At 63.6% G+C, this 57,101-nt stretch carries 51 protein-coding genes and 2 pseudogenes (1 of these 53 running past the window's edge); 30 read left to right on the forward strand and 23 right to left on the reverse strand.

Annotated features, from left to right (window positions below):
* Positions 1-940, forward strand: a pseudogene (tnpC, locus tag XH88_RS28345) (IS66 family transposase); the annotation flags it as partial.
* On the forward strand, positions 937-1,542 hold the full coding sequence (locus XH88_RS28350; protein WP_271671518.1) for a plasmid pRiA4b ORF-3 family protein: 606 nt from the start codon (positions 937-939) through the stop codon (positions 1,540-1,542). The pseudogene tnpC and the gene XH88_RS28350, both read left to right, overlap by 4 nt.
* Positions 1,543-1,829: 287 nt before the next feature.
* Here the strand turns inward: XH88_RS28350 and XH88_RS28355 are convergent, their stop codons facing one another.
* From XH88_RS28355 to XH88_RS28365, 3 genes are all read right to left on the reverse strand, one after another.
* Entirely contained in the window at positions 1,830-2,543 is a 714-nt protein-coding gene (locus tag XH88_RS28355) for a lytic transglycosylase domain-containing protein (RefSeq protein ID WP_271671519.1), read from the reverse strand.
* A gap of 26 nt (positions 2,544-2,569) precedes the next feature.
* Positions 2,570-2,995, reverse strand: coding sequence for a hypothetical protein (locus XH88_RS28360; RefSeq protein ID WP_271671520.1), 426 nt, complete (start codon positions 2,993-2,995; stop codon positions 2,570-2,572).
* An 832-nt stretch (positions 2,996-3,827) separates the two neighbouring features.
* Positions 3,828-4,055, reverse strand: a complete 228-nt coding sequence (locus XH88_RS28365) for a hypothetical protein (RefSeq protein WP_271671521.1) — start codon at positions 4,053-4,055, stop codon at positions 3,828-3,830.
* Between the two features lie 501 nt (positions 4,056-4,556).
* Here XH88_RS28365 and XH88_RS28370 point away from each other — a divergent pair.
* The 3 genes from XH88_RS28370 (at position 4,557) to XH88_RS28380 (ending at position 6,016) form a co-directional block, all read left to right on the forward strand.
* Positions 4,557-4,742: a hypothetical protein gene (locus tag XH88_RS28370; RefSeq protein WP_271671522.1), complete on the forward strand. Its 186-nt coding sequence runs from the start codon at positions 4,557-4,559 to the stop codon at positions 4,740-4,742.
* A gap of 417 nt (positions 4,743-5,159) precedes the next feature.
* Entirely contained in the window at positions 5,160-5,351 is a 192-nt protein-coding gene (locus XH88_RS28375) for a hypothetical protein (protein WP_092290343.1), read from the forward strand.
* A gap of 335 nt (positions 5,352-5,686) precedes the next feature.
* Positions 5,687-6,016 (forward strand): DUF1476 domain-containing protein, encoded by a 330-nt coding sequence (locus XH88_RS28380; RefSeq protein ID WP_271671523.1) that lies wholly within the window; start codon positions 5,687-5,689, stop codon positions 6,014-6,016.
* Between the two features lie 15 nt (positions 6,017-6,031).
* On the opposite strand, the gene XH88_RS28385 is transcribed toward XH88_RS28380, so the two are convergent.
* Positions 6,032-6,241 carry a hypothetical protein gene (locus XH88_RS28385; protein WP_442868485.1) on the reverse strand — a complete coding sequence of 70 codons (210 nt, stop codon included), beginning with the start codon at positions 6,239-6,241 and terminating at the stop codon, positions 6,032-6,034.
* Between the two features lie 106 nt (positions 6,242-6,347).
* Here XH88_RS28385 and XH88_RS28390 point away from each other — a divergent pair, with 106 nt between their 5' ends.
* Complete coding sequence (locus XH88_RS28390) at positions 6,348-6,641, forward strand: hypothetical protein (protein ID WP_271671524.1); 294 nt, start codon at positions 6,348-6,350, stop codon at positions 6,639-6,641.
* A 694-nt stretch (positions 6,642-7,335) separates the two neighbouring features.
* On the forward strand, positions 7,336-8,262 hold the full coding sequence (locus XH88_RS28395; RefSeq protein WP_271671525.1) for a septal ring lytic transglycosylase RlpA family protein: 927 nt from the start codon (positions 7,336-7,338) through the stop codon (positions 8,260-8,262).
* A 21-nt stretch (positions 8,263-8,283) separates the two neighbouring features.
* On the opposite strand, the gene XH88_RS28400 is transcribed toward XH88_RS28395, so the two are convergent.
* The gene (locus XH88_RS28400) at positions 8,284-9,240 is read right to left on the reverse strand and encodes an alpha/beta fold hydrolase (RefSeq protein WP_271671526.1); all 957 of its coding nucleotides are present in this window, start codon (positions 9,238-9,240) and stop codon (positions 8,284-8,286) included.
* 153 nt (positions 9,241-9,393) lie between these two features.
* On the opposite strand from XH88_RS28400, the gene XH88_RS28405 reads away from it, so the two are divergent.
* The 9 genes from XH88_RS28405 to XH88_RS28445 all read left to right on the forward strand — a co-directional run bounded on the left by XH88_RS28405 (position 9,394) and on the right by XH88_RS28445 (position 19,121).
* A complete protein-coding gene (locus XH88_RS28405) occupies positions 9,394-10,656 on the forward strand; it encodes a D-alanyl-D-alanine carboxypeptidase family protein (RefSeq protein WP_271671527.1) in 1,263 nt (420 codons plus the stop codon).
* A gap of 2 nt (positions 10,657-10,658) precedes the next feature.
* On the forward strand, positions 10,659-11,345 hold the full coding sequence (tmk, locus tag XH88_RS28410; protein WP_271671528.1) for a dTMP kinase: 687 nt from the start codon (positions 10,659-10,661) through the stop codon (positions 11,343-11,345).
* The gene (locus XH88_RS28415; RefSeq protein ID WP_271671529.1) at positions 11,342-12,388 is read left to right on the forward strand and encodes a DNA polymerase III subunit delta'; all 1,047 of its coding nucleotides are present in this window, start codon (positions 11,342-11,344) and stop codon (positions 12,386-12,388) included. The genes tmk and XH88_RS28415 overlap by 4 nt, the downstream gene beginning before the upstream one ends.
* Before the next feature lie 107 nt (positions 12,389-12,495).
* The gene (gene metG, locus XH88_RS28420) at positions 12,496-14,448 is read left to right on the forward strand and encodes a methionine--tRNA ligase (RefSeq protein WP_271671530.1); all 1,953 of its coding nucleotides are present in this window, start codon (positions 12,496-12,498) and stop codon (positions 14,446-14,448) included.
* Positions 14,449-14,461: 13 nt separating this feature from the next.
* Positions 14,462-15,238 (forward strand): TatD family hydrolase, encoded by a 777-nt coding sequence (locus XH88_RS28425; protein WP_271671531.1) that lies wholly within the window; start codon positions 14,462-14,464, stop codon positions 15,236-15,238.
* A gap of 13 nt (positions 15,239-15,251) precedes the next feature.
* A complete protein-coding gene (locus tag XH88_RS28430; protein WP_271671532.1) occupies positions 15,252-16,049 on the forward strand; it encodes an MBL fold metallo-hydrolase in 798 nt (265 codons plus the stop codon).
* 149 nt (positions 16,050-16,198) lie between these two features.
* Positions 16,199-16,795 (forward strand): TRAP transporter small permease, encoded by a 597-nt coding sequence (locus XH88_RS28435; RefSeq protein WP_271671533.1) that lies wholly within the window; start codon positions 16,199-16,201, stop codon positions 16,793-16,795.
* 2 nt (positions 16,796-16,797) lie between these two features.
* Positions 16,798-18,111: a TRAP transporter large permease gene (locus tag XH88_RS28440; protein ID WP_271671534.1), complete on the forward strand. Its 1,314-nt coding sequence runs from the start codon at positions 16,798-16,800 to the stop codon at positions 18,109-18,111.
* A gap of 32 nt (positions 18,112-18,143) precedes the next feature.
* The gene (locus XH88_RS28445; protein ID WP_271671535.1) at positions 18,144-19,121 is read left to right on the forward strand and encodes a TRAP transporter substrate-binding protein; all 978 of its coding nucleotides are present in this window, start codon (positions 18,144-18,146) and stop codon (positions 19,119-19,121) included.
* 53 nt (positions 19,122-19,174) lie between these two features.
* On the opposite strand, the gene XH88_RS28450 is transcribed toward XH88_RS28445, so the two are convergent.
* The 4 genes from XH88_RS28450 to XH88_RS28465 form a co-directional block, all read right to left on the reverse strand.
* Positions 19,175-20,824 carry an acyl-CoA synthetase gene (locus tag XH88_RS28450; RefSeq protein WP_271671536.1) on the reverse strand — a complete coding sequence of 550 codons (1,650 nt, stop codon included), beginning with the start codon at positions 20,822-20,824 and terminating at the stop codon, positions 19,175-19,177.
* 24 nt (positions 20,825-20,848) lie between these two features.
* Positions 20,849-22,738, reverse strand: a complete 1,890-nt coding sequence (locus XH88_RS28455) for a TRAP transporter large permease (protein ID WP_271671537.1) — start codon at positions 22,736-22,738, stop codon at positions 20,849-20,851.
* A 15-nt stretch (positions 22,739-22,753) separates the two neighbouring features.
* A complete protein-coding gene (locus XH88_RS28460; RefSeq protein ID WP_271671538.1) occupies positions 22,754-23,773 on the reverse strand; it encodes a TRAP transporter substrate-binding protein in 1,020 nt (339 codons plus the stop codon).
* Positions 23,774-24,318: 545 nt separating this feature from the next.
* A complete protein-coding gene (locus XH88_RS28465) occupies positions 24,319-25,194 on the reverse strand; it encodes a ferritin-like domain-containing protein (RefSeq protein ID WP_271671539.1) in 876 nt (291 codons plus the stop codon).
* Between the two features lie 250 nt (positions 25,195-25,444).
* On the opposite strand from XH88_RS28465, the gene XH88_RS28470 reads away from it, so the two are divergent.
* The 7 genes from XH88_RS28470 to XH88_RS28500 are packed head-to-tail and all read left to right on the forward strand — an operon-like array spanning position 25,445 to position 34,305.
* Positions 25,445-27,667, forward strand: coding sequence for a NosR/NirI family protein (locus tag XH88_RS28470; RefSeq protein ID WP_271671585.1), 2,223 nt, complete (start codon positions 25,445-25,447; stop codon positions 27,665-27,667).
* Between the two features lie 23 nt (positions 27,668-27,690).
* Positions 27,691-29,634, forward strand: a complete 1,944-nt coding sequence (gene nosZ / locus XH88_RS28475) for a TAT-dependent nitrous-oxide reductase (protein WP_271671540.1) — start codon at positions 27,691-27,693, stop codon at positions 29,632-29,634.
* Between the two features lie 13 nt (positions 29,635-29,647).
* Positions 29,648-31,009, forward strand: a complete 1,362-nt coding sequence (locus XH88_RS28480; RefSeq protein WP_271671541.1) for a nitrous oxide reductase family maturation protein NosD — start codon at positions 29,648-29,650, stop codon at positions 31,007-31,009.
* Complete coding sequence (locus tag XH88_RS28485; protein WP_271671542.1) at positions 31,006-31,920, forward strand: ABC transporter ATP-binding protein; 915 nt, start codon at positions 31,006-31,008, stop codon at positions 31,918-31,920. The genes XH88_RS28480 and XH88_RS28485 overlap by 4 nt, the downstream gene beginning before the upstream one ends.
* A complete protein-coding gene (locus tag XH88_RS28490; protein WP_271671543.1) occupies positions 31,920-32,747 on the forward strand; it encodes an ABC transporter permease in 828 nt (275 codons plus the stop codon). The genes XH88_RS28485 and XH88_RS28490 overlap by 1 nt, the downstream gene beginning before the upstream one ends.
* Entirely contained in the window at positions 32,744-33,313 is a 570-nt protein-coding gene (locus tag XH88_RS28495; protein WP_271671544.1) for a nitrous oxide reductase accessory protein NosL, read from the forward strand. The genes XH88_RS28490 and XH88_RS28495 overlap by 4 nt, the downstream gene beginning before the upstream one ends.
* A complete protein-coding gene (locus XH88_RS28500) occupies positions 33,310-34,305 on the forward strand; it encodes an FAD:protein FMN transferase (protein ID WP_271671545.1) in 996 nt (331 codons plus the stop codon). The genes XH88_RS28495 and XH88_RS28500 overlap by 4 nt, the downstream gene beginning before the upstream one ends.
* 44 nt (positions 34,306-34,349) lie before the next feature.
* Here XH88_RS28500 and ftsH read toward each other — a convergent pair whose 3' ends face one another.
* Entirely contained in the window at positions 34,350-36,248 is a 1,899-nt protein-coding gene (ftsH, locus tag XH88_RS28505; RefSeq protein WP_442868486.1) for an ATP-dependent zinc metalloprotease FtsH, read from the reverse strand.
* 145 nt (positions 36,249-36,393) lie between these two features.
* Complete coding sequence (locus tag XH88_RS28510) at positions 36,394-37,209, reverse strand: hypothetical protein (protein WP_271671547.1); 816 nt, start codon at positions 37,207-37,209, stop codon at positions 36,394-36,396.
* Positions 37,210-37,406: 197 nt separating this feature from the next.
* On the opposite strand from XH88_RS28510, the gene XH88_RS28515 reads away from it, so the two are divergent.
* On the forward strand, positions 37,407-37,979 hold the full coding sequence (locus XH88_RS28515; protein ID WP_271671548.1) for a helix-turn-helix domain-containing protein: 573 nt from the start codon (positions 37,407-37,409) through the stop codon (positions 37,977-37,979).
* On the opposite strand, the pseudogene XH88_RS28520 reads toward XH88_RS28515, so the two are convergent.
* Positions 37,976-39,967: pseudogene (locus XH88_RS28520) on the reverse strand (primary-amine oxidase). The gene XH88_RS28515 and the pseudogene XH88_RS28520 overlap by 4 nt on opposite strands.
* Before the next feature lie 16 nt (positions 39,968-39,983).
* Positions 39,984-41,180 (reverse strand): serine hydrolase domain-containing protein, encoded by a 1,197-nt coding sequence (locus tag XH88_RS28525; RefSeq protein ID WP_271671549.1) that lies wholly within the window; start codon positions 41,178-41,180, stop codon positions 39,984-39,986.
* 172 nt (positions 41,181-41,352) lie between these two features.
* Here XH88_RS28525 and XH88_RS28530 point away from each other — a divergent pair, with 172 nt between their 5' ends.
* Positions 41,353-42,336 (forward strand): helix-turn-helix domain-containing protein, encoded by a 984-nt coding sequence (locus XH88_RS28530; RefSeq protein WP_271671550.1) that lies wholly within the window; start codon positions 41,353-41,355, stop codon positions 42,334-42,336.
* A gap of 6 nt (positions 42,337-42,342) precedes the next feature.
* Here the strand turns inward: XH88_RS28530 and XH88_RS28535 are convergent, their stop codons facing one another.
* The 4 genes from XH88_RS28535 to XH88_RS28550 form a co-directional block, all read right to left on the reverse strand.
* Positions 42,343-43,008 (reverse strand): methionine ABC transporter permease, encoded by a 666-nt coding sequence (locus tag XH88_RS28535; protein ID WP_271671551.1) that lies wholly within the window; start codon positions 43,006-43,008, stop codon positions 42,343-42,345.
* Positions 42,998-44,119 carry a methionine ABC transporter ATP-binding protein gene (locus tag XH88_RS28540; RefSeq protein WP_271671552.1) on the reverse strand — a complete coding sequence of 374 codons (1,122 nt, stop codon included), beginning with the start codon at positions 44,117-44,119 and terminating at the stop codon, positions 42,998-43,000. The genes XH88_RS28535 and XH88_RS28540 overlap by 11 nt, the downstream gene beginning before the upstream one ends.
* Positions 44,120-44,354: 235 nt before the next feature.
* On the reverse strand, positions 44,355-45,830 hold the full coding sequence (locus XH88_RS28545; RefSeq protein WP_271671553.1) for a DASS family sodium-coupled anion symporter: 1,476 nt from the start codon (positions 45,828-45,830) through the stop codon (positions 44,355-44,357).
* A 102-nt stretch (positions 45,831-45,932) separates the two neighbouring features.
* A complete protein-coding gene (locus tag XH88_RS28550; protein WP_271671554.1) occupies positions 45,933-46,739 on the reverse strand; it encodes an enoyl-CoA hydratase/isomerase family protein in 807 nt (268 codons plus the stop codon).
* Positions 46,740-46,860: 121 nt separating this feature from the next.
* Between XH88_RS28550 and nthA the strand changes: the two genes are divergently transcribed.
* Genes nthA through XH88_RS28565 form a run of 3 tightly spaced genes read left to right on the forward strand, consistent with a single transcriptional unit; the run spans position 46,861 to position 48,517 of the window.
* Complete coding sequence (nthA, locus tag XH88_RS28555) at positions 46,861-47,484, forward strand: nitrile hydratase subunit alpha (protein ID WP_271671555.1); 624 nt, start codon at positions 46,861-46,863, stop codon at positions 47,482-47,484.
* A complete protein-coding gene (nthB, locus tag XH88_RS28560; RefSeq protein WP_271671556.1) occupies positions 47,481-48,140 on the forward strand; it encodes a nitrile hydratase subunit beta in 660 nt (219 codons plus the stop codon). The genes nthA and nthB overlap by 4 nt, the downstream gene beginning before the upstream one ends.
* Positions 48,140-48,517: a nitrile hydratase accessory protein gene (locus XH88_RS28565; protein ID WP_271671557.1), complete on the forward strand. Its 378-nt coding sequence runs from the start codon at positions 48,140-48,142 to the stop codon at positions 48,515-48,517. Before nthB ends, XH88_RS28565 begins: the two co-directional genes overlap by 1 nt.
* A gap of 169 nt (positions 48,518-48,686) precedes the next feature.
* On the opposite strand, the gene queC is transcribed toward XH88_RS28565, so the two are convergent.
* Complete coding sequence (queC, locus tag XH88_RS28570) at positions 48,687-49,400, reverse strand: 7-cyano-7-deazaguanine synthase QueC (protein WP_271671558.1); 714 nt, start codon at positions 49,398-49,400, stop codon at positions 48,687-48,689.
* A 127-nt stretch (positions 49,401-49,527) separates the two neighbouring features.
* Between queC and mazG the strand changes: the two genes are divergently transcribed.
* Positions 49,528-50,382 (forward strand): nucleoside triphosphate pyrophosphohydrolase, encoded by an 855-nt coding sequence (mazG, locus tag XH88_RS28575; RefSeq protein WP_271671559.1) that lies wholly within the window; start codon positions 49,528-49,530, stop codon positions 50,380-50,382.
* Positions 50,383-50,414: 32 nt separating this feature from the next.
* Here mazG and hflX read toward each other — a convergent pair whose 3' ends face one another.
* The 4 genes from hflX to XH88_RS28595 all read right to left on the reverse strand — a co-directional run bounded on the left by hflX (position 50,415) and on the right by XH88_RS28595 (position 56,054).
* Positions 50,415-51,797, reverse strand: a complete 1,383-nt coding sequence (hflX, locus tag XH88_RS28580) for a GTPase HflX (RefSeq protein ID WP_271671560.1) — start codon at positions 51,795-51,797, stop codon at positions 50,415-50,417.
* A gap of 11 nt (positions 51,798-51,808) precedes the next feature.
* Positions 51,809-52,057, reverse strand: coding sequence for an RNA chaperone Hfq (gene hfq, locus XH88_RS28585; protein ID WP_007591126.1), 249 nt, complete (start codon positions 52,055-52,057; stop codon positions 51,809-51,811).
* Between the two features lie 245 nt (positions 52,058-52,302).
* Complete coding sequence (gene ntrX / locus XH88_RS28590; protein WP_271671561.1) at positions 52,303-53,673, reverse strand: nitrogen assimilation response regulator NtrX; 1,371 nt, start codon at positions 53,671-53,673, stop codon at positions 52,303-52,305.
* Positions 53,674-53,690: 17 nt separating this feature from the next.
* Positions 53,691-56,054 (reverse strand): sensor histidine kinase NtrY-like, encoded by a 2,364-nt coding sequence (locus XH88_RS28595; RefSeq protein WP_271671562.1) that lies wholly within the window; start codon positions 56,052-56,054, stop codon positions 53,691-53,693.
* Positions 56,055-56,239: 185 nt separating this feature from the next.
* Here XH88_RS28595 and XH88_RS28600 point away from each other — a divergent pair, with 185 nt between their 5' ends.
* Positions 56,240-56,386 carry a hypothetical protein gene (locus tag XH88_RS28600; RefSeq protein ID WP_271671563.1) on the forward strand — a complete coding sequence of 49 codons (147 nt, stop codon included), beginning with the start codon at positions 56,240-56,242 and terminating at the stop codon, positions 56,384-56,386.
* A gap of 162 nt (positions 56,387-56,548) precedes the next feature.
* Here the strand turns inward: XH88_RS28600 and ntrC are convergent, their stop codons facing one another.
* Positions 56,549-57,101: the 3' end of a nitrogen regulation protein NR(I) gene (gene ntrC, locus XH88_RS28605; protein WP_271671564.1), read on the reverse strand. Its footprint extends 890 nt past the window's final position; only the last 553 of its 1,443 coding nucleotides appear in the window; its start codon lies off the right edge, out of view; the stop codon is at positions 56,549-56,551.

A 57,101-nucleotide genomic window follows, 5' to 3' on the forward strand; every position in this document is an offset into this window, starting at 1 on the left:
AAGCTTGCCTGATGGGAGCCGGGTGAGGCGAGAGTCTCACGCCCGGTTCTGCGAGAGGCTGGAGGTGAAATCCCTCCGGCCTACTCACCCCACAGTGCCGATCCTGGCCAAGGGCCAGACGATCAAAGGACATATCTGGACCTACGTCCGCGACGATCGGCCATTCGGCGGACGGGCGCCGCCGGCTGCGCTCTATTACGCCTCGCGTGACCGGCGGCAGGAGCATCCCACGCGGCATCTTCAAAGCTTCTCCGGTATCCTCCAGGCCGATGCCTATAGCGGCTACAACGAGCTGTATGACGCCTCGCGCGCACAGGGACCGGTCACGCCTGCACTCTGTTAGGCCCACGCCAGGCGGCAGTTCTTCGAGCTGGCGGACATCGCCGCCAATGCGAGGCGAGACAAGAATGCCGCGGCGATCTCGCCGATTGCCCTCGAGGCGGTCAAGCGCATCGATGCCCTGTTCGATATTGAGCGCGGCATCAACGGCCAAAGCGCCGAACAGCGTCTACGCGCGCGCAAAGAGCAAAGCGCACCCCTCATGGCGGCGCTGGAAGCGTGGCTGCGCGAGCAGCGTGCTCGGCTATCGAACTCCTCATCGGTCGCCAAGCCAATCGACTACATGCTGCGCCGCTGGGAACGGTTTGCTCGCTTCATCGATGACGGGCGGATCTGCCTGACAAACAATGCGGCCGAGCGCGCGCTGCGCGGCTTTGCTCTCGGCCGCAAGTCCTGGCTGTTCGCCGGCTCGGAACGCGGCGCTGATCGCGCCGCCATCATGGCGACGCTGATCATGACGGCAAAGCTCAACGACATCGATCCGCAAGCCTGGCTGGCGGACGTCTTGGCTCGCATCAACGATCACGCTGTCCACAGGCTCGAGCAACTCCTGCCATGGAGCTGGGCCTCCGAGATGGAGCGTCGTAAACTGGTGGCATGACCGTCGGTATCGCTCGCCTCAAGATTACACTCGATGACGTCAACCCCGTGGTTCTGCGCCGGGTGGATGTGCCGTTCGACATCAAGCTCGATCGCCTGCACCTGACCATCCAGGCGGCCATGGGTTGGACCAACAGCCATCTCTACGAGCTGCGCGCCGGCGACGTCGGGTGGAGCACGCCTTACCCGGATGCAGATTGGGGCGTCGGCGAGTTTCTCGATGCCCGCAAGGCTCGGCTTAGCGATATCCTCGAAGACGTCGGAATAAAGAAGCTCACATACCTCTATGACTTTGGCGACGGCTGGGAGCATTCGATCAAGGTCGAGCGCCTTATCGATCCCGAGCCCGGCATGCTCTATCCGCGTCTGATCGAAGTCAGCGGCCGCTGTCCTCCCGAGGATTGTGGCGGTCCCTGGGGCTATGCCGAACTCCTCGAAGCCATCAAGGACCCCACCCACGAACGCCACGCCGAACTCACCGAATGGATCGGCGACGATTTCGATCCCGACGCCGACGAGGCCGCGTGGCTCACCACGGAAGTTGCGGCTCTCGCCAAAAAATGGTCACGCAAACCCGCAGCCAAGCGGGCCAAACGCACCTAACCAGCGGCCTTCACCGGAGGGTTACGGCGAAGCGAACATTGCGTTCTTTGCTTCACGCCGCTGAATTTATGGGTACATGGCCTAGTTTGCTGTCGAAGAGGTATCTTCTCGAGCTAAAGCGATCGGTCTCGACGGCTGGTCAGATATGGTCGAGGTTTGATAGCCTGCAGGCACTCGACCTTGCCACTGCTCGTCGGGCCTGCTGCAGGCTTCGCTTCGTCCCACGTGGGCGCATCCCGATCCTGCGGGCGCCTTCTTCAGGTTCTCACAAACATCCGGCGAATTGCCTACCGCATTTTGCGATCGGCCCACCTCTTGATATCGGAAACCGTGAGCGCCTTGAGGAACGGATTGGCGTTGACCAGCTTTTCGCGTGTGGTCTGACCCGTCGCGTCAGCGGCGGCCATAAGGGAAGCAGCATCGGCATTTTCTGCAGCGGACAATAGCGCCACGGCGCCCGCCGGTCCCGCAAAATGGGCAAGGTAGAGAGAACCGGGCGAGATCGGCAGACCGCGCTTGTTTAGCATCGCGGCATATTCCTCCACCAGTCGCGTGGCGATCTCTCGCGCAAGCTCGGGATCTCGCCGCAGGTCCAGAAGTTCCTTGTCGCTGCGCCCCTGGATCAGATCTCGTCGGTGCCTTCGAACGGCTTCGAGCCACGTGTCATCGAGGAATTGGGCCGCACCGGTCGCGCTCGACCGCTTGTTTCTTTTATTCGGGTCACCATTGGACTCGGCTGAGATGATGCGCTCGACCAATGTCTTCTCGGCCATCTTGTCGATCGATTTCCCATTCAAACGAGCGTCGCGAAACAGTACGAAACTTGCGACGAAAGCCAGGCCGACCGCCACTCCAAGTAACAACGTAATGGATTCTGCAGGCAGCCAGTCCCTCGTGGCGACAACGTACCCGCGCTCGTCCGGGCGCGGTGGCCGGATCTCCTCAGGGCCGCGCGCGTGCCCTGCCTCATGCGCGACGAGCCGCGAGGCGCCGTCGACCATCTTGCTGATATGGAGAGATTGATGGGCTAGGTCTGGCATCGCGTTGACAGGTTCAGTACTCGGAATAGGCCCTCGAAGACCCCCGACGGGCAGGGCTTGACCTCCGCGACCGGTCTGATGAGATTGAGTTTCGCAGTTGCCGTTCCGCGCTCGACCCGAGGTTTGGGCAGCGCGACGGCGGATTTTCGTTCGCGTGCACTCCGCTTCTGCTCGATGATCTTCGAAGTCTGTTGCACAACAATCGCTGTTTGATTCGGCAGATGCACCACTTCGTTCGAGGACATTGGCTGTGGTTGCGCTTGAAGCATATGCGGGATTTCGAGTCGGTCTGCCGTCGTCAGCGTATCGTGTGGGCCAACCGCGGCATGAGCGGGCAGCGCATTCACAGGCTTTATCGCGCGCGGCGATGTATCGAGCTCCATCACCGCGAGTGTACCGAGGCCAGCAAGCATGAGAGCCACTCTCATCTGACACATTCTCCGAAGGAGAAGCCTCGCTCAAAGCCCGCCGGAAATGAGCGCCGGAAGTTCGGAGGACGATTGCAGAGATCCAATGAGGCGGCTTGGCGGCAGAAGTGAACCAGTCGGCGCGCTTACGGGAGAAGATCAGAGACAGGGTTAACGCGCGGAGGGCCCGGTTGGATGTGCGGAAATGAAGGAGGGGAGGGCGTTCCGCGATCTAAAGACCTGCCTTTGCGGTTGCGTCAGGCCGGAGCGGGATGGCCGCGGCTTCGTTCGGACCTTGGGTAGCTGGCCCCGGGTGTTCACCGAGGCCGGTGAAAAGTGCCGTATGATTGAATGTCTCGAGATCGACGTATCGGCGGAGCTTGACGATATCCGGCACTGCAGCAGGGACGAACTGGGCTGGGGCAGCTGCATAGAGGCCAAACGAACGCGATCAGCCAATGTCACGCCAAGGGGCGCTACTACGAGAGCATGTTCACCGTTGTCGTGAAAGCCTCTTGTCGGCTGAGCGGATATCGCACGTGGGTGGACAACTCGCCCGACCTGCCGAGCAACGCTCCATCTTTGGCGCTTGGGCTGCAAACATCCCTAATTCGGTCTCCCCATCTTCGTGCTGCCGCCACAAACAGGACTCACGAATGCGTGACCGCGTATTGGGGAGAAAAGTAATGCGCGCACGCTCCGGAATTCTTCAAATCAGTCGAGCAGGCTGCTGAAGACCTGACACAGCTGGCTGCGGCCGAAGGCAAAAAGAGGCGCGCGGACTTACTCAATTCGCGCACCTCCGGGCCGTTTCACGGCGACTGAAGTCAGACGCAGTTCACAGCGGCCTCCAGCGACGCGGATGGTGCCGGTAATAATCGTAGTCGTGATCGCAGTCATCGTAGCCGTAGTAACCGGGTCCGCCGAGGACGATGGTTACACCACCCCGATGGCCGCCCCCGTGATGCCAGCCGCCAAACTCAAATGCGGAGGCGGAGGTTGGGGCCAGAGCAGCCGCACCCAACGAAGCTGCGGCAACTGCAGTAAAAAAGAATTTGCGCAACATGATCGATTCCTCTCTGTCAGGTTTGATGGAAGTCCTGCGTCAACATGGCCTGGGGCCTGCGCAGCGGTGAATTGATATCGCGACAGACCGAGTGAACTCTGTGACACGCGCCACACATTGGTCGGCGATACCGGATTGCTCCTGTCGGCGAACAACAGATCGCAGAATGGATGAAGATCACCGAGTGAATTTCTGTTCACGACGAACACGAATTGGAGCGTGACGTCGACCTTTCTCGGCGCGCCAGGTGGTGACAAGGAATGCACCGACACTCTCGAGTCGAGATCAACGACGATTTTTGAGAGCAGGGAATCTAGGGCACTACGGACCACGCGGCAGGCCGACTGATGTCTTCGCAGCCCTCACAAAAAGGTTTCGTGGGGCGTCGCGCCTGCAGCTCTTGCCCGAATGTGTGACGTTGCTCACGGTGCGCGTTCTCTCTCCCGACTATTCAGATTCCGTTCGCGGGGAATCCTCCCCTCCAATCCAAAGGAGAATGACATGAGCCATGAAATCCGGGAGCTGAGCATAGATGATCTGGACGATGTCTCGGGCGGCAACAAGATCGTCGAAATCGCGATCAACGTTGTTGCAAACCTTGTTTATGATGGCCTGAAGTGGCTCGTGAACAACGGCACGATCCAGGGCGGCCAGGCCAGCTGCGGCATGGGCCATTTGCCTTGCTAGTCAGTTGCTCGAATTGAGGCGCCTGCAGGTGCTTTCGGGCCTTCAGGCGCTCGTCGCTCGGGAAGCAGGAGGGCGCCCCCGCGCGTTCAACGCTCCCAGACGCGGAGCCGCAGGTGGGGCAGGCGATTTCGATCTTGCATCAGCGAGTATTTCGGAATAATCGCATTATGCCACTGTTTTGCCCGACGCGTCAAATGGCTTTGGTTGAGCGCGCGCCGCGGGAGGCGTAAGTCCTTGATCCGACATGGACCGCCTACTGTGCATGGGGTTGTTTTCGAGATTGGCGGGATGTGATGGTCCTGAAAGCGGACCGCTCGTGCAGCTAAGAGCCTGATTCGCTGCACATTTCGCGTTGGCTGGGCGTGCCCGGGCGATCCGCCACGCGGAACTTTTTCCTCACCGCCGCGTTATCTCGGCATGACAGAAGACCTTTCCTTCCGACGCAAACCCCTGACTCCTGAACAGCGCCAGGCCCGCGATGCGGCTCGCCGGATCGAGGCCGAGAAGGCCATGCGCGACCATGAGGAAGCGCAGAAGGCATTTCACGCCAACCGCGAGCGGCTGAAGGCCGAGCGGCTGGCGCGCGAGGCGGCTGCAGCCAAAGGCTGACGAGACCTGACCGGCCGGGCGTCACTTGCGGCCGGGCGGGTGTGCGGTCGTCAGCCATGAGTCTGAGGGCCTTTAGGGCGACGGCACTTGCCGGCGACTTTGGGCAGGCCTGACCCTGCGAGGCCCATTGTCGAGAGCGCGGCCTGCTACAGGCGCACGCGCTCAAACCATCCAAATTCCAGAAGCCGTCTGTTCATGCATCCGGCCTGCCACGGCCGCAGTCCAGCTGCCGGCTTGACGGCGTCCGCCTTCGGTCGGAAGATTCAGATGAACTCAATAGACGAGAGCCACGGAGAATTCGCCCCCCAATCGGCGTAACGCAAACGGAGCTGACCATGACCACGTTCGACAAGCGCGAGCAGGGCTTTGAGGCCAAATTCGCCCATGAGGAGGAGCTCATGTTCAAGGCCGCGGCGCGGTCGAACAAGCTGCTCGGGCTCTGGGCCGCAGGTCAGCTCGGACTCGACGGCGATGCGGCGGCGGCTTACGCGACGGCGCTGGTCACGGACAATCTGGCGAACCAGACAATGGACGAGACCCTGAACAAGGTGTCGGGCGACCTCGCTGACAAGGGGATTTCCCGCGAGCAGGTCGCGCTAAAACTCCAGGAATGCCTGCATCAGGCGTTGGCGCAGCTCGAGGCCGCATCGCGCCAGGCCGGCTAGTTGGGCGCACGCGCCTCACTCGGCACGCCTGCGCGCAGTCGCGTCGCTGAACCTGTCGACGAAGGCGATCCCGATCGCCGAGACCACGAAGGTGATGGGGATCAGCACCTGCCACATCACGCCGTTCTCGGTGAAGCTGGCGCGGTTCGAGCCGAGATTGCCGGCCTCGATGAATGTGCGCAGCAGCGCGAACCGAAGATGATCATCGGCAACAGGCTGATCCACCTCGCCGGATTGGCCGGTGGAAGACGGGAACGCCCCTTCGCCGCCTGTGGATGAGACGGTCTCATGCTATCTTGGCATATCGCGGGGAGCTGAGGAGAGGCGGACAGTGCTGCGCAGCGGCTTTGGCAAATGGATTGGCAGGCTTGTGCTTGCGAGCACAGGGATCGTTCTTGGCGCCGGCGCCTCCAAGGTGTCGGCGACGCCGCTGACGCCGTTCCGCTATGAGGCGCAGGCCCAGCGCCATTGTCCCGGCGACAAAGTGGTGTGGCTGGATTTCAGGAAGGGCGTCTACTACCGCAAGGGGCAGAAGCTCTATGCCCAGGGCTTCGACGGCAGTTTCGTTTGCCTGAGTGAAGCGCGAGACAGCCTCTATCGCAGTTCGCCGCTGGGGTTGCGCTGAGCGGGCACGCAGGCCGCGCGAGCTTGGGTTCGATGGATTAGCCGAAGGCCAGCGCCACGAGGCTCGAGCAGAGCAGGACCAGACCGCCCGCGGTCAAGGCCAGAAAGCCATCAGATACGAAGTCATGTTTGCGCATGAGACACCTGCTGCTCTCGTCTTCGATGCTCGATCGGATTGCTTAAAATTGTCCGAACGGGCCGCCTTGAAGAAGTGATGCAATGTCGCCCGCGCGAGTGCCTTCAGGCCCTCGTGCGGTAGCCTTCAAACGCATGGGCCAGGAAGATCCCCGCGCTTACCAGACCCATCAGTGCCGAAACCGTCTCGATCATCGTTAAATTCCAATCCCGCCCCTGCACGCGAGAAAACGCGGGCGGCCTTGCACAGTCAAAAGAATTCCGGTGAAGCGCGTGACAATGGGGGTGGAGTGAGCTTTTGGCGCAACAGCTTGTGCGGGACTGGCACAGCGGAGGTGGCCCTGAGGCCCTCGCGCCCTGTAGATCAACGGACAATTGCGAACGTCCTGTTTACCATCCCGGTGCGAACGCTGTGGGCTCCCCATTTCCGCCGTGTTCGGGTTGCGTTATCGTTACCACCTCTGGGACGGTGGTGGGCCGCCGCGGAGCTTGAGGACCGGACGGCGCGCTCCGCAGGCAAGCGGATTGGGTCCGTCTGCGGCGAAATGGTATTGGGGCGAATGGGGATCCGAAGGTCAGATTCGGTGGTGCGGGCCGCGCGGTGCGCTGCGGTGGTCGGCACGTGCCTCGCGCTCGCCAATTGCGCCTCGTCCAACAAGTTCGCCAGCCGGGTCGATCCCAAATATGGCGTGTCATCGAGCCCGCGAGTCGTGGCCTGGGGCGATCCTGTCCCGAAGGGCGGCGGCACCTATCGCGTCGGCAAGCCCTATGTGGTGGGGGGCCGGACCTATGTGCCGGAGGAGGACGTCAACTACCGGGCCGAGGGCATGGCATCCTGGTACGGCGACGATTTCCACGGCCGCCTGACCGCCAATGGCGAAGTGTTCGACATGGGCTCGCTGACAGCGGCGCATCCGACCCTGCCGATGCCGTCCTATGCACGGGTGACCAACCTGTCGAACGGCAAGTCGCTGATTGTCCGCGTCAATGATCGCGGCCCCTACCATGGCAACCGTCTCATCGACGTCTCGAACAAAGCCGCCGAACTGCTTGAATTCAAAGGCAATGGCGTCGCCAAGGTCCGGGTCGAATATGTCGGCCGGGCGCCGCTCGAAGGCTCCGACGACCGCCAACTGATGGCGACCTTGCGCACCGGCGTTCCGGCGCCGTCGCCCTCGATGGTCCGGGTCGCCTCGGCAAGGCCCTTCGTGCCGGAGCTGCCGTCGTCGAGCCGTGGCGCCATCCGCGGCGAAGTCCCGATGCCGGAGGGACGGCCCTACAGCCTCGGCAACACCTCGGCGGACGTCGCTTCGCTCAACGCGACCTCGGAAATGTCGGCCTCGAGCCGCAGCCGGGGCCGGGCGCTCCAGAATGTTCGGCAGGTGTCCTATGATCAGGACGGGCGCTATGTCGGCAATCCTCTTGCCGCCTCCGATGACGGCGCAGCCGAGGCTCGCAGCATCCTCACAGGCCGCGGCCTGTACTGATCTCGAACAACGCGTCACGGCCTAGTGCTGGGCCGCTTCGCCCAGGAATCTGAGCAGCGCCGCATTCACCTCGCCGGGCCGCTCCTGTTGTACCCAGTGGCCGGTGCCCTCGATGATCAGCTTTCGCGTGAGATTGGGCAGCACGCGCTCCAGCTCGTTGACGCGCTTGGCGCCGATCAGGCCGGTGATGACGGCGTCTTGCGCCCCGGCGATGAAGAGGGAGGGCTGGTGGATCTGCGCATCCTGCCAGGGCGCGGTCAGCTCCCAATTGCGATCGAGGTTGCGGTACCAGTTCAGCCCGCCGCGGAATCCGGATGAGCGGAAGCTTTCGGTGAAATGAGCGAGATCGTCTTCGCTCAGCCACGCCGGCAGCGGCTCCTCGGTCGTGGCATGGCCGAGAAAGCCCTTGCCCTCTTGCACGAACATCGCCGCATTCGGATCGGCCAATCCGCGCCCGCCGAGCACGATGCGCATGGTGCGGGCGACGTCATGCTCGAACTCGGCCTCCGCGACGCCGGGCGCCTGGAAATACTGCCAGTAGAAATTGGTGATGCCGCCCTGGCGCAGCAGCTCGAGCGGTTTGCCGCGTCCGCGGAACGGCGGCGGCACGCTCAGGCCTGCGACCGCCGTAAAGATATCAGGGCGGAACAGCGCGGCATGCCAGGCGACCGGCGCGCCCCAATCGTGGCCGACCACCATCGCCTTGGCCGCGCCGAGCGCCTGGACCAGGCCGACGATGTCGCCGACCAGGTCAAAGATCGAATAGGCGGCGACGTCGGCCGGCGCCGCGCTCTGGCCGTAGCCGCGCATGTCCGGCGCCACGACATGAAACCCGGCGGCCGCGAGCGCCGCGATCTGGTGCCGCCAGGAATAGGATGTCTCCGGCCAGCCGTGGCACAGCACCACCAGCGGCCCCTGGCCCGCCTCGCGGATGAAGAGGTCAATCCCATTGGCCTTGATCACGCGAGTGGTGGGCATCGCTTTTCCGCCTTTTTTCAGAGGTTTGGTCGAAAATCGTGAGATACTACGATAAGGACGCCCCGAGAATCGTGCAATCTCCGAGGCGAGCACTGATCCTCGTGTTGTTCGCACCGATTCCAACTGTTAAAACGCAGCTCTCAGGGCTTCGCCATGGCATTTCGTCTCATCCCGCTCGGTCGGACCCGGTTCACGCCCGGAGCGCTGACGCGCGGGCTGGTCGCCGCAGCGCTCGCGGTGAGCCTCAGCTGGGGCGGGGTGCTCAACGCCGCCAACCAGAGCGTCCAGGGCGCCAAGAAGGTGGAAGATTCCGGCTTCGACGGCGCCGCTCCCACCGCGATCCTGATGGAGGCCTCCAGCGGCAGCGTGCTGTTCGAGAAGAACGCGGACGAGCTGCGCGCGCCCTCCAGCATGATGAAGCTGATGACGGCGGAGGTCGTGTTCAACGCGATCAAGAAGGGCGAGGTCAAGCTGACCGACGAATACCGGATCAGCGAGAACGCCTGGCGCAGGGGCGGGGCTCCCTCGGGCACCTCGACGATGTTTGCGGCCATCAATAGCAAGGTCTCCGTCGACGACCTGCTGCACGGCGCAATCATCCAGAGCGGCAACGACGCTTGCATCGCGCTCGCCGAGGGCATCGCCGGCAATGAGCGGATCTTTGCCTCCGACTTCATGACCAAGCGCGCCCGCGAACTCGGCATGACCAAGTCGACCTTCGCCAATTCCAACGGCTTGCCCGACCCCGGCAACAAGATGACGGTCCGCGAGCTCGGCATGCTCGCCCGTCACATCATCCTGGACTTTCCAGAATTCTACAAACTGTTCGGCGAGAAGGAGTTCACCTGGAACAAGATCCGGCAGCCCAACCGCAATCCGCTGCTCAATTCGATGGAAGGCGCTGACGGACTGAAGACCGGCTACACCAAGGAGGGCGGTTACGGCATGGTTGGCTCGACCGTGCAGAACGGCACGCGGTTGATCGTCGTCGTCAACGGGCTGGAAGACTCCGAGGATCGGGCTACCGAAGCCAAGAAGATGCTGGAATGGGGGTTTCGCAATTTCGAGAGCCGCACGCTGATCGCGGCCGACCAGCCGGTCGGCTATGCCAAGGTGTTCGGCGGCGACAGCCGCTCCGTGAAGCTCGTCGCGAAAGAGCCTGTGAAGGTGATGGTGCACAAGAACGGCAGCGACAAGCTGATCGCGCGCATCGTCTATAGCGGCCCGGTGCGCGCCCCGATCGAAGCAGGGCAGAAGGTCGGCGTGGTCAGGGTCTGGCGCAGCGGCACCATCGCTGTGGAAACGCCGGTCTATACAGCCGAAGCGATTGGCACCGGTTCGACCGTGCGCCGCGCGATCGATGGGGCCAGCGAGCTCGTGATCGGCATGTTCCGCGCGGGCGTCGAGAAGCTCTGATCATGAGTGAGAGTACGGGACAGCGGCCGTCCGGACGCGGACGCTTCATCACCTTTGAAGGCGGTGAGGGGACGGGCAAGTCGACCCAGATCAAGAAGCTTGCCGATCGTCTCACTGCGGCCAGGCTCCGCACGATTGTCACGCGCGAGCCGGGCGGCTCGCCGGGCGCCGAAATCATGCGCCATCTGGTACTGTCGGGAATGGGCAAGCTGCTCGGCCCCGAGGCCGAGACGCTGCTGTTTGCCGCGGCCCGCGATGACCATGTCCGCACCAGGATCGCGCCCGCGCTCAATCAGGGCATTTGGGTGTTGTGCGATCGCTTCGCCGACTCGACACGGGCCTATCAGGGCAGCCTCGGCAGCGTCCCAGCCGGTCTCATCAATGCCATGCAGCGCGTCACGATCGGCGATCTCAAGCCCGATCTGACCATCATCCTCGATCTGCCGGTGGAGATCGGCCTGGCACGCGCGGCAGCGCGGCGCGGCGGCGGTGCTCCTGACAGGTTCGAAAGCGAGAAGCTCAGCTTCCATCAGGGCCTGCGCGAGGCCTATCGCAAGATCGCAGCGGACGATCCGGCACGCTGCGTGCTGATCGATGCCAATTCCGACCCTGATACGGTCGCCGGCCGCGTCTGGGCCGCACTACGCGATCGCCTCCTGCCGACACCAGCATCGGTGGTATCCGTATGAGCCCGCGCCAGACCGAGCGCGAGAGCGCCATCCCGCATCCGCGCGAGACCAGCCTTCTGTTCGGCCATCGCGAGGCCGAGAGCGCGCTGCTGACTGCCTATCGCAGCGGGCGCATCCCGCATGCCTGGCTGATCGGCGGCCCGCAAGGCATCGGCAAGGCGACGCTGGCCTATCGCATGGCGCGGTTCGTGCTTGCTCACGGCCAGCCGTTATCGTCCCTCGTGCAGGACGCCGAAGACCTCGCGCTCGATCCTGATGATGCCGTGGCGCGACAGGTCGCGGCGGGCTCGCATGGCGGCCTGCTGACGCTCGAGCGCACCGCCAATGATCGTGGCGTGATGCGCACAGTCATCACCGTGGACGAAACGCGCGAGACCATCACGTTCTTCGGTTCGACCGCCGCCGCGGAAGGCTGGCGCGTTTGCATCGTCGACACCGTCGACGAGCTCAATCCGAATGCGGCGAATGCGCTGCTGAAGATCCTGGAAGAGCCGCCGCAGCGATCGCTGTTCCTGCTGGTGAGCCACGCGCCCGCACGCGCCCTCGCCACGATTCAGTCGCGTTGCCGCAAGCTGCGGCTGCGATCGTTGACGACCGATGAGGTGATTGGCGCGGCCGCGGCGGTTGCAGGCCTTGCACCAACCGATCTGGCGCTGCGAGAGGCGGCCGAGGCCTCCGAGGGCAGTGTCGCTCGGGCGCTGACGCTGCTCGGCGGCGACGCACTGAAACTTCAGCAACGCACGGCGGCGCTGCTGGCGCGACTGCCGGACGTCGATCCGCGCGAATTGCACACGCTCGGCGATTCGCTTGGCACCAGCGACCGCGTCGCGCTTGCGGCCTTCATCGACGGCATCGATCGCTGGATCGCGGTCCGCCTGCATGCGGACGAGGCCAATGCCAACCAGAACCTGCCGCGCCTTGCGCGCCTAAGCGAGGTATGGGAAAAGATCGTCCGCGCCGCGCGCGACACCGAAACCTACAATCTGGAGCGAAAGCCCTTGGTTTTCTCGGTGTTCGGCTGGCTGGCGGACGCAACGCGCTAGAGCATGATCCGGAAGAGTACGGAGCGGTTTTCCGAAGAGGTCATGCTCAACAATGACCAAACGCAAATTCGTTTCCAGATTTCGGGAAGCCGGTAAAGGAATTCGTCGTGGCAACGCGAGCTAAGAAAACCGCCAGGGGCAAGAAGGCCGCCAAGAAAACTGCCAAGAAAGCCACGAAGAAGGCTCCAAAGGCACTTGCGCGCAAAGCCGCCAAGAAGGTCAAGAAGACCAAGAAGGTCGGTGCCAGGAAGGGCCTGAAAAAGGGCGCGTCAAAACCGGCAAAGAAGGCGGGCAAGAAGGCTGCGAAGAAGGCAGCTGCCAAAAAGCCTGCAAATGCTCCGGCGAAGAAGGTGGCCAACAAGGCGCGCCTGACCGCGCCCGCCGTGACGGCCGTGCCGGCTGCCGTCGCTCCGGCGCCCAAAGCCGTGAAGCCCAAGGCCTCACGCCCCAAGGCTCCACCTGCGCCGAGGCCGGTGGCGGCGGCCACGATACCGGCAGCGCCTGTTGCCGCGCCTGCGCGCGACAATGTCTTCTATATCACCACTGCGATCGCGTATCCCAATGGCGTTCCGCATATCGGCCACGCCTATGAGGCGATCGCGACCGACGCGCTGGCGCGCTTTGCACGGCTCGACGGCAAGGACGTGTTCTTCCTGACCGGTACCGATGAGCACGGTCTGAAGATGGTCCAGACCGCGCAGAACGAGGGCCTGACGCCGGCCGCACTCGCGACCCGCAACGCGGGCCGATTCAAGCAGATGGACGAGCGATTGAACGTGTCGTTCGACCGTTTCATTCGCACCACAGAGGCGCAGCACCATCGATCGACCAAGGAAATCTGGCGGCGCATGGAAGCCAATGGCGACATCTATGCGGACACCTATTCCGGCTGGTACTCGGTGCGTGATGAGGCCTATTACGGCGAAGACGAGACACGCCTGAACGACGACGGAGTACGCCTGGGCCCGCAGGGCACGCCGGTCGAGTGGGTCGAGGAGAAGAGCTATTTCTTCCGCCTGTCCGCTTATCAGGACAGGCTGCTGAAGCTGTACACGGAAAATCCGGATTTCATCGGCCCGGACTCGCGCCGCAACGAGGTGGTGAGTTTCGTCAAGGGCGGTCTGCGCGATCTCTCGATCTCGCGCACAACGTTCGACTGGGGCGTCAAGGTGCCCGGCGACGAAGAGCACGTGATGTATGTCTGGGTCGACGCGCTGACCAATTACATCACCGGCGTCGGCTTTCCCGACGAGAGCGACAAGAACTGGCGTTACTGGCCGGCCGATGTGCACATCATCGGCAAGGACATCATCCGCTTCCACGCCGTGTACTGGCCCGCATTCCTGATGTCTGCCGGAATTCCCGTGCAAAAGCGGGTCTACGCCCACGGCTTCCTGTTCAATAGGGGCGAGAAGATGTCGAAGTCGGTCGGCAACGTCGTCGATCCCTTCAATCTCGCAGATCAATATGGCGTCGACCAGATGCGTTATTTCTTCCTGCGCGAGGTGCCGTTCGGCCAGGACGGCAACTACAACCATGAAGCCATCGTCGCGCGCATCAATGCCGATCTCGCCAACGATCTCGGCAATCTCGCGCAGCGCTCGCTGTCGATGATCGCCAAGCAGCTCGGCGGCGTGCTGCCGGCGCCTGGCGCGTTCAGCGACAATGACAAGGCGATTTTGGCGATGGCTGACGGCATGATCGCCGCGAGCCGCGAGGCGATGGCGACGCAGCAGATCCATCAATGGCTCAACGCCGTGTGGGCGGTGGTCGCGGAGGCCAACCGTTATTTCGCAGGCGAAGCGCCGTGGGCGCTGGCAAAAACGGATCCAGCGCGGCAGCGGACGGTGCTCTATGTCACCGCCGAAGTCGTGCGCCAGATCGCGATCCTGGCGCAGCCGGCGATGCCGGTTGCCTGCGGCAAGCTGCTCGACAGCCTCGGTATCCCCGCGGACGAGCGCAACTTTGCGATGCTGGGCGGAGACAAGCGCATCGCGGCCGGTTCGCCCCTGCCGGCGCCGACGCCGGCGTTCCCGCGTTACGTCGAGCCGGCAGCCTGAGGCGGACGTCACGATGCTGGTCGATAGCCACTGCCATCTGGATTTTCCGGACTTCGCGGAAGACCTCGACGGGATCGTATCACGTGCCCGTGCGGCCGGGATCGGCCGCATGGTCACGATCTCGACGCGGGTGCGGAAGCTCGACCAGCTTCTCGCCATCGCCGGGCGCTACGACGACGTCTATTGCTCGGTGGGCACCCATCCGCACAACGCAGATGAGGAAGACGGCATTTCGCCGGACGAGTTGATCGCGCTCACGCAGAATCCGAAGGTGGTTGCGCTCGGCGAAGCCGGGCTCGACTATTTTTACGACAACGGCTCGCCGGAAGCGCAGGCGAGGGGCTTTCGCGCTCATATCGCCGCCGCACGCGCCACCGGCTTGCCGCTCGTCATCCACACTCGCGAGGCCGACGAGGATTGCGCTCGCATTCTGGAAGAGGAGGTGGCGAAGGGATCGTTTCGCGCCGTGCTGCATTGTTACACCGGCGGGCGCGAGCTGGCGCTGAAGGCGGTGTCGCTGGGACTCTATATCGGCTTCACGGGCATCCTGACCTTCAAGAAGTCGGATGCCTTGCGTGCGCTTGCGGCCGAACTGCCGTCCGACCGCATTCTGGTTGAAACAGACTCGCCCTATCTTGCGCCGGGCAAGTTCCGGGGCAAGCGCAACGAGCCGGCCTATGTTGTCGAAGTCGCCAAGGTGCTCGCCGAAACGCGCGGCGTGTCGCTTGAGGAGATCTCGCGCCAGACCAGTGAAAACTTCTTCCGCCTGTTCTCCAAGGTGAAAGCTTGAGGTTCTGAGCCGCATGACGCTGACGCTGACGATCCTGGGTTGCGGCTCCTCCGCCGGCGTGCCGCGCCCGGCGCTCGGCTGGGGCGCCTGCGATCCCGGTAACCCCAAGAACCGCCGCCGGCGCTGCTCGCTACTGGTCGAACAGACCGGCGAGCACGGCACCACGCGCATCGTCATCGACACCTCCCCGGACCTGCGCGAGCAGCTCATCGATGCCAATGTCGATCATATCGATGCGGTGTTCCTGACGCACGAGCATGCCGATCAAACTCACGGCATGGATGATCTGCGCTCCGTCGTCCTGCATATGCGCAAGCGCATTCCGACCTATTTCAACCAGTCGACCGCCAAGGACATCATGGCGCGGTTCTCCTATTGCTTCATCTCGCCGGAGGGCAGCGACTATCCGCCGATCCTCACCCGGCATTCGATAGAGGCGGGCGAAAGCCAGACCGTTCTGGGGAAGGGAGGTGCGGTGACCATGACGGCTTTCCTGGTCCAGCACGGCCAAATTCCCGCGCTCGGCTATCGCATCGGCAACGCAGCCTACACGCCCGACCTGAACGACATCCCGCGCGAGAGCTGGGGGGCTTTGGAAAATCTCGATCTCTGGATCGTCGACGGCCTGCGCTACACCGGCCATCCCAGTCATTTCAGCATCAACGATGCGTTGTCCTGGATCGAGCGTTTCAAGCCGAAGCGCGCCGTCATCACCAACATGACCGCCGACGTCGACTACGAGGTGATCCGGCAGACGCTGCCGGCGGGCGTGGTGCCGGCCTATGACGGGCTGCGGCTGGAGACGACCTAAGCCCGGCTGGGGAAAATCCGCAGCAGGCCGGCATGTTCCTTGCCTGCAAGGCCCTGATCGTGTTGGTCTAATGTCTCAAAGACAGACGTGTGACGGCGGCGATAATCAGCCAGGACCGGCAAGGCGCAGAAGCATGGGACGCATGAGGATTGGGGGCCGCATTGGCGGAGCATGACGATATCGAAGCACCGGGGCTGCTCCGGCGCGCTCTTGACCTTCTCTATCTCGGCGCGGGCTACGCAGCCGGCATTTTCCTGGTCGCGATCTTCGCGATCATGATGGTCATGTCGGTCGGCAGGCAATTCGCCATCAACATTCCCGCCGGCGACGATTTCGCATCCTGGTGCATGGCCGCGATGGCCTTTCTCGGCCTCGCCCACACCTTCAAGCGCGGCGAGATGATCCGAGTTGGCCTCTTGCTGGAGCGTCTGCACGGGCGCGTGCGGCAGGCCGCCGAAATCGTGGCACTCGGCATCGCGACCGCGTTCATTCTCTACTTCACGCGGCATGCAGCGCAGATGGCTTACGACTCCTGGCGCTTCAACGACGTAGCCCAAGGCGTCGTTGCCGCTCCTCTCTGGATTCCACAGCTCGGCTTTGCCGGCGGCCTTGCGATCCTGTCGATCGCAGTCATCGATGAAATGGTCAATGTGCTGCGTGGCGGCCGCCCGACCTACGAGCAGGGTTCGCCCGACGAGACGCCGGACGAGTTCATCGAACGGATCTCGCAGGGCGGCGGGGGGTGATCATGGCCAATCTCGGTATGATCGAGCTTTCGTTCATCCTGCTCGGCGTGATGATCCTGCTGCTGGGGAGCGGCGTCTGGATCGCCGTGTCGCTTGGGCTGGTGGGTTTTGTGGCGATGGCGCTGACCACGAGCCTGCCGCTCGGCTCCGTGCTGGCCACCACCACCTGGAGCGCGAGCGCGTCCTGGACGCTGGCCGCATTGCCGCTCTTCATCTGGATGGGAGAAATCCTGTTCCGGACGAAATTATCGGAGGAGATGTTTCGCGGATTGTCGCCCTGGGTGCAATGGCTGCCCGGGCGGCTGACCCATGTGAACGTCATCGGCTGCGGCATCTTTGCGGCCGTGTCGGGCTCCTCGGCTGCGACTTGTGCGACAATCGGCAAGATCGCGCTACCCGAGCTCGACGGGCGCGGTTACGACAAGGGCCTCAGTCTCGGCTCCCTGGCAGGCTCCGGAACGCTCGGCTTGCTGATCCCACCGTCGATCCCGATGGTCGTCTATGCGGTCACGGCCAACGTTTCGGTCTTGCAGGTGTTTCTGGGCGGCTTCCTGCCGGGCGCGCTCGTCATGGTGCTTTACTCCGGCTACATCATCATCTGGTCGCTGCTCAACCCGAAGAAGATCCCGCCGCGCGATCCTCCGATGCCGTTCCGGCAGAAGCTGAAGGAGTCGGCCAAGCTTGTGCCGTGCCTGCTGCTGATCCTCTCGGTCTTCCTCTCGCTCGTGCTCGGCTTTGCGACCGCGACCGAATGCGCTGCGTGGGGCGTCGCCGGCGCGCTGCTGCTGGCATGGTGGAGCCGAACGCTCACGCGCAAGAACTTCGTCGAGAGCGTCATGAGCGCGACGCGCCTGACCTGCATGATCATGCTCATTCTCGCGGGAGCCGCGTACACAACGGCCGCGATGGCCTATACCGGCATTCCGGCGGCGCTCGCCACCTGGGTGCAAGGGCAGCAGCTCACGCCGAGCATGCTCGCGCTCTATCTGAGCATCATGTACATCATCCTCGGCTGCCTGATCGACGGCATCTCGATGATCGTGCTGACGGCCGTCATCGTGCTGCCGATGGTGAAGCAGGCTGGGCTCGATCTAATCTGGTTCGGGGTCTATCTCATTATCCATGTCGAGATGGCTCAGATCACCCCGCCGGTCGGCTTCAACCTGTTCGTGCTTCAGAACATGAGTGGCCGCGATACCCTGACCGTCGCCAAGGCCGCGTTCCCGTTCTTTATGCTGCTGCTAGCCGCCGTGTTCATCATCACCGAATATCCGCAAATCGTGCTGTTTCTGCCCAAGCTCGCGTTCCCCGACTAAGGGTTTTGCGCTTTACCGTGAGGAGAAGTTCGATGACGTCCCGTTTGTTGCTTTCAGGATTGATCGCTGGTGCGCTGTTGGCCGCGACGCCCGCCATGGCCCAGACCAAATGGAATTTGCCCGCGGCGTATCCGGCCGACAATCCGCACTCGGAAAACCTGGTCGCGTTCGCCAAGGACGTCGAAGCTGCCACTTCGGGAAAGCTCCTGATCACGGTTCATCCGAACGCCTCGCTGTTCAAAGCCCCGGACATCAAGCGCGCAGTCGTGACCGGGCAGGCGCAAATGGGCGAATTGCTGCTCTCGATCCACGAGAATGAGGATCCTGTATTCGGGATCGACGTCGTGCCGTTCCTTGCGACGAGCTTTCCCCAGGCTATGAAATTGTATCAGGCCTCAAAGCCGCTGATCGCGAAGAAGCTGGACGCGCAAGGCTTGAAGCTTCTGTTCGCGGTGCCGTGGGCGCCGCAGGGCGTCTACGTCAACAAGCCGCTCGCCTCGATCGAGGACATGAAGGGCCTGAAATGGCGCGCCTATAACGTTGGCACCGCACGCATCGGCGAATTGGTCGGCGCTCAGTCCGTGACGATCCAGGCCGCGGAGCTTCCGCAAGCGCTTGCGACGGGCGTGGTGAATTCGTTCATGTCGTCGGGCGGCACGGGCTACGATTCCAAGGCGTGGGAATCCCTGAAATACTTCTACGACGTGCAGGCCTGGATTCCGAAGGACTACACCTTCGTCAACAAGGCGGCATTCGAAGCCCTCGACAAGCCGACCCAGGAGGCCATCCTCAAGGCCGCGGCTACGGCGGAAACGCGCGGCTGGAAGGCCTGGGAAGAGAAGGCCAATTGGTACATCGACCAGCTCAAGGCCAAGGGCATGACCGTCGAGCCGCCCAGCCCGGCGCTGAAGGCCGGTTTCGAAAAGATCGGTGAGCAGCTCACAGCCGACTGGCTCAAGAAAGCCGGGGCGGACGGCCAGGCCGTGATCGACGCCTACAAGAAGATGTGAGGACGAAGCAGCCCTCCGCCTGAATTCCCAGGCGGAGGGCTCTACGGTCTCCTTCAGGCCGAAATGGCCCTGGCCGAGCCGACTTCATTGCGCAGCAGGAATTTCTGGATCTTGCCCGTCGATGTCTTCGGGATCGGCCCGAACACGACGGCCTTCGGCGTCTTGAAGCCGCTCAAATGCGTGCGGCAGAAGGCGATGATGTCGGCCTCGCTCGCGCTCGCGCCGTCCTTGAGCTCGATGAAGGCGCAGGGCACCTCGCCCCATTTCGGATCGGGCTTGGCGACCACGGCGGCGAACAGCACGGCCGGGTGCTTGTAGAGAATGTCCTCGACTTCGACGGACGAGACGTTTTCGCCGCCGGAGATGATGATGTCCTTGGAACGGTCCTTGATCGTGACGTAGCCGTGTTCGTCGAGCACGCCGAGATCGCCGGTGTGAAACCAGCCGCCCTCGAAGGCTTCCCTGGTTGCTTTCTCGTTCTTGAGATATCCCTTCATCACGATATTGCCGCGGAACATGACCTCGCCGATGGTCTCACCGTCGCGCGGCACCTCCTGCATGGTCTTGGGATCGATGACGGTGACGTTTTCCTCGAGCGGGTAGGGCACGCCCTGCCGGCGCTTCATGCGCGCGCGCTCGGCGGGGGGAAGATCGTCCCAGCCAGGCTGCTCGGCACAGACGGAGGCGGGGCCGTAGACCTCGGTCAGGCCATAGACGTGCGTGAGCTTAATTCCGATGCTCTCGGCGCCTTCCAGCACCGCGACAGGCGGCGCAGCGCCGGCGATCAGGCCGACGACGTGGCGAGCCGCGTTGCCCTTCGGTGCGTCGGGCGCGTTGATCAGCGTGTTGTAGACGATCGGCGCGCCGCACATATGGGTGACGCCGTGGCTCTTGATCAGCTCGAAGATTCGTGTTGGCTCGACCTTGCGCAGGCAGACATTGATGCCGGCGGCTGCCGCGATGGTCCAGGGGAAGCACCAGCCGTTGCAATGGAACATCGGCAGCGTCCAGAGATAGACCGGGTGCTGGCCAAGATTGCCGGCGAGGATGTTGCTGACGGCGTTCAGGTAGGCGCCACGATGATGGGTGACGACGCCCTTGGGATTGCCCGTCGTGCCCGAGGTGTAGCTCAGCGCGATCGCGTCCCATTCGTCGCTCGGGGTGATCGCCGCAAAATCCGGATCGCCTTGCGCGACGGCCGCTTCATATTCGATCTCGCCGATGCGCTTGCCGCCCTTGAAGGCGGCATCGTCGACGTCGATCACGAACGGCTTGGGTCCGGCCATCTGCGCCAACGCGTCGGTGATCACACCGGAAAATTCGGGGTCGACCAGGATGATCCTGGCGCCGCCGTGGTCGAGCTGAAACGCGATCGAGGGTGCATCGAGCCGGATGTTGAGCGCGTTGAGTACGGCGCCGGTCATCGGGACCGCGAAATGCGCCTCGTTCATCGCCGGGATGTTCGGCAGCATCGCCGCCACGGTGTCGCCGACACCGATGCCTTTGCCGGCGAGATAAGATGCAAAGCGCTTGCAGCGCTCGTGCGTCTGGGCCCACGTGAAGCTGCGGCCCTCATAAACCGTGCTGACGTGATCCGGATAAACCGCGGCGCTGCGCGCGAGGAAGCTCAGCGGCGACAGCGGCACGTAATTGGCGCGAGTCTTGTCGAGACCGATATTGTACTGGTTCTGCCGATCACTCATCGACACCCTCCGTGACGCCGCGCTTTACAGGAATCCGATCGAAATCCAGGGGAAGACCGCGACGATGATCAATCCCACCAGCAGCGCCACCAGATAACCCCAGATCGGCCTGATGCCGTCGGCCGGATCGACGCGTCCAATGGCACAGGCCGCATAATAGCCGACGCCGAAGGGCGGAGCGAATAGTCCGATACCCATCGCCAGAATGATCACCATGGCGTAGTGCACTTCATGCACACCAACGGCGCGGGCGATCGGAAACAGCAGGGGTCCGAACAGCACGATCGCGGGGATGCCCTCCAGTACGCTGCCGAGGATCGTGAAGGCCAGGATAGACACGGCGATGAAGCTCGCAGCTCCCCCGGGCAATCCGGTCATGGCTGCCGCCAGCGAGCGCGAGAATCCTGATTGGGTCAGGCCCCAGGCCATCCCGGTGGCCGTGCCGATGATCAGCAGGATCGCCCCCGAGAGCGCCGCGGTCTCGACCAGCATCGGAAACAGCCGCCGCCAGTCGAAGCGGCGGTAGACCAGAAGGCCGACCAGGGCGCCATAGACGATGCCGATGGTGGAGACCTCAGTCGCGGTCGCGATGCCCTCGACGACGGCGTAGCGGATCACGAAGGGCAGCGCGAGCGCGGGCAGGGCGAAGATGAAGGTCTTGCCGATCTCGGAGGCCGTGGCGCGGCGGACATGGCTCATGTCCTCGTGGCGGTAACGCCACCAGACCAGCATGCACAGCGTGAGCGCGAGCACGACACCGGGCAGCAGACCGCCGGTGAACAGCGCCGCGATCGAGACGCCGGTGACGGAGCCGATCGTGATCAGCACGAGGCTCGGCGGAATGGTTTCGGTTTGCGCGCCGGTCGCCGCCAGCAGCGCGACGAGATCGCCGGGCTTGGCGCCGCGCTGCTTCATCTCCGGAAACAGCACGGGCGCGACCGCGGCCATGTCGGCGGCCTTGGCGCCCGATATGCCGGAGACCAGATACATGGCGCCTACCAGCACGTAATGCAGGCCGCCGCGGACGTGGCCGAGCAGGCTTCCCAGGAACGCCACCATGGCCCGGGCCATGCCTGTCATCTCGATCAGAAGCCCGAGGAACACGAACAGTGGCACCGACAGCAGGATCAAATGGCTCATGCCCTCGTCCATCCGCCCGACGAGCACCATGACGGGCGTGCGCGTGGTCAACGCCAGATAGCCGAAGATTGCGAGGCCAAAGCCGAACGCAATGGGAACGCCGGCGAAGACGCAGAAGCCGGCGACGCCGACGAAGAAGATAACGAGGTTGAGATTGCCGAGAGGCCGTAAGTAGGGCTGCGCCAGCCAGAACAGGCCGACCACGACGAGGACGGAGATCACGGCCGTCAGCACCATGCGATAATCGGCGGTGCGGAGCAGCCGGACCAGCGCGAATGCGGCCATCAGGCAAATCCCGACCGGCAGCGCGACGGCGCGCCACATGTTCGAAATCTGCAGCGCGGGTGTGGTGATGAAGCTTTCCTCGTAGGCGTAGTCCCAGGACGGCCAGATGATCAGCACAAGGAACGCGAGCGCTGCGCAGGTCGCGATCAGGTCGAGATAGGCGCGCATGGCCGGCCGCGCCCGCGCGACAACCGCGGTCATGCGCATGTGCTCGGAGCGGCGAAATGCGACCGCCGCGCCCAGCATCGCTAGCCACAGGAACAGAATCGAGGCGAGTTCGTCGGACCAGATCAGCGGCCGGTGCAAGCCGTAGCGCGCGACGACGCCCGCAAACAGGATCGCGATCTCGACAACCACCAGAATGGCCGCCGGGATTTCGACAGCGAGGCCGAGGATGTGCTCGAGCGAAGCCAGCAGAGAGGATCGGCGAGGGGGCTGAACAGCCACCTCGCCCACGACTTCGGTCACCTGAACCTCGACCTGAGCCATGACGGCCCCAACGCGTTACGACAGCTTGCCGACGGCCTTTTCCAGCAGCTCCCAGGCCTGCTCGCCATACTTGCCCTTCCACTCGGCATAGAAGCCGGCGGTGCGCAGCTTGTCGCGGAACGGCGCGACCGCGGGCTGGTTGAAGGTCAGACCCTTGCCCGCGAGCTCCTGCTGGAGACCAGCATTCAGCTTGGCAGTGTCCTCACGCTCCTTGATGGCGGCGGCGTTGATGTTCTTGGCGACGATGGTGCGCACGTCCTGTGGGAGTTTTTCCCAGGCTCTCCGGTTGGCCAGGAACCAGAAGCCATCCCACATGTGGTTGGTCAGCGAGCAGTATTTCTGCACTTCGTAGAGCTTTGCCGTCGAGATGATCGCCAGCGGGTTCTCCTGGCCCTCGACGATCTTGGTCTGAAGCGCGGAATAGACCTCGGCGAAATTGATCGAGGCGGGCGCGGCGTCGAAGGCCTTGAACATCGAGGTCCACAGCGGAGATACCGGCACACGAATCTTGAAGCCCTTGAAGTCGTCAGGACCGTTGATGGGCTTGGTCGACGACGTGGTCTGGCGGAAGCCGTTGTCCCAGATCTTGTCCATGACCTCGAGGCCGGCTTTCTTGATCTCGCCGCGGACATAGGCGCCGAGGTCGCCGTCCATGGCCTTCCAGACCGTGCCGTAATCCGGGAACGCGAAGCCGATGCCGTTGATGGATGCCGCCGGTACCAGGGTCGACAGAATCAGGCCGGACAGCGTGAAAAACTCGACGCCGCCGGAACGGATCTGGCTCAGCATATCGGTATCCGACCCAAGCTGGTTATTGGGAAAAATCTGGAGATCGAATTTGCCGTTGGTTTCGCTCTTGATCGCCGCAGCCATCTCCTTGGCGCGGATATTGAGCGGGTGCGTATCGGGCAGGTTGTTGGCGTATTTGTAGGTGAACTCGGCAGCCTGAGCACGGGCCACATAGGGTGCGCCGACACCGCCAAAGACGGCGGTCGCGGCGGAAGCCTTGAGAAGCGTGCGGCGGGAAAAACTCATGGGTCTGCTTCCTCAGAAGAATTGTTCTTGTTGTGAGACGCAAACCATACGGACGTCAGGCCTGAAGGTCATCTGCGATCTCGCGAAGCTCGCTTATTGCAGCCGGACAAGGTCGCGGCAATATCGGCTTTCAGACGAGGCCGCTGGTGCGTGCAAACTGCGGATCGATGCCTCAGACCATGGCGGCTCGAAAGTCGGATCTGTGAAGCTCCAATGGCAGGAGTTTCGCCTAAATCATTGATCAAATTGAATATAAAGATATTCCATAATATACCTTATGCGAATCGCGGATACGGCGGATCAAGGACGCGGCGCAGCAGGTGTGCTCCGCCAAATCGAGATCGTTGTTGGCCCCTTGCCCCATCAGAGACTGAACCGTGACGGCAGCTCGAGCCAGTGAGGCTCTGTTTCTGAAGTGGATCGAGTCGCGTCATCCCAAGGCGAAGGAAGCCGATCGGCCATCCGGCTGGCCGACATGCCGCGGGCGACGGTTGGCGCGGTGTCCGGCACTGGCGGAAGCAGCCGTTGACCGCAAACCGCAAGCGCTAGTTCGCCGAAAGAGAACGGAGCCAGGCCAATCTGGAGATCGCCCTCTCCGCCATCTGTTGCAGGTGCTCGGTGCGCGCAGCGTCGTCCGAGCGTTCGGCCCCATCGAGATAGCTGTCGACCAGGGCCTCGGCGATCTCCAGCGAATCCTTGTCTTCGAGCGAGGCCGGAAAGCGGCCGACATCGGCGGCGGCATCGGCCATCCTGGCCGTCTCGTCGTGCAGCTGCCGTGTACGGACTGCGCTTGGCCCGCTCATATGTCGCTCGAGATCAGCAAGCTGGTCTGCCAGGCGAAGCTCGAGCCTCCGCGCATCGATCTGCAATGTTGCGGTTCCTGATCCAGCGGAGGGTTCCCGCGCGTGCTCGCGATGGTAGGCGCGGCGCCTCTCCTTCCGCAGCGCGGTAACATGGCCGAGTTCTTCCCTTGCCATGGCCTCGGACGCCTGCTTGACCTCGGGATCATCGGAGTAGGCCGCGAGATAGGACCAGAACGCGAAGGCGCGTTCCTCATTGCGGACCGCCATTGCGAGCGCGCGATAGGGCGTCATCAATCGGGACGTCTTCACCTCTGCGGCAGCTTCCGGATCAATCGCTTCGGGCGTTTGCCAGCGCACTAGCGCGGGATCTGGAACTTTGCCGCGGCGTGACTGTGACCATTGCGCGACGCTGTCGACGTGCTCGCGCTCCGCGGAACCCAGCTTCGCGAACACATCGGCCAGATCATGCTTGCCCTGCTTGCGCATCTCTTCGGCCAAATCGTCGTAACGATTTGCCGCCTCCAGCTCCATTCCATGCGCTAGCGCAAAGAGCTCGTCGAGAGACTCCACTACACCACCGGGCTCGGCACTCAGCAATGACGTGCGTAGGAATGGCATGACGATGGCTCCAGATGCAGACGACTAGTTCGGCTCCGCACGCACATAAGGAGTTTTGCGGAGTTGACACATGCGGTCGCGGACGATGAGTTTTACACGTCAGCGGCGACAAATCATCGACGAAGAATCTTTCATCACGCGCGGCCCTCTCGGCCGCGCAGATCGCGTTTGAATCGAAATGTCGCAGCAGCCGCATGACAATAATGGCTTCGCGAGGCGTGCAGCATTCGCGCTTGCAGGCTGGCTATTGATGTGCCTGGCGTACATCTCGCCCGCCTTCGCCGCCAGCGACTTACCGACATACCTACCGAAGCTCGCGCCTGCGGAATTTTTCCCCGGTGCGGATCGTTTTGGTCCTCCGCAAGGCGATCCGCCCATTGTTCCGGTCTATCGCGGCGACCAGCTGCAGGGATTTGTTTTTTTGAACTCCGATTTGGCCAACGCCATCGGATACTCGGGCAAGCCGATCCACATCCTGGCAGGGATCGATCCGAATGGCGTGATCACCGGCATCAAGCTTGTCGATCACAAGGAACCGATCGTGCTGGTCGGCATTCCGGAGGCCCGTATCGTCGCTGCCATGAATTCGCTGGTCGGCAAGAACATGAAGCCGGTCGCCAGTGGAGCCGAGAACCCGCCGCAGGTCGATATCGTCAGCGGCGCGACCGTCACGGTGCTGGTGATGAGCGACAGCATCGTCCGCGCGGCGTCCAAGCTGATCCGGAGCGGTCGCGTCGGCGGCGGAGACGGCGCGGCGGCATCGGCAGCCCTGCCCCCGGTCATCAAGACTCTCGATCTCGAACACAGCGAAGTGCGCGACTGGGAGAGTCTCGTCGGCGACGGCTCGGTGCGCCGGCTTCGTCTCGGGATCGGCGACGTCAATGAGGCCTTCGCAAAGTCCGGCAACGCGGCGGCGAGCCAGTATCCCGAGCCCGGCGATGCGAGCGACAGCTTTATCGACCTGTATGCTGCGCTGGTGACTGCGCCCACGATCGGCCGCAGCCTGCTCGGCGACGATGGCTATCAACGGCTGAAGGACAGGCTGAAGCCGGGACAGCAGGCGATCGTCGTCGCGGGCAATGGCGTCTACTCTTTCAAGGGCTCGGCCTATGTACGCGGCGGCATTTTCGATCGCATCGAGATTTTGCAGGACGGCAACAGCACTCGGTTCCGCGACCGCAACCATACGCGACTTGGTGCGCTGGACGCTGCGGGCGCTCCCGAGTTCAAGGAAATCGCACTGTTCGTCACGCCTCCCGAGTTCACGCTCGATCCGACGCAGCCCTGGCAGCTTCAATTGCTCGTGCAGCGAAGCCTGGGCGGACGCGACAAGGCTTTCCTGACATTCGACATCAACTACGCCCTGCCCGATCAATACATGCGCCGCGAGCAGCGCGCGGTCACCGTGCCGGAGAGCGCCCAGGCCCCTGCAGCGCAGGCGCCGGCAGCGGCCGCCCCGCCGCCGGAGACGGATGAGCCGCTCTGGATGCGGATCTGGCGTGCGAACACGGTCTCGGTCGGTATTACAGCGTTCATGCTGGCCGCCCTCACCGGCATCTTCTTCTTCCAGAACCTGCTGGTGCGCCGTCCGGTGCTCTACAATTGGGTTCGGCGAGGCTATCTCGCCCTCGTCCTGGTCTGGCTGGGCTGGTACGCAAACGCCCAGCTCTCGGTGGTCAATGTCGTCACCTTCACCAATGCGCTGGTGACCGGCTTTCACTGGGAATTCTTTCTCGCCGCTCCGCTGATCTTCATTCTGTGGGCAGCGACGGCGGGAGGTCTTCTATTCTGGGGGCGCGGTCCGTTCTGCGGCTGGCTATGTCCCTTCGGCGCGCTGCAGGAGCTGACCAACCAGGCCGCCAAATGGTTGAAGGTGCCGCAAATCACGGTGCCGTGGGGACTGCACGAGCGGCTCTGGCCTATCAAGTATATCGTCTTCCTGGGGCTGTTCGGCTTGTCGCTCTACTCCGTCGACATGGCCGAACGGTTTGCCGAGATCGAACCGTTCAAGACGGCAATCATCCTGAAGTTCGCGGGCCAATGGCCGTTCGTCCTTTACGCGGTGGCGCTGCTCGTGATCGGCCTCTTCATCGAGCGCTTTTTCTGCCGCTACCTCTGTCCGCTCGGTGCAGCGCTTGCGATTCCTGGACGCCTGAGGACGTTCGAATGGCTTCGCCGCTGGCAGGAATGCGGCTCACCATGCCAGCGCTGCGCCAAGGAGTGTCCGGTGCAGTCGATCCATCCCGAGGGACATATCAACGTCAATGAATGCATCTACTGCATGCATTGCCAGGAGCTCTACTACGACGACCATCGCTGTCCGCACATGATCCAGGTGCGGCTGAAGCGCGAGAAGCGTCAGGCGTTGTCATCGCCCTCGATGCGCGCGGGCGGCAAGGGGCCCGCCACCGTTATCACCGCTGGCGGCAAGCCTGTCGGCGTATCAGCCGTCACCTCTCCACCTGAAACCTGAAACCGAAAGCCGAGGAGGCAATCATGAGCGACAACGACAGAGCAAAGGGCGTCAGCCGACGAACGGTGCTGGGAACAACAGCGGCCGCTGCGGGCATGGGCCTGGCAGGCGGAGCGACCCTGAAGGACAGCGGCGGATTCATCTCGCCCGCCGACGCTCAAACGAAGGCACCCGCGGCAGCGCCGGCGCGACCGGGGCTGCAGAAGGCGGAAGTGGCGCCTGGCGAACTCGACGAATACTACGTGTTCTTTTCGAGCGGACAGTCCGGCGAGATGCGGATCCTCGGCCTCCCCTCGATGCGCGAGCTGATGCGCGTTCCGGTGTTCAACCGCTGCAGCGCGACCGGCTGGGGCCTGACCAATGAAAGCCTCAAGGTTCTCACCGAGGGCCTGCAGCCCGCCACGCGCGAATTCCTCAAGACGCGTGGCGGCACGTTCCTGAACGGCGATCTCCACCATCCGCATATCTCCTTCACGGACGGCACTTATGACGGCCGCTACGCCTTCATGAACGACAAGGCCAACACGCGCGTCGCGCGGGTGCGGCTCGACGTGATGAAGTGCGACAAGATCATCGAGCTGCCCAACCAGCATACGGTCCACGGCTTGAGGGTGCAGAAATATCCGCGCACCGGTTACGTGTTTGCCAATGGCGAGGATGGTGTGCCCCTGCCCAATGACGGCAAGGTCCTGGACGATCCCAAACAGTATCGGTCGATCTTCAGTGCGATCGACGGCGACACGATGAAGGTCGCCTGGCAGGTGATCGTCAGCGGCAATCTCGACAACGTCGATGCTGACTACCAGGGCAAGTACGCGTTCTCGACCTGCTACAACGGCGAGGAAGGCGTCACTCTGGCTGAAATGACGGCAAACGAACAGGATTGGGTCGTCATCTTCAACATCAAGCGAATCGAGGAGGCCGTCAAGAAAGGCGACTTCAAGGAAATGAACGGCGTGCCCGTGATCGACGGCCGCAAGGGGTCAGCCTATACCCGGTACGTACCTGTCTCGAACAATCCGCACGGCATGAACACGGCGCCGGACGGCATCCACATCGTCGCCGCCGGAAAGCTCTCCCCGACCGTCACCGTCATGGACGTGCGGCTTTTCGACCAGTTGTTCGACGATAAGATCAAGCCGCGCGACGTCGTCGTCGCCGAGCCCGAACTCGGCCTCGGACCGCTGCATACGGCCTATGACGGCAAGGGCAACGCCTATACGACCCTGTTCCTCGACAGCCAGATCGTCAAATGGAACATCGATCTGGCCAAGCGAGCCTTCAAGGGAGAAAAGGTCAATCCCATCCTCCAGAAGCTCGACGTGCACTATCAGCCGGGTCACAACCACAGCTCCATGGGGCAGACCAAGGAGGCCGACGGAAAATGGCTGATCTCGCTGAACAAGTTCTCCAAGGACCGCTTCCTGAACGTCGGACCGCTCAAGCCCGAGAACGATCAGCTGATCGACATCTCGGGCGACCAGATGAAGCTGGTTCACGATGGCCCCAGCTTCGCCGAGCCGCATGATGCGACCATCGTTCACCGTTCCAAGATCAACCCGATCTCGATCTGGGACCGCGCGGATCCGATGTTTGCGGATGCGGTCAAGCAGGCCAAGGCGGACGGCGTCAATCTGGAGGCGGATTCGAAGATTATTCGCGACGGCAACAAGGTGCGCGTCTACATGACCTCGACCGCGCCGGCGTTTGGCCTCGAGAAGTTCGATGTCAAACAGGGTGACGAGGTTACCGTCTACATTACCAATATCGATGCGGTCGAGGATCTCACCCACGGCTTCTGCATCGTGAACTATGGTATCCAGATGGAAGTCGCGCCGATGGCCACCGCGTCCGTGACGTTCACGGCCAGCAAGCCGGGAGTTTACTGGTATTACTGCTCCTGGTTCTGCCACGCCATGCACATGGAAATGAAAGGCCGGATGTTGGTCGAGCCGAAGTCGGTCTGACGGGAGTGAGCTCGTGAACGTCTTGTTGCGCATGGTCCCGGCGGCGCTGGCCGCCGCCGGGGTATTCGGCTTCGCCAGCGCGGAGACCCTGACGGCCACGCCGGGGCAGCCGTTGCAGGCGTTGCTGGATAGCGCGCACGCCGGCGACGTCGTCGAGCTCTCCCCCGGCGACTATCACGGCTCGGTCCGGATCGATCGTTCGTTGCAGCTGGTCGGCAGGCAGGCCGCAGTGCTCGACGGTGGCGGCACCGACAGCGTCATCACGGTCAACGCGCCTGATGTCACGGTCCGCGGCGTGACCATCCGGGGATCCGGCCGCGATCTGCAGGCCATGAACTCCGGAATCTTCCTGGAGAAGACGGCCGAACGCGCGACGATCGAGGGTAACCGACTGGTGGAAAACCTGTTCGGTATCTACGTGCACGGCGCCCGGGGTTCGCGGGTCGCACGCAACGACATCGAGGGTCTGCGCGGCGGCCGTCTCAGCGAGGCCGGCAACGGCATCTCGCTCTGGAATGCCCCCGACGTCACCATCGCGGACAACACGTTCCGTTACGGCCGCGACGGCATCTTCTCGGTCTCGAGCAGCAAGGACCGCTTCATCAACAACCGTTTCGACCAGGTCCGCTTCGCGATTCATTACATGTACACCAATGACAGCGAAGTCAGCGGCAACGTCTCGATCGGCAATCATGTCGGATACGCTATCATGTATTCGAACCGGCTGGTGATCCGCGGCAACGTCTCCGATCACGATCGCGACCACGGATTCCTGTTCAACTACGCGAACTACGCCGACATCGACGGCAACCGTGTCACAGGCGGCCCGCTGAGCTCGTCAATGGATGCGACGGACAGCGGTCTTGACGACGAACGAGACATGCTTCCGGACTCGGCGCGGGCGCGCCCGCTTCGGAGCGGCCCCGAAAAATGCGTGTTCATCTACAACGCCAACCACAATAAGTTCCGCAACAACTGGTTCGAGCGCTGCGCCATCGGCGTGCACTTCACCGCCGGCTCCGAAGGCAACGAGATCACGGGCAACGCCTTCGTGAACAACGCCAACCAGGTGAAATACGTTGGCACGCGCAACCTGGATTGGTCGAGCGGCGGGCGCGGCAATTACTGGAGCGACAATCCGGCATTCGACCTCAACGGCGACGGAATCGCCGATACGGCGTATCGGCCGAACGATCTCATCGATCGCGTGCTGTGGACTGCGCCCGCTGCAAAGGTCCTCATCAACAGCCCCGCCGTCCAGGTGATCCGCTGGGCGCAGGCGCAATTCCCGGCCCTGCTGCCGGGAGGCGTCATCGATAGCCACCCTCTGATCTCCCCGCCCCCGCGTCGCACGGCCCAGGAGGCGCGGCGATGAAGACGGTGCGCATCTCCGGCGTCACGAAAGATTACGGCAGTGTCAAAGCCGTCCGCGACGCCTCGTTCGAGCTCAACGAAGGCGAGCTGGTGGCCCTGATCGGCCATAACGGCGCCGGCAAGACCACACTCATGAAACTGATGCTGGGGCTGATACGGCCGACCGGCGGCTCCATCGAGGTTCTCGGAGACAATCCTGCCGCCGGCGAATTTGCCGGCCGCCGGCAACTTGGATACCTGCCGGAGAATGTCTCCTTCGACGCCGCGCTGACCGCGCGCGAGACTCAGGCCTTCTACGCCAGGCTGAAGCGCGAGCCGGTGGCGACGGCGCTCGATCTGCTCGACACCGTCGGGCTGGGAGCGGCCAGCCGTCGCCGGGTCGGTACCTATTCGAAGGGCATGCGCCAGCGCCTCGGACTGGCGCAGGCGTTGATCGGACGTCCGCGGGTTCTGCTGCTGGACGAGCCGACCACCGGACTCGATCCGGAGCTGCGTCAGACCTTCTACGACGTCATCCAGCGGCTTGCGGCCGATGGTGCCACCGTGTTGCTGTCATCTCACGTCCTCACAGAACTCGAGGAGCGCGCCGGCCGGGTCATCATCATGAACCGAGGTATCAAGGTCGCGGACGGATCGATCGCAGAGCTGCGCCGGCTCGCCCAGCTGCCCACCAGGATCCGTCTCAAGGTCTCGGGCCTTGCTCCGAGCGAACTGCCGGGCTGGGCCCCTCAGGATGTGACCTGCCGCCGTTTGAATGGCCACATCGTCGAGATCGACGCCGCGCCGGAGCGAAAGATCGAGCTGCTGCACCGCGCGACGGCCTTGGGCAATTCGGTCGAGGACGTCGACGTGGTTCCGCCGTCCCTGGATGAGCTTTACGCTCACTTCCTCAGGCAATCGGAGCAGGCGTGATGAATGTCCTGATCGTCGCAGCCAAGGAGATCCACCAGGCCATTCGCAATCGCTGGGTGCTCGCGGCTACGCTGCTGCTCGCCGGGCTTGCGCTGTCGCTGAGCTTTCTCGGCAGCGCGCCAACCGGGAACGTCGGGGTTCGCGCGCTCGACGTGGTCATCGTCAGCCTGTCGAGCCTGACGATCTTTCTGGTTCCGCTGATCGCGCTTCTGATCTCCCACGACGCCATCGTCGGCGAGATGGAGCGCGGAACGATGCTGTTGCTGCTGAGCTATCCGGTCGCGCGCTGGCAGGTGTTGCTCGGCAAGTTCCTGGGCCATCTCGCCGTTCTCGCCTTCGCGACCTGCCTCGGCTATGGGCTTGCCGTCGGGGCATTGGCGGCGACAGGCAGCCACATCGATACCGATAGCCTGCTGGCGTTCATGGCGATGATCGGCTCCTCCGTGCTGTTGGGCGCAGCTTTCGTGGCGATCGGATACCTGGTCAGCGCGCTTGTGCGTGACCGGGGAACCGCGGCCGGCATCTGCATCGGGTTGTGGCTGCTGCTGGTCCTGATCTACGACATGGCGCTGCTGGGCGTGCTTGCCCTCGACCAGGGACGCAACATCTCACCGACAGCGCTCAACGCCATGCTGCTGTCGAATCCGACCGATGCTTACCGGCTGATCAATCTGACCGGGTTCGCCAATGTCAGCACCTTTGCCGGCATGGCCGGCCTCGCGCAAAGCACGTCGCTGACAGTGCCTGTGCTTCTGGCCGCCCTGCTCTGCTGGACCATGGTTCCGCTGGCACTGGCCGCGCTCGCTTTCTCGCGGAGAGAGCTATGAGACAATGGGCGATTGCTTGCACATTGTTGCTGCCGCTCGCACTTGCGGGCTGCAACGAGAAACAGGCTGCGAAAATTCCGCCGCCGCAGCGGATGACCGCGGAGGACATCGGCCACTATTGCGGCATGAACGTGCTGGAGCACCCGGGGCCGAAAGGGCATATCTTCGTCGCCAGCCTGATGGAGCCCGTCTGGTTCTCGTCCGTGCGCGACACACTCGCGTTTACCCGTCTGCCGGATGAGCCCAAGGACATTCAGGCGATCTACGTCTCCGACATGGCCAAAGCGCCGAGCTGGGACAAGCCGGGCCCCGACAATTGGGTCGAGGCGCACAAGGCGCTGTTCGTGATCGAAAGCCGGGTCAGAAGCGGCATGGGAGGAGATGAGGCCGTTCCGTTCTCCGACCGCGGCGCAGCCGAGAAGTTCGCCGACGAAAATGGCGGCAGGATCGTAAGCTTCGACGAAGTGCCTCGCGACTATGTCTTGACGTCGGCAACTGCCGACATTGGTGCGGCGTCCGAAGCGACCGACGGGCTGCCGGCTGAGCGATCGAAGGGGCAACCATGACACAAATGCCGACGCGGCGACGCTTCATCAGGATCAGTGCCGCAGCAGCGGGTCTCGGCCTGCTGTCCAGCGGGCGCTTCGTTCGCGCCGAGGTCGCGCCAGCCGTCTGGCAAGGCACGATGCTGGGGGCGGTCGCGACGATGGAGATTCACCACGAGGACCGCAGCCGGGCGGAGCGACTGATCGCACTCGCTTGCGCCGAGGCGCGCCGGCTCGAGCGGCTGTTCAGCCTTTACTTGAACGATTCAGCCCTGGTCGAATTGAACCGCACCGGGATCCTGGTTGATCCCGCCGCCGAGATGGTCGACCTGCTATCGACCTCGCAGCACTACGCGAGGCTGACGGGCGGACTGTTCGATGTGACCGTGCAGCCGCTGTGGGATCTCTACGCCAGCCATTTCTCGCAAGATGACGCCGACCCGGCGGGCCCGGCGGCGGCGGCGATCCAGGCCGCGCTCGCGCACATCGGGAGCGACCGCATGACGGTCGGCCGCGACCGCATCGTGATGCCCCGCGGCATGGCGGTCACTCTGAACGGAATTGCGCAAGGCTATGTCACGGACAAGGTGGTGGACTTGCTGCGGGCCCACGGCGTGGCCCACAGCCTGGTCGATATGGGGGAAGCTCGAGCGATTGGCACGCGACCGGATGGACGACCATGGGAGATCGGCATCGCCGATCCGGACGTTACGGGCCAGACGAAAGCGGTGCTTCCGATTGCCGACCGTGCAGTGTCCACCTCGGGCAATTATGGTTTCAGGTTCGATCCCCGGGCCCAATTCAACCACCTGTTCGATCCGCGAACCGGCGGATGCGCTCACCGCTATCGCAGCGTGACCACGGTGTCGCGCAACGCGACCGCGGCAGACGCCTTGTCCACAGCGTTCAGCTTCATGCCGGAGAAGGACATTCGATCGTTGCTGCCGCGTGTCGAGATCGACCGCGTGCACCTCATCAATGACGCTGGCCAATCCACCGAACTCATCGCATAGCGGTTCTTCGATCGTCCGACGCGGAGAACGGAGCGCGGCAAATCCTAGCCCGTCGAGCTGGCCGAAGCCGATATCGCACGTGAACCGCGTGCCGAGGTTCGACTTGCCGCCTCGGGGGTCTTGCCGAGCAACGGTGCAAACTGCTCCGCCGTGATCGTTTCATTTGCGATCAATAATTCGACGCCGGCATCGAGGTCGACTCGCCGCCGTTGCAGGATATCGCGAGCACGACGGTCGCCCTCCTCGACCAGATTCCGCACCGCAAGGTCGATCTCACGGCCCGTCGCTTCCGCGGCCGCAACGATGGTATCCTGGGTGGCAGCCATAAAGGCCTGAGGTTTCGGCGCATAGGTGCGTTGCCCGACAGTCTCGTCCATGCCGTATTTGGTCACCATCTCGATCGCGACTTCGGTCGCGCGTTGAAGATCGTCAGCGGCGCCGGTCGAAATGGCTCCGTCGAAAATCAGGCGCTCGGAGGCGCGTCCTCCCATTAGCACGGCAATGCGGTTCTTCAGTTCCTCGACCGTGAGCAAGAACCTGTCCTCGGTCGGACGCTGGATGGTGTATCCCAGCGCCCCGATCCCGCGTGGGATAATCGACACCTTCTGCACGGGATCGACGCCAGGCAGGCTCGCGGCGACGAGGGCATGCCCCATCTCGTGGTACGCAACCCTGCGCCTTTCGTTCTTGCCGAGTACCCTGCTCTTCTTTTCGATTCCGGCCACGATCCGCTCGATCGCCGTCACGAAATCGGCGAACGAGACCTCCTCGCCGCTACGCCTTGTCGCTGCGATCGCGGCCTCGTTGATGAGGTTGGCCAGATCAGCTCCGGTGAACCCGGTCGTGAGGCCGGCGACCTTCTCGAGGTCGACATCCTCGCTCATGCGAATCTTGCGGACGTGCACCTTGAGAATGGCCACGCGCCCGTTCTTGTCCGGCCGGTCGACCAGGACCTGTCGATCGAATCTGCCGGCGCGCAGCAGCGCGGGATCCAGGATCTCGGGCCGATTGGTGGCTGCGAGCAGGATGACCCCGGCGCTTGGGTCGAACCCATCGAGCTCCGACAGCAGCTGGTTGAGGGTCTGCTCTTTCTCGTCATAGCCGCCGACCGAGAGCGGCCCGCGGCTGCGTCCCAGCGCGTCGAGCTCATCCACGAAGATGATGCAGGGCGCAGCCTTGCGGGCCTGTTCAAACAGGTCGCGGACGCGCGCAGCGCCAACGCCCACGAACATCTCCACGAATTCCGAGCCGGAGATCGAGAAGAATGGGACAGCGGCCTCGCCAGCCACGGCACGGGCCAGCAGGGTCTTCCCGGTCCCGGGCGGCCCGACCAGCAGGATTCCCTTTGGCACGTGGGCGCCCAGACGGCCGTAGCTCTTGGGGTCCTTCAGGAATGAAACCACTTCCTGAAGCTCGAACTTCGCCTCGTCGACGCCGGCAACGTCGGCGAAGGTGACCTTGATGTCCTTCTCGACATAGACCTTGGCGCGGGACTTGCCGATCGCCATCAGTCCCCCAAATCCCTGGCCGCCGGTCACACCGCGACCAAGCCAGAACCAGATCAGGAAGAAGACGATAACAGGGAAAATCCAGGACAGCAGGCTTTGCAGTCCGCCGCCGGCTGGAATACCGGTCACGCTCACGCCTTTGGCTGCGAGCTTCTCGGCCAAAGCGAGATCAACCCGTGCGGTTACGAACGCCGATTTTCCGCTCGGAAGCGGCTCCTTCAATTTTCCCTGGATCGTGTCCGTCCCGACCGACACCTCGGCGAGCTTGTCCTGGGCGAGCAATTGCTCAAACTGGCTATAGGGGATGGTTTCAATCGAATTGTACGCCGTCGAGATGAACTGGAACGCGACGAGCAGCATGCCACCCACGAAGATGATGGCCATCGCAATGGTCTGCTTGCGCGATATTTGTTCGGAATCCACCTGCTTCTCCATCAGCGTCGGCCGCCATTTTGAAAGCTACCGGCGCAGCGGTGACTTACACTTGACTCAGGTCAACGCGGCGCTGGCCGCAAGGCAGCGCCTTTAGGGCGGAGGGCTCGCAGTGGCGATGCCGGCAGTCGCAGCGATGTCCGACGCTCTAGCGCAGCGGCAGCAGCTCAAGCTGGCTCTGCGCCTTCTTGACGGCCGCCCCGAACCAGCTCTGGCTGGGCGCTTCCCTGGCGAAGCATTTGGTGTAGGCGTCCATCGCCTGGTCTTCCCTGGCCATGGAATCCTGCGGAGCCTTCCTCGCCATCATCTGCTTCCAGATCTTCTCGCAAGCCGGAATCTCGGCTGTCTTGACGGCGTCGGTGGCGGCGAGGAAATAGACCTTCTCGCCCTGCATCGCGACGACGTCGATTTCATGCGGCGCCCCCTTCAGACCGCCATTGCCGCGAAGGCCGAGCACGGCCACGGCCACACTCGCGGATGCGGGCTTGGTGATCGGCAATTCCGCATATTTGGCAAAGGCGGCGTCCTGGATCGCCTGATAGTAGAATCGGTCCGACCGGAATGCCGCATCGACCTGCTGCGGCATGCCGTCGTTGCTGTGTTCGCGCAGCCAGTGCTTGAGCAGCGTGGCCGTGGTCACAACGGCCTGCTGCTTGTCGCCTTCGGTGGCGAAGCCGAGCCCGTCGAGATGGCCGAAGCCGATGTCTTCCCTAAACAGCGTATCGACGTTCGACTTGCCGTCGGCCGGCAGGCCCTTGATCGTGACCCGTCCGACGATGCCGCGCAGCACGCCGGTCAACTCGTTGAGCGCCGCCTCGTGCTGCTTGTAGGTTTCGTCGCTCTCCTTGGCCTTCGAGAACCTTGCGACGTAGCGCTCGCGAAGATCGAGATAGTGCTCCTCGGGAGAATCCGCGTGCACGGGCGTGGCGAAGGCGAGCAGGCAGAGCACGGCAAGCGATCTCATCGCGACGATATCCGCAAGACAGGAATGATCTCCAGTCTTTGTGGCCGTGGCGGGCGCGAAGGTTCATCCCGGCCGCCTACTCCTCCCGAGAACCAATCCTTCACCATGGCTTGCGGGTGCGATTGAGCCCTGGGAAGCCCAACGGTAAAATCGCCAGCAGAGTGTTCGGGAAGGCTGGGCATCCGGGGGCGACGTCCATGAGCGAATTGCGTGCTGCGACCAGGCAATCCACGGCCAGGACCGGGATCATCGAGTTCGACGGCGCCAGGGGCGTCCTGAGCATCCCCTGCACCATCGCAGACGTCTCTGGCACGGGAGCCCGACTGAAGCTCGACTGGTCGCTGGCGTTTCCAAAAGAGGCCACCCTGATCTTCGCCGATGGCTTGCGCAAGGCCTGCCGCGTCGCCTGGCAGAAGCGGCGGCTGCTCGGCGTCGCCTTTGCCGACGGCATCGCGAGCGCGGACGAGCAGGCCCTCATGATGACCGAGGAGGAGCAGGCTTTGCATAGGCGCCATATTGGCGCCCAGGTCAGAGGCGCGCGCGAGGCGCGTGGCTATACCGAGGCTCAGATCGCCAATCTCGTCGGCGTCTCGCCCGAATTCATCTCACGCGCCGAGAGCGGCGCGATCAGCATCCCCCTCCACCAGCTCACCCACATGGCCGACCTGTTACTGGTCGATCTGGACGGGCTGATTGCTGGTCCCGCCTCGATTGCATCGCCGCCGGTCGAGCCGCGGGCGGATGCCTTTGCCGAGACGCTCCTCCGTTAACCCTTGTCGCAGCACGAGCCTCTGGCGGCATTCTGCTCGCTCGCAAGCACGCTGCGGCTGTTGCGATCCGGCGGGATGTCGCCGGCCGCGTTGGCTGCAAAGAAGCCGGTCGGCTTCAGCGTGAAGCCGGCATATTCGACCGGCATGATCGGAAAATCCTCGGGCTTGCAGATATGGGTGTGGCCGAAGGAGTGCCAAAGTACGAGATCCGTGTTCTCGATGTTACGGTTCTGCGCGGCATAGCGCGGCAAACCGTCGCCGCCGGCATGGTTGTTGGGGTAATCGCCGCTGGCGTACTTTTCCGCCGGATCGAATGCCGTCACCCAGACGTGCTTGGTCGCGAAGCCGCCGCGCTTGCGCACATAGCTACCCTCCTGCGCCAGCATCAGCGGGCTCGGATTGACCACGAGCTTCTAGGCGGGCGCTTGGCCGACCGAATTGGTCTCGTTGGGATTGCTGATCTTCCAGAACCGGCCGGTCTCGCCATTGGCAACGGCCGCGGCGTCGCGCTCGCGCGACAGCACGCGCGTCGTGGTGTCGAACACATTGCCATGCGGATTGTCGCGGCCCCAGGGCCGCGGCACGAACTCGTGCTCGCTCACCGTGTTGCCGCCGCCGTCGAGATCCATGTGCAGGCGCACGTTGAAGAAGTGCTGGTGGGTTGGCCCGCCGAGATTGTCGTCGACCATGCCGCCCCATTTGTACATCTCGCCTGAGGGCACGGCGGCTGTCTGGATGATGCCGGTGAGTTTTGTCTCGAGCTGGATCGTGCCGTCCTGGTAGAGGTACCAATAGAAGCCGTAATCGTAATTTCCGACGGTCGCAAAGAACGAGATGACGAGCCGCCGGGACCTGCGGACCTCGAACAGGCCATTCCGGAACTCGTAGTGTTTCCAGGCAATTCCGTAGTCTTCTTCATGCAGGCAGATGGCATTCTGCATGACGAAGGGTTTTCCGTTGTTATCGGCGGCCGGCACGTCGAAATAGTGGATTGTGCCGAGGCAGTCGCAGCCGAGCTCGAGCACGTTGGCGAGCATGCCAAGCCCATATTCGCCGGCGTCGAACGCCGACTTCCAGAAATGGTTTGCGGTCGGGTCGGCATAGGGCACCACCATTTCGGTGACGCTGGCGCGATGAATCAGCGAACGCTTGCGCGCGCCGTCCTGGTAGGCGAGCTGGTGCAGCACCAGCCCTTCGCGTGGCGTGAAGCCGACGCGAAAACTCCATTTCTGCCAGTCGACCTGCCAGCCGTCGACCTTGAAGCCAGGCCCCTCCGGCTGCACGATATGTAGCGGCTTGATGTCGGGGCGCGGGTTTCGGATTTCATGCGCACCGTAGTTCCGCTTCTTGCGCGGGATCGGGACAACAGGATCCTCGTCGGTGAGGTCGATCACCCTGCCTCCGATCAGGTCGACAACGGCGACCACGCCCTCGATCGGATGCGCATAGCCGTTGTCCTGGAGCTGCTCGCGAAAATAGCTGACGGCGCGCACAATGCGCGCGCCACGCTCGAACTCGTAATCGAAGAACCCTGATGAGAACGGGTCGACCTGCACCAACTCGATGTCCCTGTCGGTGAGCCCGCGCCGATGCATCGCTGCGCGCCATCCCGGGTCGGCCTTCACCACGGCCTCGCACTTGAAGAACTCCTCCAGCATCACCGACGGCTGCCCATAGGGAGCCTCGCGGTTCGGGATGACTTTTCGGACAACGATCTCATTGCGGGCGAGATCGACAACGTGCTCGATCGCCTCGCCCGTCAGCACGTCGAGCGTCAGCACGAAGGCGTGGCGCCGCGTTTCGCCTGCAGTCAGCTGCTGCTTGGTCGGCTCTTCCAGGCGCACCGTCGGGAAGCGGCAGTTTTCGAGCGAGATCGCAGCGGCGCGCACCAGCGTGCAAGCCGCGGTGATCTCCTCGGCGGTCAGGGGATCCAGCGGATGCGGCGTGGCGCGTTGCGCTTGAGATTTGGCGTTCACGGCGTCGAGCATGGTGATGTCCAAACCATCAGCGCGGAGCGAGCTGGGTCGCGATGGCGCGGAAGGCCGCGAACCAGCGCTGATCGATCGGCACGTCCATCGCCTTCGGCTGCGTCGCGAGCTTGACGATCACCGTGTCCGAGTCGAGATCGACATGGAGGTGCTGGCCGTGGATGCCGATTCCGGTCAGCGCGTTGCGCGCCGGATCGATCGTGAACCATTTGCTGCGATAGCGCGCACCCGGGAAGAACTCGGCGAGATCGCCATCGGCCCAGGCCTTGGGGTCGCCGTTCTCTCTGATATCGTCGATCCACCAGCCCGGCACGACCTGCCGCCCCTCAACGACGCCGCGATTGCGCATCATCTCGCCGAATCGCAGCAGATCGCGCGCGGTGACCGAGATGCCGCCGGCGATGCGGCCCATGCCGTGGCTGTCGAGCGTGAGCGAGCCGTCCTCCTCCGCGCCCAAGGGCGGCCAGAGATATTCGGAGAGGATGCGATGGTAGGGCATGCCGCAGGCACGCTCATAGACCCAGCCGAGCACTTCAGTGTTGGTCGAGACGTAGTGGAACACCTTGCCATGCGGCTTGCCGGTGCCGCGGAGCGTGGCGAGATAGGCGCGCTGATGGCTGGGCTCGACGCCTGGCGGCGGCACGTCCCAGCCAGAGGAGAAGCGATAGCGCGCGACATCGCCAGCGGGATCCTCGTAATCCTCCTCGAAGTTGATGGCGACAACCATGTCGAGCAGGTTGCGGACCGTGCAGGTGCCGTAGACCGAGGTCTCGAGTTCCGGCACATAGCGCACCACCCTCGCCTCCGGATCGACCAGGCCACGCCCGGCCAGCACGCCGCCAAGCGTGCCGGCGATCGCCTTGCTGATAGAGCAGATCAGATGCGGCGTGGTCACGCTCATGCCGTCGCCATACCATTCGTGGATCAAGGTGCCCCGATGCATCACCAGCAGCGCGTCTGCGAATGTCTCGCGCAGCGTCGCTTCGATCGTGGTCGCCTGGCCGTCGGGCGCGGTGAAGCCGAGCTTTGCCAGCTCGCGCGGGGCGCTCACTATCTTCGTAGGCTGGGCCGAGCGGCGGACCTCGCCAGTCGGCAGCACCTCACGGGTGTGGGTGAAGCCCCAGCGGATGGCGGGAAAGCTGCGCCAGTTGGCGCGGGTCACCAGGGCCTCAGGCGCGGGCGGGCTGCCACGCATGATTTCGGTCGGTCGCATCTCGATTTCTCCGCAAGGCGGCGCCGTTGCCGGCAATGCCAATGGCAGTGAGCAACACTGCACACAGACCGCGGCGGGCGTTATCGAGATCCGGCAATATTTTGCTGGACAGGGCCCGTGGCCGTGCCAGTCTACTGTGCGAGCTCATGCTCGCAAATTCAGACGTATAGTCATGGCTTTGAGCGAAACTCCTCCGATTCCGGACTCGCCTGTGACCTTGCTTCAGGCGAGCAGCGCCGACGTGGATGAGCACTGCGCCGGCCTCGGTCGCTGGCGGCTGAACTACGACCAGATCAGCGCCGGCGCATTTACCGGCAGTTTCACCCAACTCTCCCTGCCCCGTGTCGATGTGTTCCGCGAGATCACGAGCCAGCAGGTCCGCCAATACGGGCAGTTGGGCGACGATAGCGTCGGCATCGGCCTGCCCTGGCAGGGCGAAGGCGACCTCAATTGCAACGGCACCCATATCGCTGACGCGCAGGTGATCGCCTGCATCGACGCCGAGGTCGATATGTGCACACCGAAAGCGTTCGAGCTCCGAGGCGTGGTCGTCAGCGCGGCGCTGATTGAGGAGCTTGGTGCACGCTTTGATATCGAATTGCCGCGCGCCGCCTGGCATCAGTTGCGCGTGATCGAGATGGCGGAGACTCCGGTCGCGCGGCTACGCGCGCATCTCGCGGCGATCTACCAGACGATCGCCATCGCGCCGGAGCGATTCAACGATCCCGCCGCGCGGCAGGCGCTGGAAGATGCCCTCCTCGTCGTGATCATGGATATGCTGCCGACGGCGCGCCCAACGAATCCCGGCCGCAGCGCTGTGGCGCGCAAGCGTACCGTCGACCGCGCCCGCGCCCTGATGCACGACAGCGCCGACCGTTCGCTCTCGCTGCTCGAGATCTGCAAGGCAGTAGGCGCCAGCCCGCGCAAGCTCAGCTATTGCTTTCAGGAAGTCCTTGGCACCAGCCCGATGCACTATTGGCGCGCCATGCGGCTGAACCGCGTCCGGCGTGATCTCAAGCGCGGCGCCGGAAAGTCGGTCTACGACGTCGCCGTGCAGCACGGCTTCTGGCACTTCAGCCAGTTCTCGCTCGACTACAGGCGTCACTTCTCCGAGCTGCCCTCGGAGACGCTGCGGCGCGCCAGGCCGGCTGCCTGACACGGATCAGCGATGCCGCAGCCGACGATTGACCCGGCGCGCCAGATAATCGCCCGCGCTCTGCACGAGCTGCACCAGCGCGATCAGCACGACGACCACGGCCAGCATCATCTCCGGCATGAAGCGCTGGTAGCCGTAGCGGATGCCGAGATCGCCAAGCCCGCCTCCGCCCACCGCACCGACCATGGCGGAGTAGCCGAGCAGGCTGACGACCGCGAGGGTGAGCGCCAGCAGCAGGCCGGGCAGCGCCTCGGGGATCAGCACCTTGAACACGATCTGGATCGGCGAGGCCCCGAACGAGGACGCGGTCTCGATCAGGCCGCCATCGACCTCGCGGATCGCCCCTTCGACCAAGCGCGCGATGAACGGCGTCGAGGCGATCGTCAGCGGCACGATTGCGGCCGTCGAACCGATCGAGGTGCCTGCAATCAGCCGCGTGAACGGGATGATGGCGACGACGAGAATGATGAAGGGTGTCGAGCGCGTCGCATTCACGATGGCGCCGAGCACGCGGTTGACGAGGGGCGCCGCGAACAGCTCGCCCTTCCGGCTGGTGGCGAGGAACACGCCGAGCGGCAGGCCGATGGCGGTGCCGAGCAGCGCGGCGATACCGACCATGTACAGGCTCTCGAAGGTCGCCTGGACGATCAAATTGATGAGTTCAGGCGACATAGCCGAGACGCTCCGCCGAGATCTGATGTTGAGAGAGCCAGACCAGTGCGCGCGCCGCGGCGCTGTCCCCGCCGGGAATGCCCAGCACCAGAGTGCCGACATGCTGGCCGCCGATCTCGTCGATGCGTGCCGACAGCAGCGAGACGTCGAAGCCGAGCTCGCGGGCCAGCCGCGCGATCAGCGTGTCGCCGGCCCCTGCCCCGCGCACCTGAACGCGGATGACGGCATGGCCGCAAGGCTCCTGCACGATCCGGCTCGCCAGCGAGACCGGCAGGCTGTCGCCGGTCACCTCTGCCAGGAACGACTGCGTGATCGGATGCTTCGGATGGGTGAAGATGTCGGCGACATGGCCGCTCTCGACGACGTGGCCGGCATCGAGCACGACGACGTCCCTGGCGAGCTGGCGCACCACGGACATTTCGTGGGTGATCAGCACGATGGTCACCCCGAGCTCGCGGTTGATATTCGCAAGCAGATCGAGGATCGCGCGGGTGGTCTGAGGGTCGAGCGCGGAGGTCGCCTCGTCCGACAGCAGCACCCTCGGCCGCGTCGCCAGCGCGCGGGCGATGCCGACACGCTGCTTCTGGCCGCCGGAGAGTTCTGATGGATAGCGATCGTGCTTGTCGGCGATGCCGACGAGCGCCAGCAGCTCGGTCACGCGCGCGCGGATCTCGGTCTTGGGCCAGCCGGCGATCTCCAGCGGCAGCGCGATATTGTCGGCCGCGGTGCGCGAGGACAGCAGGTTGAAATGCTGGAAGATCATGCCGATCGAGCGCTGCGCGAGCCGCAACTCTCGCCCCGTGAGCGCCGAGATATCCCTGTTGTCGACAACAACGCGGCCCGTGCTGGGCTTCTCCAATCCATTGATGAGCCGCACAAGGCTCGACTTGCCGGCGCCGGAGCGGCCGATCACGCCGGTAATCGAGCCGCGGGGAATCGCAAAATCGATATTCCGCAAAGCGACCACGCCGGGCTTGCCGCGATAGGCTGGATAGGTCTTCGAGATGTTCTCGAACCGGACCATCACCTCGGGCTGAACCGCGGCGTGCCGGATCTCGACCGGCTCTCCGATCACGAGTGATGGGTGCGCATTCATGGAAAGGGCTTTCATGCACGACATTTTGCGCGCCCGCCCAACAGGCGCACGCGAACCAGGTCGGTATCCAGGCGACGGAGGTTGGAACAAAGGCAGGCGTCCGACGGCCGCGCTGCACTGCACTGCAGCACACTTTCGCCCTTTCCAGTCTTCCTTGCAATGTCAGATATTCGCGGAGGATTGGGCCAAGTTTTCACAATCCCTCCCCAGAGAAGAAAATTCGTCTACCGGGTATCAGCTGCGGCCGGGCTCATCGGACCATGCTCAGCCAGGGCAGCACGACCAGCAACAGCCCGGCGAAATAGAGCACCCCGAAAACCAGGCCAAAGCCCCAGAACTGGCCCTTCCCGATGTAACCGCTGCCGTAATACATCGGCGCCGGACCGGTCGCGTAAGGCGAGATCACGCCCATCAGGCCGAGCGAATACATGCACAGCATGGCCAGCGTCGTCACGGGCAGATCGGGGATGCCGGAGCCGACCGCGAGCACCACCGGCAGAACAGCGGCCGCGTGCGAGGTGATGCTCGAAAAGAAATAGTGGATCCAGAAGAACAGCGCGACCAGCAGGATCATCGCGGTCGACGGCGCGAGCCCGGTGAGCGGTTTTGCGAATTCATTGGCGAACCATCTGATGAAGCCGATCTCGTTCAAACCCGAGGCCAGCGTCAGCAGCGAGGTGAAATAGAAGAATACTTCCCAAGCGCTCTTCTCGCTGACGATGTCGGCAAATTCGATCACGCCCGTGACCAGCATCAGCGAGATGACGATGAACACGACGGTCGTGGCGTTGACGAAGTTGGAGCCGAGGATTGGCACATGGATGTCCGGGCTCGAGCCTGCGATCCACAGGAACATCGCGAGCACGATCAGCGCCAGCATGATCCATTCGTTGCGCGACATCGGGCCCATCGCCGCGAGTTCCTTGGCGGCCCATTCGGAAATTTCAGGGCTGCGCTTCACCTCGGGACGGCAGATCACGTAGCTGAGCAGCGGAACGAGAATCATGAGCAAAATACCGAGCGGCGCGAAGCCGACGAACCACTGGCCCCAGCTCACATCGACGCCAACCGTCTTCTTGGCGATCGCAAGCGCGGCCGCATTCGGCGCCAGCGCCGTGAAGAATAGCGAGCTCGTGATCGCGGTCGCCGCGAACGCGGTCCACATCACGTAGGTGCCGATCTTGCCCGCGGTCGGGCCCGGCTCGGAGCCATAGATGCGCGGGATGTTGCTGATGATGGGATAGACGATGCCGCCGCTGCGCGCTGTGTTGGACGGCGTCGCCGGCGCGAGCAGGAAGTCGGACATCGCGACCGCATAGCCAAGCCCGAGCGTGTTCCGCCCCAGGCGCTGGACCAGCACCAACGCGATGCGCCGGCCGAGCTGGCTCTTGCGATAGCCGATCGAGAACACGAACGCCCCGACAATCAGCCACACCGTGCTCTCGGCAAAGCCCGCCAGCATCCAACGCAGAGATTTGTTGGGATCGGCGTCGATATAGCCACTGATGCCCGCGACCGTGAGCCCGATCAGGCCGACCGCGCCGACCGGCATCGATTCCAGGATCAGCCCGGTGATGACGGCCGCGAACACCGCGAAATAGTGCCACTGGTTGACATTGAGGCCTGCCGGCACCGGCGCCAGGTAGATCGCGAGCCACACCACCAGCGGCGCAACAAGTTTCCAGCGAAAGCCTTTCGCCTCAGATGCCTGCGAACTGGCGGTCATGGGCCCTCCCCCTCAATCGACTGCGAATAGCCCGTTGGCCGGGCCGTTTGTCCCGGCGCGGCGTATACGGATTGTGTGTGCCGCGATCAATGGGCAGGCCGTTTATCGTCCCCTGAACCGCGGCTTGCGGCGACCCAGGAAGGCCTGAAGGCCCTCCTTGTGGTCCTCACTGAGGCTCGCCAGAGCGAATTGGTCGACATCCATATGGCTGGCGAGGTCATCCAGCGCATGCGCGAGCCGATTGACCGTCAGCTTGGTCATGGCGACCGAGAGCGGCGGCTGTGCGGCCACCTTGCGGGCCAGTTCCATGGCGGCATCGAACGCGTAGCCGGGATCGACCACCTGCTCGACCAGGCCCCATTCATAGGCCTCGTCGGCGGAGATGCGATCATCGGCCAGGATCACCGCCTGCTTGGTGCGGGCCGGCCCCATCAGATGCAGCATGCGCGGAATGCTCTGCCAGCTCATGTTCATGCCGAGCCCGATCTCGGGCACCCGAAAATGCGCATCGCTGCCCATCACGCGGAAGTCGAGCGCGACCGCAAGCGCGACACCACCGCCAATGCAAAATCCTTCGATCGCTGCGATGGTGATCTGCTCCATCTCCTGCCAGGCGTGGGTCAGGCGCGGCCCGAGCTTGAGATGCCGCCTGAGCGCGCCGAGATCCATCTCCGTGCGGGATCGGCCTTCCGCGTCCTTCAAATCGAACCCGGCGCTGAACGTGCCCGAATTGCCTGTCAGCACCACAACTGACGTCGCCGCGTCATCCTCGAAGCTGCGCGCCGCCGCAGTGAGCTGGCGCAGCGCCTCCGGCGACATCGCATTGATGCCGTCATGGCGATCGAACCGCACCACGGCGATTCGCCCCTCCGGCCCGAGGCCTTTCTCGATCTTGATGAAGTCCTTCATGGGGAGTCTCCAAGGCTGATTTGACCCGATCGTAGCGCTTAAACGGCGTCACGAATATGGGACTATCCGCGCAGCAACGAATGCTCGACAGGACAGGAGCATTGCGCTTAATCTTTCGGCCATGAGCCACGATCACCATCATCACCACGATCATTCGGAATTGTCGGAGACCGAGCTGCGTGTGCGCGCGCTCGAGACTGTCCTGACCGAAAAAGGTTACGTCGAGCCGGCCGCGCTCGACGCCATCATCCAGGCCTATGAGACCAAGATCGGCCCGCATAATGGCGCGCGCGTCGTCGCCAAGGCCTGGACTGATTCGGCGTTCAAGAACGCGCTGCTGGAGGACGGCAGCAAGGCGATCGGCACGCTCGGGCATGTCAGCCGCGTCGGCGATCATCTCGTCGTGGTCGAGAACACGCCCACGCGTCACAACATGGTCGTGTGCACATTGTGCTCCTGCTATCCTTGGGAAATGCTGGGATTGCCGCCCGTCTGGTACAAGGCCTCACCCTATCGTTCGCGCGCGGTGAAGGATCCGCGCGGCGTGCTCGCCGATTTCGGCGTCAGCCTCCCGAAGGACATGGAGATCCGGGTGTGGGACTCCACCGCCGAGACCCGTTTCCTGGTGCTGCCGATGCGACCGGCGGGCACGGAAGGCTGGAGCGAGGAGCGGCTCGCCGAGCTGGTTACCCGCGACTCCATGATCGGGACCGGCTTTCCCAAGACGCCCGGAGCGCCGTCGTGAACGGCGTCCACGACATGGGCGGCATGGACGGGTTCGGCAAGGTCGAGCCCGAGCCGAACGAGCCGATGTTTCACGAGGCGTGGGAGTCCCGCGTTCTGGCGATGGTGCGCGCGATGGGGGCGGCCGGCGCGTTCAACATCGACACGTCGCGCTACTATCGCGAGACGATCCCGCCGCACGTCTACCTGTCGAGTTCCTATTACAAGAAGTGGTTCCTCGGCCTTGAAGAGATGCTGATCGACAAGGGTTACCTCACCCGCGAGGAGGTCGCTGCCGGCCACGCGATGCAGCCCGGCAAGGCGCTCAAGCACGGCAAGTTCGATCTCGCCAATGTTGAGCGCGTGATGGTGCGCGGCCAATTCGCCCGCCCTGCTCCCGCCGCCGCCAAGTTCAAGATCGGCGATCGCGTCCGCGCGAAGAACATTCATCCGGCCACGCACACGCGGCTGCCGCGCTATGTGCGCGGCCATGTCGGCATTGTCGAGCTGAACCACGGCTGCCACGTCTTTCCTGATACAGCGGCGATGGAGCGCGGCGAGCATCCACAATGGCTTTACACCGTGGTGTTTGAAGGTCGCGATCTCTGGGGCGCAGATGCTGATCCCACCCTCAAGGTCTCGATCGACGCGTTCGAGCCCTATCTGGATCCGGCGTGATGAGCAGCAGCGCGGCTGCCGCCGCGACGGCGGGCATCTCGAGTATTCCGCGCGATGAGGACGGCCCGGTGTTCCGGGCGCCGTGGGAAGCACATGCCTTCGCGATGGCCTTGAGCCTGCACGAGCGGGGCGTGTTTACCTGGCCCGAATGGGCCGCAGCACTGGCCGAAGAGATCAAGCGCGCGCAGGCGGCCGGCGACCCTGATACGGGCGAGACCTACTATCTGCACTGGCTCGCCACGCTGGAGGGCCTCGTCGCGCGCAAGGGTGTCGCGTCGATGGAGACGTTGCATCGCTATCGCGACGCTTGGGACCACGCCGCGGATCGGACACCGCACGGCAAGCCGATCGAGCTGCGGCCGGAGGATTTCGGTTAGGCCCACGCCTCACTCTCGTGTCCCGGACGCGCTATAGCGTGGAACGCTGCTGCGCAGAGCCAGGACCAGAAAGCCACCCAGCACCATTCAGAGACACGTGCCCCGGCTCTGCGGCGTACCGCTGAAGAAGCGCTGCGCCGCGTCCGGGGCACGGAGTATGGCGAGGCAGCTACCTCCCTGCCACAAACTCCCGCCACCCCTTCGCCCGCAAACTGCACGCCGGGCACTCGCCGCAGCCGTAGCCCCAATCGTGCCGCGCGCCGCGTTCGCCGAGATAGCAAGTGTGCGACTGCTCGCGGATGAGATCGACGAGCCCCTCGCCGCCGAGATCGTGCGCGAGCTTCCACGTCGCAGCCTTGTCGATCCACATCAGCGGCGTATGCAATTCGAACTTGCGGGCCATCCCAAGCGAGAGTGCGGTCTGCATCGCACGAATGGTCTCGTCGCGGCAGTCGGGATAGCCGGAATAGTCCGTCTCGCACATGCCGCCGACGATGTGGGTGATGCCACGGCGATATGCGAGTGCCGCCGCAAAGGTCAAGAACACGAGGTTGCGGCCCGGCACAAAGGTGTTCGGCAAGCCGTCGGCGCCCATGGCGATCGCGACGTCACGCGTCAGCGCCGTTTCGGACACGGCGGCCAGCGTCGGGATCGACAGCGTGTGGCTCTCGCCGAGTTTTGCCGCCCAGTCGGGCTGCAAGCTTTTGATGCCGTCGAACAGCCGCTCGCGGCAATCGAGCTCGACGGCGTGCCGTTGTCCGTACGCGAACCCCAACGTTTCCACCCGCGCAAAGCGGCTCAACGCCCAGGCGAGGCAGGTGGTGGAATCCTGACCGCCGGAGAACAGCACCAGCGCCGTTTGTGATGAATATGCGTCGCTCATGGCCCGCGCTTTAGCACCTCCAGGCCCGGCGCGCCAATCGGTGGAAATCGGCCTGTTCCCGCGCGTCCCGCTGGGAACGGCGGCCCGCTTTTGGCATAAGGTTTTGGACCGAGGAGACTGCCCGCCAATGACCCCTTCCCGCGACATTTCCCGCCTGATCGAGATCATGGCGGCACTGCGCACGCCGGTGACTGGCTGTCCCTGGGACCTCGAGCAGAACTTTGCGACGATTGCGCCCTACACGATCGAAGAAGCCTATGAGGTGGTCGACGCCATCGAGCGCGGCGATCTCGACGATCTCCGCGAGGAGCTCGGCGATCTCCTGCTGCAGGTGGTGTTCCACGCCCAGATGGCTTCGGAGCAAAGCGCTTTCGCTTTTGGAGACGTCGTCGAGGCCATCACACGAAAAATGATCCGCCGCCATCCTCATGTCTTCGCCGACAAGGACGGAAATCTCGCTCCCTCGCACGTCAAGGAAGTCTGGGACCGAATCAAGGCCGAGGAGAAAGCCGAGCGCGCCGCGCGCCGGCCGCCTGAGGCAGAGCCGCCGCACAAATCGCTGCTGTCAGGCATCAGGGCCGGCCAGCCTGCGTTGACGCGCGCCATGGAGCTGCAGCGAAAAGCTTCCACCGTCGGCTTCGACTGGAACGACCCGCGCGCCGTGCTGCAAAAGATTCGCGAGGAGGCCGACGAGATCGAAGCGGCACTCGACCGGAACGACAAGCAGGAGATCGCGGAAGAGACCGGCGACCTGATGTTCGCCCTCGTCAACCTCGCCCGCCATGTCGACGCCGATCCGGAAGCCGCACTGCGTGCGACCAATGCGAAGTTCGAGCGGCGGTTTGCTTATATCGAGCGGGCGCTGGAGGCGCAGGGACGCACGCTGGAGCAGGCGTCGCTGGCGGAGATGGACGCGCTGTGGAATGCGGCGAAAGGCGAGACGAAGCCAACGTCAGAGGGACGCAAGGAAACGAGCCGCTGACGCCCAAGTCGTCCTGGCGAAAGCCAGGACGACTATGTGGCGTGGTGCGGCACGGCGTCGAACCTGTTCACCACGATATCCCGCTTGGTCTCGTCCACCCGCACGGTCATGTCGAAGCGGCCGTCGTGCAGTTCTTTCGCCAGCACCTCGGCATTCCGATGCAGCCAGGAGATGCCGGCGCCATCGGCGGCATCGATCGAGAGATCGAGCGTGGTGCGCTTGGCGGCGAGCCGCTCCTCGATCGCGGCGAGCAGTGCATCGATGCCCTCGCCTGAGACGGCCGAGACCAGCATCGCCGGATGATCCTCCGGCCGGCGCGCCGCGATGTTCAGAAGCTCCTCGCGCTTTTCAGGCGCGTAGCGGTCGATCTTGTTCCAGACCTCGATGATGCGGCCTGAGTCATCGGGGTTGATGCCGAGCTGGCGCAGCACGGCGTCGACGTCGCTCTGCTGGGCTTCGGCATCCTCATGCGAGATGTCGCGGACGTGGAGTATGACGTCAGCCTCGAGCACCTCTTCCAGCGTGGCGCGGAAGGCGGCGACGAGCTGGGTCGGCAGGTTGGAGATGAAACCGACCGTGTCGGACAGCATTGCCTTGCCGCCATGCGGCAGGTTGAGCGCGCGCAGGGTCGGATCGAGCGTGGCAAACAGCATGTCGGCGGCCTGCACGTCGGCACGGGTCAGGCGGTTGAACAGCGTTGACTTGCCGGCATTGGTGTACCCGACCAGAGCGACGACGCGATACGGCACGCGCTGGCGGCCGGCGCGATGCAGACGGCGTGTCGCCTGGACCTTCTTCAGTTCGCCCTCGAGCTTGGTGATGCGCTCCTGGATCAGGCGACGGTCGGCCTCGATCTGCGTCTCGCCAGGACCGCCCATGAATCCAAAACCGCCGCGCTGGCGTTCGAGATGGGTCCACGAACGCACCAGGCGCGAGCGCTGGTAGTTGAGATGGGCGAGCTCGACCTGGAGCGAGCCTTCCTTGGTCTTGGCGCGGCGGCCGAAGATTTCGAGAATGAGCCCGGTGCGGTCGAGCACCTTGGCATGCAATTCCTTCTCGAGATTGCGCTGCTGGATCGGCGCCAGCGCACAATCCATCACCACGAGCTCGACATCGAGGGACTTGGCGAGTGCAGCGATCTCCTCGACCTTGCCCTTGCCGATGTAAGTGGCGGGCCGGATCTGGCTGATCGGCGCGATGATCGCATCGGCAATGACGAGATCGATCGCACGCGCGAGGCCTGCGGCTTCATCAAGCCGGGCCTCGGCATTGCGTTGGACATGACTTTCCGATTGCGCGTCGGCATCTGCCGCGCGCCCTCGCAAATAGGGGCCGATGACAAGCACCCGCCCCGTCTGTTTAGCCCCTGCCGACCGCGGACGGTCGGCATCCCCGTCGAAATTCCGGGGTTCCAATCAGAGCACTCTCAAGCCGGCTGATCCTCGCCGCCTTCGAACAGCTGGATCGGTGCACCCGGCATGATGGTCGAGATCGCATGCTTGTAGACGAGCTGCGAATGACCGTCGCGCCGAAGCAGCAAACAGAAATTGTCGAACCAGGTCACGATGCCCTGGAGCTTCACTCCGTTGACCAGAAAGATCGTCAGTGGCGTCTTGGTTTTGCGAACGTGATTGAGGAAGGTGTCCTGTAGGTTTTGTGCGCGGTCTGCCGCCATTGTTTTTTTCTCGCTTTGAGTTTCTTTTTATTGCGCCGGCTGCGGCCCCGTTCTGCAAGTTTGGGGCCTTCATCCGGTTGCCGTCCCTCTGAGATCCCCCTCTAGGGAACAGCAGGTTGATTAGAAGGCAGGCGGACCTATTAGGCAAGCCGGTTCAAGCGGCAGGACGCGCCCTAATTCTCCGAAAAACTACGGAAATCGAGCTTTTTCCCGGATATCGCCCGTGCCCGCAGCGCGCGCGGGCCTCAACCAACGCCCAATGCCTTCAACTTCCGGTGCAGCGCCGAACGTTCCATGCCAACAAACTCGGCCGTACGAGAAATATTTCCTGAAAAACGGCTGATCTGGGCAATCAAATAGTCGCGCTCGAACACTTCACGCGCCTCACGCAGCGGCAGACCCATGATGTGCTCGCCATTGTTGCTGGTCGGCATTGCCGGCACCATCGAGCCCACGTCCTGCGGCAGCATGTCTGCGGTGATGATGACCTCCGGCCCGCCGGCGGCGAGAATCATGACTCGTTCAACGTTGTTGCGGAGCTGGCGCACATTGCCCGGCCACACATGCGATTGCAGCACCGCCATCGCATCCTGGCCGATCTGCCGCTTGGGCAAGCCGCTGCCGGCCGAGATCTGCTCCATGAAATAGTCGATCAGCTCCGGGATGTCCTCGCGCCGCTCCGAGAGCGCAGGTACGCGGATCGGCACCACCGAGAGCCGGTGATAGAGGTCCTCGCGGAAATGGCCGGCCGCGATCTCCTCTTCGAGATTGCGCGCGGTCGAGGAGATGATGCGGACATCGACCTGCACCTTGGCGGTGCCGCCGACGCGCTGGAACGACTGCTCGACCAGCACGCGCAAGATCTTGTTCTGGGTCTCGCGCGGCATGTCCGCGATCTCATCGATGAACAGCGTGCCGCCATGTGCTTCCTCGAGCGCGCCAGGCTTGCGCGGGTGCTCGCCGTTGGACTGCTCGACGCCGAACAGCTCATGCTCCATCCGCTCCGGCGTGATCGCGGCAGCGTTGATGACGACGAAGGGCCCGTCGGCGCGTCCCGAAGCCGTATGCAGCGTGCGCGCGGTCAATTCCTTGCCGGCGCCCGCGGGGCCGACGATCAGGATGCGGCTATTGGCTTTCGCCGCGCGCTCGATGGTCTGGCGCAGCTGGTTCATGCTGGGCGAGCGCCCGACCAGCTGGCTGGCGCTGGGCGCGAGCTGCTTCAGCTCCTTGACCTCGCGCTTGAGCCGCGAGTTCTCCAGCGCCCTGGTCGCGACCAGGATCAGCCGGTCGGCCTTGAACGGCTTTTCAATGAAGTCGTAGGCGCCACGCTTGATCGCGGCGACTGCTGTCTCGATGTTGCCGTGGCCGGAGATCATCACGACAGGCAGATCGGCATTATCCTTCTTGACCTGCTCCAGGAGCTGCAAGCCGTCGAGCTTGGATCCCTGCAGCCAGATGTCGAGGAACACCAGATGCGGCCGGCGGTTGGCGATTTCAGCCAGCGCAGAGTCGCTGTCGCGTGCGGTCCTTGTAACAAACCCCTCGTCTTCGAGGATGCCTGCAACGAGATCCCGAATATCGGCCTCATCATCGACAATCAGAATTTCACTTGCCATGGGTCGCGCCTGTCTTGTCAGCTGCCTGTTGAGGCTTCGATTTTCGGTGAATCATTGGTCTGTGCAGCCGGCTCTTTGGTTTCGGCCGCCGGCTGTTTTGTTTCCCGCGCCGTGACGGCCGGCGCCTGCTCGGCCCCGTCGGCCTTCTTGGCCTGGCCGGAGATCGCAAAGCGCATCCGCATCCAGGCACCGCGCTGGCCCTCGCGGAAGTCGGAGGCGTCCTTCAGCTCGATGCGGCCGCCATGGTCTTCCAGCACGCGGCCAACGATCGCAAGGCCGAGGCCGGTGCCCTTGGCGCGCGTGGTCACATAGGGCTCAAGCAGCCGCGAACGCGCGACCTTGGGCAGGCCGATGCCGTTATCGATGACGTCGATCAGCACGTCCTCGCCCTCACGCGACACCACAACGTCGATCCGGCCCTTTCCCCCGTCCTTGCCGAGCTCTTCCGGCGGGACCTGCTCGATCGCCTCGGTGGCGTTCTTGACGATATTGGTGACCGCCTGCGAGATCAGCCGGCGGTCGAACTGGGCGCGCAGCGGATCTTCCCTGAACACCGCCTCGATATCGAGCTCGGGATGGGCGACCTTCATCAGGAACACGGCCTGCCGCACGGTGTCGGCGACGTCCTCGCCTTCCATCACGGGCTTGGGCATCCGCGCAAAACGCGAGAACTCGTCGACCATGCGCCTGATGTCGTCGACCTGGCGGACGATCGTGTCGGTGCACTGGTCGAAGATCTGTTTGTCCTTGGTCTCGGTGATGTCCTTGCCGAACTTGCGGCGGATGCGTTCGGCCGAGAGCTGGATCGGCGTCAGCGGGTTCTTGATCTCGTGGGCGATACGGCGAGCAACGTCGCCCCAGGCCGAGGTGCGCTGTGCCGAGACCAGCTCGGTGATGTCGTCGAGCGTGATGATGTAGCTGTCGTGCGGCTGGTTTTTCTCGGCGCTGACGCGAACCGACAGATTACGCTCGGTGCCGTCGCGGGTGATCGTGATCTGGCCCTGCACCAGCCGCTGGGTCCCTTCCCGCGACGTCTTCATCATCTCGTCGAGCTCGGGCAGCACGTCGGAGAGCGGATGGCCGAGCGTCTCGGCCTCGGAATGCCCGATCAGCTTCTCGGCGGAACGGTTGAGGATGCCAACGCTGCCCGAGCTATCGACGCCGATGATGCCGGCGCTCGCTGACGACAACACGGCCTCGATGAAACGGCGGCGGCTGTCGATGAGATCGCTGGCATTGACGAGTTCGTCGCGCTGGCTGCGCAGCTCCTGCGTCATCTTGTTGAAGGTCTCGCCCAGCTGGGCGAGGTCGCCTTCCGATTTGTGCACAGGCACCTGGACGTGCAGATCACCCGTGGAGACGGTGTTGGCCGCGTTCATCAATCGCCTGATCGGCGCCACCAGCGAGTTGGCGAAGTTGAGCCCGATCAGCACCGAGGCCATCAAAATGGTCAGCGCGATCACTGCGAACATCAGCGCGAATGCGACCTGGATGCCGAGCTTGCGCGACTCGATCTGCGCGTATTCGGCGACGCTGAGCTCGGTCTGCCTGAGCTGAGCGACGACCCTTGGATCAAGAGGGCGAGCGACGTACAGGAACGTATTGGTAAAGCCTCTGAGCCTGATCACAGCGGCAACGAGATTTTGATCGGGCAAGACCGCGATCTCGGGCTCATTCTCGTTGACGTTCTGAAGAAATTCCGGCGCAGGCGGCGCGAAGGCGAGCGGGACGCCCCCGGTCTCCGCCGACAGGATCGGATTGGCGTCCTTGCCCATGAGCATCGCGCCCGGGAGGTTGCGTGCCGCTGCGCTCGAGGTCAAAAGCTGCAGGAACGACTGCCGATCCTGGTCAAACAACAGCGGAGCGCGCGAGACGTCGTTGGCCATGCCGAGAATGTCGCCGCGAATCACCTGCGCGTGCTCCTGCACATAGGCGCGCGCAATGATCAGCGAATTCTGGATGACCTCCTTGGTCGGTCCCGAGAACAGGCGGTCAAGGCCGCGTTCGATCGTGACATTGGCGACGATGGCCACCAGCACCGCCGGCAGCACGGCAACGATCGAGAACAGACCGACGATCTGGACGTGCAGCCGCGCCGCTGCCCGCCCCCGCCGGCGGGCCTGGATCATCTGCCAGACCTCGCGGACGATGATCCCGATCAGGAGCAGGATGGTGCCTGCATTGATCGCCAGGAAGGAGCTGACGACCTCCGGGGTCGGCTCGATGCTGGTCAGGCCTGTCAAAACCAGGAAGGTCAGGAGCGCCGACAGCAGCGCCAGGGCGACGGCAAACGGGGCCAGCCAGCGTCGCACCGACCAGCGCCGGGGCTCTTCCGCTGGGGCCGTGTCAAAGGATGCGGCCGAGGTATCTGCGCTGGTCATTCCGGCAATGGGGTGCTGAAAACGGATCCGCGATGGGCGGATACTGATGTATTCGTACCACATTGTTGCTGAATTGCGACAATTCCGCGGCGTCCCCGCCGCGGCGGACTGGCACATCCACAGCCAATAGCGGGGCAATTTCTGGTGGCCGGGAACGGAATCCGACCATTCCGGCTTGACCCGACATGGATAGGATCTTTCTCGCCGTCATGGTGTCGGCCGTACTCCTGCTGATCGTGGCCTCTGACCTCCTGGTCAACGGCCCGAGCAGGCAGGAGGAGACGGCGGAGATGGCCAATATTCAGCCGATAGCGGCGCGCCTGATCAGATAGGCGCGACGGGACAATTCATACGTTCCAGCGGAACGTTTCAGCCCTATCAAGACTTCTGCTCACCGCGCCAGCCGCAACGGCCAGCGCGATCCGGACAGGCTCAGCTCCGCTCTGGTAGGGGGAGCTGAGCCACCTCCGCGCAAACGCGGTTTGTTGCGAGGACTAGCCGCCGCTCCTGTAAACTTGGATATCCAGATCCCGGATCTTCTTCCGCAGCGTGTTGCGATTCAGGCCGAGCAGGTCGGCAGCGCGGATCTGGTTGCCGCGGGTGGCGGCCAGCGCGGCGGTGAGCAGCGGCACCTCGATCTCCTTGAGGATGCGGTGATAGAGGCCCGGCGGCGGCACGCCGTTCGGGAAACCCTGGAAGTGCGATGAGAGATAGGCCTCCACCGCGCCGCCGAGATTGTCGACGCCCTGCTGGACCGCGGCGCCCGGGCTGACCGACGGCGGCGCGAGCTCGCCATCGATGACGGACGCCGTGATCACGTCCTGCGGATAGAGCGCGGCGAGACGACGCGCGAGGTTTTCCAGCTCGCGCACGTTGCCCGGCCAGCGATGCTGCTTCAGCCGCTCCAGCGCCAGCGCATCGAGCTTCTTCGGCGGCAATCCGTCCTTCTCGGCGAGCGCGAAGAAGTGCCGCACCAGATCCGGCAAATCCTCGATGCGCTCGCGCAAGGGCGGCAGCCGCAGCGGCACGACGTTGAGACGGAAGAAC

It is taken from the genome of Bradyrhizobium sp. CCBAU 51627 (assembly GCF_028128765.1).
Classification (GTDB): Bacteria; Pseudomonadota; Alphaproteobacteria; order Rhizobiales; family Xanthobacteraceae; genus Bradyrhizobium.

Excerpts from the sequence above, each read along its gene's own strand:
- XH88_RS28440 (WP_271671534.1), top strand. The coding sequence starts at position 16,798 with ATGGCCAATCTCGGTATGATCGAGCTTTCGTTCATCCTGCTCGGCGTG.
- XH88_RS28510 (WP_271671547.1), bottom strand. The coding sequence starts at position 37,209 with ATGAGATCGCTTGCCGTGCTCTGCCTGCTCGCCTTCGCCACGCCCGTG.
- XH88_RS28405 (WP_271671527.1), top strand. The coding sequence starts at position 9,394 with ATGGCATTTCGTCTCATCCCGCTCGGTCGGACCCGGTTCACGCCCGGA.
- XH88_RS28485 (WP_271671542.1), top strand. The coding sequence starts at position 31,006 with ATGAAGACGGTGCGCATCTCCGGCGTCACGAAAGATTACGGCAGTGTC.
- XH88_RS28400 (WP_271671526.1), bottom strand. The coding sequence starts at position 9,240 with ATGCCCACCACTCGCGTGATCAAGGCCAATGGGATTGACCTCTTCATC.
- XH88_RS28455 (WP_271671537.1), bottom strand. The coding sequence starts at position 22,738 with ATGGCTCAGGTCGAGGTTCAGGTGACCGAAGTCGTGGGCGAGGTGGCT.
- XH88_RS28530 (WP_271671550.1), top strand. The coding sequence starts at position 41,353 with ATGGCTTTGAGCGAAACTCCTCCGATTCCGGACTCGCCTGTGACCTTG.
- XH88_RS28600 (WP_271671563.1), top strand. The coding sequence starts at position 56,240 with ATGGATAGGATCTTTCTCGCCGTCATGGTGTCGGCCGTACTCCTGCTG.
- nosZ (WP_271671540.1), top strand. The coding sequence starts at position 27,691 with ATGAGCGACAACGACAGAGCAAAGGGCGTCAGCCGACGAACGGTGCTG.
- hfq (WP_007591126.1), bottom strand. The coding sequence starts at position 52,057 with ATGGCGGCAGACCGCGCACAAAACCTACAGGACACCTTCCTCAATCAC.
- XH88_RS28495 (WP_271671544.1), top strand. The coding sequence starts at position 32,744 with ATGAGACAATGGGCGATTGCTTGCACATTGTTGCTGCCGCTCGCACTT.
- XH88_RS28395 (WP_271671525.1), top strand. The coding sequence starts at position 7,336 with ATGGGGATCCGAAGGTCAGATTCGGTGGTGCGGGCCGCGCGGTGCGCT.
- XH88_RS28350 (WP_271671518.1), top strand. The coding sequence starts at position 937 with ATGACCGTCGGTATCGCTCGCCTCAAGATTACACTCGATGACGTCAAC.
- XH88_RS28465 (WP_271671539.1), bottom strand. The coding sequence starts at position 25,194 with ATGCCATTCCTACGCACGTCATTGCTGAGTGCCGAGCCCGGTGGTGTA.
- XH88_RS28470 (WP_271671585.1), top strand. The coding sequence starts at position 25,445 with ATGTGCCTGGCGTACATCTCGCCCGCCTTCGCCGCCAGCGACTTACCG.
- mazG (WP_271671559.1), top strand. The coding sequence starts at position 49,528 with ATGACCCCTTCCCGCGACATTTCCCGCCTGATCGAGATCATGGCGGCA.
- XH88_RS28415 (WP_271671529.1), top strand. The coding sequence starts at position 11,342 with ATGAGCCCGCGCCAGACCGAGCGCGAGAGCGCCATCCCGCATCCGCGC.
- XH88_RS28370 (WP_271671522.1), top strand. The coding sequence starts at position 4,557 with ATGAGCCATGAAATCCGGGAGCTGAGCATAGATGATCTGGACGATGTC.
- XH88_RS28365 (WP_271671521.1), bottom strand. The coding sequence starts at position 4,055 with ATGTTGCGCAAATTCTTTTTTACTGCAGTTGCCGCAGCTTCGTTGGGT.
- XH88_RS28380 (WP_271671523.1), top strand. The coding sequence starts at position 5,687 with ATGACCACGTTCGACAAGCGCGAGCAGGGCTTTGAGGCCAAATTCGCC.
- XH88_RS28500 (WP_271671545.1), top strand. The coding sequence starts at position 33,310 with ATGACACAAATGCCGACGCGGCGACGCTTCATCAGGATCAGTGCCGCA.
- XH88_RS28375 (WP_092290343.1), top strand. The coding sequence starts at position 5,160 with ATGACAGAAGACCTTTCCTTCCGACGCAAACCCCTGACTCCTGAACAG.
- XH88_RS28540 (WP_271671552.1), bottom strand. The coding sequence starts at position 44,119 with ATGAAAGCCCTTTCCATGAATGCGCACCCATCACTCGTGATCGGAGAG.
- XH88_RS28425 (WP_271671531.1), top strand. The coding sequence starts at position 14,462 with ATGCTGGTCGATAGCCACTGCCATCTGGATTTTCCGGACTTCGCGGAA.
- XH88_RS28525 (WP_271671549.1), bottom strand. The coding sequence starts at position 41,180 with ATGCGACCGACCGAAATCATGCGTGGCAGCCCGCCCGCGCCTGAGGCC.
- XH88_RS28360 (WP_271671520.1), bottom strand. The coding sequence starts at position 2,995 with ATGCTTGCTGGCCTCGGTACACTCGCGGTGATGGAGCTCGATACATCG.
- XH88_RS28450 (WP_271671536.1), bottom strand. The coding sequence starts at position 20,824 with ATGAGTGATCGGCAGAACCAGTACAATATCGGTCTCGACAAGACTCGC.
- XH88_RS28490 (WP_271671543.1), top strand. The coding sequence starts at position 31,920 with ATGAATGTCCTGATCGTCGCAGCCAAGGAGATCCACCAGGCCATTCGC.
- XH88_RS28550 (WP_271671554.1), bottom strand. The coding sequence starts at position 46,739 with ATGAAGGACTTCATCAAGATCGAGAAAGGCCTCGGGCCGGAGGGGCGA.
- XH88_RS28545 (WP_271671553.1), bottom strand. The coding sequence starts at position 45,830 with ATGACCGCCAGTTCGCAGGCATCTGAGGCGAAAGGCTTTCGCTGGAAA.
- XH88_RS28565 (WP_271671557.1), top strand. The coding sequence starts at position 48,140 with ATGAGCAGCAGCGCGGCTGCCGCCGCGACGGCGGGCATCTCGAGTATT.
- XH88_RS28535 (WP_271671551.1), bottom strand. The coding sequence starts at position 43,008 with ATGTCGCCTGAACTCATCAATTTGATCGTCCAGGCGACCTTCGAGAGC.
- ntrX (WP_271671561.1), bottom strand. The coding sequence starts at position 53,673 with ATGGCAAGTGAAATTCTGATTGTCGATGATGAGGCCGATATTCGGGAT.
- XH88_RS28460 (WP_271671538.1), bottom strand. The coding sequence starts at position 23,773 with ATGAGTTTTTCCCGCCGCACGCTTCTCAAGGCTTCCGCCGCGACCGCC.
- queC (WP_271671558.1), bottom strand. The coding sequence starts at position 49,400 with ATGAGCGACGCATATTCATCACAAACGGCGCTGGTGCTGTTCTCCGGC.
- XH88_RS28595 (WP_271671562.1), bottom strand. The coding sequence starts at position 56,054 with ATGACCAGCGCAGATACCTCGGCCGCATCCTTTGACACGGCCCCAGCG.
- XH88_RS28445 (WP_271671535.1), top strand. The coding sequence starts at position 18,144 with ATGACGTCCCGTTTGTTGCTTTCAGGATTGATCGCTGGTGCGCTGTTG.
- nthA (WP_271671555.1), top strand. The coding sequence starts at position 46,861 with ATGAGCCACGATCACCATCATCACCACGATCATTCGGAATTGTCGGAG.
- XH88_RS28515 (WP_271671548.1), top strand. The coding sequence starts at position 37,407 with ATGAGCGAATTGCGTGCTGCGACCAGGCAATCCACGGCCAGGACCGGG.
- tmk (WP_271671528.1), top strand. The coding sequence starts at position 10,659 with ATGAGTGAGAGTACGGGACAGCGGCCGTCCGGACGCGGACGCTTCATC.
- ftsH (WP_442868486.1), bottom strand. The coding sequence starts at position 36,248 with ATGGAGAAGCAGGTGGATTCCGAACAAATATCGCGCAAGCAGACCATT.
- XH88_RS28355 (WP_271671519.1), bottom strand. The coding sequence starts at position 2,543 with ATGGTCGACGGCGCCTCGCGGCTCGTCGCGCATGAGGCAGGGCACGCG.
- XH88_RS28430 (WP_271671532.1), top strand. The coding sequence starts at position 15,252 with ATGACGCTGACGCTGACGATCCTGGGTTGCGGCTCCTCCGCCGGCGTG.